The following is a 55,115-nucleotide window of genomic DNA, read 5'->3' on the forward strand; positions in this document are numbered from 1 at the left end:
CCGCGGTGGCGACCTTGTTGACGTTCTGCCCGCCGGCGCCGCTGGCGCGCACGAAGCGCTCGACGATTTCGTCCTCCGGAATCGTCAGGCTGCTCGAGATGTGGATGGCCCCGTTACCCATGGCGCGGATTGTAGGGTATTCGCCAGACCGCCCGGTTTCCGTGTCGGCACCGCCTGAACGAGCCAGGGAGCGGACGCCGGCCGGTCGCACGTCCCCACGCGCGGCGGCGGCGGCGCGGCGATTGCCGTATTCTGGCCGCCGGTCATCGTTCTGCAGGATGCTCCATGCCCCCGATTCCGCGCTTCTTCCAGTGGCCGCAGCGCCTGCTGCTGGCCTTGCTGCTGGCCCTGGCCGCCCTCCCGGCGCTGGCCGAACCGCCCACCGATGCCGACGTCAACCGCCTGCTATCGGCCTCGCGCGCGCAGAACATGCTCGACACCATGCTGCCGCAGATCGAGGCGATGCAGCGCCAGCAGTTCGCCCAGCTCACCGCGCAGCACCCGCTCGACGCCGCCCAGCAGCAGAAGCTGCAGCAGATACAGGAGCGTACCCAGGCCACCGTGCGCAAGGCGCTGTCCTGGCAGGAAATGCGTCCGCTCTACGTCAACCTGTACAAGCAGACCTTCTCCAAGCAGGACGTGCTGGCCATGGCCGAGTTCTACGAGAGCCCGGCCGGCCAGAGCCTGCTCGACAAGACCCCGCAGCTGATGCAGAACCTGATGGGCGCGATCCAGCAGAAGATGACCCCGCTGTTCGCCGACCTGCAGAAGGACCTGGAACAGACGGTCAACGCGCCGCCGGCCAAGTGACACAGCGCTGTCCCTGCGCGTCGCGGGAGCGGCTTCGGCGGCGACCGGGCCTACCGATAAAGCTCGGTCGCGGCTGAAGCCACTCCTATGGTTCGCTGCCCGGGCATGTACGAGTGCTTTCTATGATTGCACTATCAGCACGATCGATCGTTCGAGACTCGCAGGGCCCGATCGCATAGCACAGCATTTCAGTTATCGATCAGAATGTATTCGGCCGTTTCGCGATCTCCCCACGCCGAGCAATCCCCTGTTCCATGAACGGTGACCGCTTTGCCTTGTGCGACCGCGCTCAGTAGCAAGGCGTACTGGGCTCTTCCTGAGTTGGTCGCCAACGACAACGACCACGGCGTGCTGGAACATGCAGGCGCGTTCGTGTGGGGACCATCGAGGGAAAAAATACGACATCATGCGAATGTGCGATGACCTGTATCACCTTTCCAGCCCCGTCTCCTGCCATTGCTGAAACTGGCAGCACGAGAAAAATCGAGGCAGCACGTGCCCAGCGAACCTTGTTCCACATATATCCCCCTGAAAACTATTGAATTCAGTCCAAGACGTTAGACGAAGCTCAGCTTCGTTAGCAACCCGCCACGGAAGCATCGGCACTTCGCTTACAAGCGTTCCGCCTCAAGCAAATCACCGCATAGCGGCATCCCCTACTGCGACGACAGCCTCATGGTGGGAGCGGTGCTACCCCGCCACACCCCGTCCCACATCCACCTGCCAAGGCGCCGCATCCCACCCGAACAACCCGAACGCCCGCACGAACTCCGCATCCAGCGGCGCCGTCACCGTGATCCGATGGCCGTCCGGATGCGGAAACGCCAAACGTTCGGCGTGCAGCAGCATGCGGTGCACGCCCTGCATGCGGAAGATGCGATTGTGGCGGCCGTCGCCATGGCTGGTGTCGCCGATCAGGTGATGCGAGAGGTGCTTGAGGTGGCGGCGGATCTGCCGGAAGCGCCCGGTCACCGGGCTGCAGCGCAGCAGCGCATAGCGCGAGGTGGCGAACTCGCCCGACGGTACCTGCAGTTCGCCGCAGGCCAGGCGCGCGAAGCGGGTCTGCGCCGGTTTCTTCAGCGGCTTGCCAGGGCCGCCGTCGAGGTCGTGGTCGACCTCGAAGCGGTCTTCGGCCGGCCAGCCGCGGCAGATCGCCAGGTAATCCTTGTCCACTTCGCCCCCCATCAGCGCCTTGCCCAGCGCACTGGCGGTGTCGCGGTCGAAGGCCAGCAGCAGGCAGCCGCTGGTGGCGCGGTCGAGCCGGTGCACCAGGAAGATCGGCCGGCCCAACTGCGCACGCAGGCGATCGGCAAGGAAATCGTCCTCGCCGCGGGCGAGCTTGCTGTCGTGGACCATCAGCCCGGCGGGCTTGTCGACCACGGCGAGCAGCGGGTCCTGGTAGAGGATCTGCAAAGGGGCTTCGGCGGTATTCACCTGCGGATTATCCGTGCCGCATCGGCGCGCCACAATGCGCATCGTCTGGCCGCGTCCAGACGCGCGATGCGTCGGCACGATCCGGCACGGAGACACCCGCATTGCGTTGGATGCGCGACCGGGATGCCGCGCCTGGATGGCGTGTCGCTGTGGCGCGACGGTCCACCGCTACCTGGGAAGACGCGACTTTCGACGCCGACGCTACGCGTCCTTGACCGCCAACAACTCGCCATTGCCGACCGGCAACGTGGTGCAGGTGAACGCGGCATCGGCCTGCAACAGCGCGGCGAAGGGCGCCATCTCCGTCGCGTGCGACAACGCGTTGTCCACGACCAGCAGACCGCCCGGCCGCAACACGCGACGCAGCTGCGGCCACCAGTGGCAATACAGCGTGCGCTCGGCGTCCAGGAACACCAGGTCGAACGTGGCCGAACCCGCGGTGGCCAGCCACGCGCCGGCATCGGTGTGGATCAGGTCGACGCAGCCCTCCACGTCGGCGTGGGCGAAGTTGCGCTGCGCCAGCGCGATCTTGTGCGCGGCATATTCCAGCGTGGTCACGCCGCCACCCAGTGCCACCGCGGCCTCGGCCAGCCACAGCGTGGAATAGCCGTTGGACGTGCCGATCTCCAGCACCCGCCGCGCACCTGTGGCGCGCACCAGCACCGCCAGCAGTTCGCCGGTCTCCGGGGTGATATTGAGCAGGCGCTGCGCGCGCTCGGGCTGGCCTGCATCGTGACGCGGACCTTCCTCACCGAGTTCGGCGCGCACCGCGTGCAGCCGCGCGCGATCCAGCGCCGCCACGCTCAGCGCCGCCACCACGCCGACAGCAAGGCCGCGGTGCCGGCACCGCCGCTGATCCAGGCCCACAGCGACACCCCGCCCAGCTGCGGCCCGCCCGCGTCGAGCGCGTACAGCAGCGTGGCCACGGTGAGCAGGCCGACGCCGGCGATCGCCGCCACCACCCGCCGCTGCATGCGCCGCACCAGCAGGTTGAGTTCGAACAGGTCGCGCGAGCGCATCGACAGCTCGTGCCGGCCCTCGACCTGCTGGCGCAGCCAGCCGTGGATCAGCCGCGGCATGTCCGGCGCGTGGGTCATGATCTCCGGCAGGCGCTTGCGCAGTTCGTGCAGCGCCCGCTGCGGGCTGTAGCGCTCGATGAGGATGCGTTCGAGCACCGGCCGCGCCACCGCCCAGATGTCCAGTTCCGGATCGAGCTGGCGGCCGACGCCTTCGATGTTGAGCAGGGTCTTCTGCAGCAGGATCAGTTGCGGCTGCAGGGTCAGCTGGTAGCGCTGGGCCACGCGGAACAGCTTGATCAGCACCTCGGCCAGCGAGATCTGCGACAGCGGCCGGGTGAAGTACGGCTCGCACACCGAGCGCGCCGCCGCCTCCAGCTCGTCGATGCGCACGTTGGCGGGCATCCAGCCCGCCTCCACGTGCAGCTCGGCCATGCGGCGGTAGTCCTTGTTGAAGATGGCCATGAAGTTCTCGGCCAGGTAGTACTGATCTTCCTGCGAGAGCTGGCCCATGATGCCGAAGTCCAGCGCGATGAAGCGCGGGTTGTCGCGGCGCGCCGGGTCGCTGTCGACCCAGATGTTGCCGGCGTGCGCATCGGCATGGAAGAAGTTGTCGCGGAATACCTGGGTGTAGAACACCCGCACGCCCTTGGCCGCCAGCGCGCGGCGGTCGATGCCGGCGGCGTCCAGCGAGGCGATGTCGTCGGAGGGGATGCCGCGCACCCGCTCCAGGGTCAGCGCGCGCTCCGCGGTGTGGGTCCAGATCACCTCGGGCACGTAGAGGTCGTCCGAGTGCAGCCAGAAACGGCGCAACACGCTGGCGTTGGCGCCCTCGCGCTGCAGGTCCAGCTCCGCGGCCAGGGTGGTCTCGATCTCGGCCACCACCTCGCGCGGGCGGATCTTGTCGGCGCGCGGATGGGTGCGCTCGACCAGCGCCGCGGCCGATTTCAGCAAGGCGATGTCGGCGTCGATCTGCCGCTCGATGTCCGGGCGCAGCACCTTGACCACCACTTCGCGGCCGTCGTGCAGCGTCGCCGCGTGCACCTGCGCGATCGAGGCCGAGGCCAGCGGTTCGGTGTCGAAGGTCGCGAACGCCACCGCGATCGGCCGCCCCAACGCCTGTTCCACGATGCGCCGCGCCGCCTCGCCGTCGAACGGGCGCACCCGGTCCTGCAGCAGGGTCAGTTCCTCGGCCACGTCCGGCGGCATCAGGTCACGCCGGGTGGAGAGGATCTGCCCGAACTTGACGAAGATCGGCCCCAGGTCCTGCAGCGCCAGGCGCAGCCGGGCGCCGCGCGACTGCGCAGCGATGTCGGGGCTGGCACGCGGCACGAACGGCTTGGCCAGGCGCAGCCAGCGCTCGGCCGGGGTGCCGTCGAGCAGGTCGTCCAGGCGATAGCGCAGGATCACCCGGCCGATGCGGCTGGCGCGGAACATCGCCTTCATGCGCCGCGCTCCGGCTGCAGCCGCGCCACGCGCGCGGCCAGGCGTTCGATGTCGTCGCGCAGCACGTCGACGTCGTCGTAGAAGGCCTCCAGCTCGGCGCGCGCGACCACGTCGCGCGACTCCTCGGTGACATACTCGGCCGCGCTCTGCGCCAAGTCCTGCGCGCTACGCCGGGCCTGCTGCAGGGCCGAGCGCGCGGTGTTGGCCACCTGCACGCCGAGCACCTCGCCGAACACCTGCACGAACGGCCGCTGCCAGTCCGGATCGAAGCGCGTCGCCAGCTGCTGCAGGCGCCGCGCCAGTTCGGCATCGCCGGAGACCCGCACCCGCCCGCCGGGGCCGCCAGGGCGCCGGGCCTGGGCCAGGAACGGCAACTGCGCGAGCAGGCCGCCGAGGGTGCTGCGCACCGCCAGCTCCGGCTCCTGCGCCGGATCCACCGGGCCGACCCGCAACTGCGTGCCGTCGACGCGGATCTGCAGAGCCAGTGCCGGCGCCTCCAGGGTCAGCGCCACGCGCTGGCCGTCGAGGTCGCGCAGGGCCTCGCCGGTTTCCGGGTCCAGCGCCAGCGCGCGATTGAGCGCCGCTTCCAGCGCGCGGCCGGCCAGGGGCTTGAGAGCATCGAGGGGGGATCCAGACATCCCCGCATTCTAGCGGCAGACACGTCGCCAGGCCGTGCGCAGGGCGAGACAGATGTCCCGCCCATGCCATCGCCAACCGCTACTGCGCCTGCGCGCCGCCCAGGTGCTTGCTCAGGAACGCCAGCAACTGCGTGTAATAGGCGCGCCGGTGCGGCTCGGTATAGAAGCCGTGGCCCTCGTTGGGGAAATACAACGACTCCACCGGCACCCCGGCCTTCTTCAACGCCTTTTCCATGCGCTCGGTGTGTTCGATCGGCGCACGCTCGTCCTTGCCGCCGGCCGCCAGGAACACCGGCACGCGGATGCGCGCAGCCAGATTGACCGGCGACCGCGCCGCCAGGCTGTCGCGTTCGCCCAGCCAGTCGCCGGCCCAGGCCTTGGTCCAGCGCGCGTACCTGGCCTGATCGCGGTACATCGTTTCCAGGTCGTAGACGCCGACGTAGCCGGCCGCGCAACGGTACAGGTCCGGCTCCTTCGCCGCGCCCATCAGCGCGGCATAGGCGCCGTAGCTGGCGCCGTAGATGCAGATACGCGCGCCATCGGCGATGCCCTGGTCGATCGCCCAGCGGGTGGCATCGGTGAGATCGTCCTGCATGCGCCCGCCCCACTCCCGGGCACCGGCCTGGGTATAGGCGCGGCCGTAGTTGCCCGAGCCACGGTAGTTCACCCGCAACACCGCGTAGCCGGCTGCGGCCAGCACCTGCGCATCGTCGTCGAATTCCCAGCCATCGAAGAGGCCGAACGGCCCGCCATGTGGCAACAGCACCATCGGCAGCGGCTTGCCGGCCGGCGCCTGCAGCGGCAGGGTCAGATAACCGTACAGGGCCATCCCATCCCTGGCCTTGAAGGCGACCTCGCGGGTCGACGGCATCCGCTCCGGCACGAACCATTCGCGACGGCTGAGGACCCGCTTGGCCGATTTGTCCGCGGTGTCGAACAGGAAGTAATCGCCGTTGTTGCGATCGCTCCACACGTACAGCATCAGCAGGCGCCGATCGGCGGTGGCGGAGGTGATGTACACCGCATCGCCATTGAAGGCCTGCTCCAGCGCGCGGTACAGCCGCGCCGTCGGCGCGGTCTCGTCGAAGAAGCGGTTATGCACGCGGTCGCTCATGAACGACACGCCGATCGGGGTGCGGCCATCGAGGTCGCGCAGCACCTGGTAGGGATCGACCTTCGCATCGCGCAGCAGCGGCGTGGTGCGATCGCTCTGCGGATCCCATGCCGCCACCGTGTCGGGCCCCTCGGCCTGCTCAACCTGCAGGTAGGCGATCCTGTCGTCCGCGGAAAAGCCCAGTGGGAAGCTGCGATGCCCGCTGCTGGCTTCGTCGTTGATCAGCCGCCACGGACTGGCGTCATCGTTGCGGTAGAACAGCTTGTTGACCGTGCTGCCGGTCTCGGCACCCTGCGCAAAGCGCACGTGGCCGCCGTGGTCGGTGACGAAGTCCGCACGCGCCACCGGGGCGCGCGCCACCGGCGTGCGTCGGTGGTTGTAGATGTCGAGCCTGTCCACATGCACGGTGGGGTCCTTGGTCTGCTCCACCACCGACACCAGCACCGCGCGCGGGTCGTCCGGCAAGGTGTCGAGCATGAACACCGACGGATCCAGGCCGGCCTTGTAGGTGACGCCGTTGACGCTGTCGTTGAGCCCGTAGGGGCTGGCCAGCAAGCGCGCATTCTTGCCGTCGGCATCGATGGCATGCAGCTGGCCGATCGCCACGGGGCGGTCCAGTGCGCCCAGGCGCTCGGCCATCGACACCACGATGCGCTCGTCGCTGGCCCACCAGTAATCGTGCACCACCGAATCGGCCTGACCCATGATCTTGGCCGAGACCTGCTTGTCGCTGCGCCGGATCACCGCCAGCACGGTGCGGTCCTCGAGGGGCGCGATCACTGCATAGTAGGCGCCAGTCGGGGAGATCTTGACCCGGTCGAACTGGTCGCGCTGCAGATACGGCGCCAGGTCCACCGGCGGCACCTGCGCGCACGCGCTCCCCGCAAGCGCAAGGCCTGCCCACACGATCCACGCTCGCATTCGATCCGCCCCTGTCCCCTGAGCGGAGGATGGTGACAAGCGCCGAGCGGAACGTCCAGCCCTGCCCCGCCGCGCTGCCTCCGGGCGGCAGGCGCCCTCGCGGCGCGGAGCCCAGAAACGACTTGCCCGCGACGCAGGGCGCCGCGGGCAAGCATCGAGGTTCGATTGTCGCGGCTACTAACTACACCTTGCCGCGGCGGAACATCGAGATTACCGCCAGGATCAGGAACACCACGAACAGGATCCAGGCGATGTTGGTCGCCGCGCCGGCGATGCCGCTGAAACCGAGCACGGCGGCGATGATGGCGATCACGAAGAAGATGATGGCGTAATGCAGCATGGCAATGTCCAGAAGGTTGTCGTGCCGAATCGGCGCGGCATCATCTTCGGAAACCGCGGGTCGTCAAGGAGTGACGGGCATGTCGTGGCGCCATGAGGACGCAAGCCGCTGCAGTCCCTGCTCAATGCTTACCTGCGGCACGTAGCCGAAGTCGCGTCGCGCCGGCTCCATGCTGTACCAGTGCGGGGTGCACAGCTGCTCGGCCAGGAACCGCGTCAGCGGCGGCTCGCCGCGCAGGCGCAGCAGCGGCCACAGGGTTTCGCAGGCAGCGCCGATGCGGTAGGCGGCCTTGAACGAAAGCGTCCTGGTCACCGCCGGTGCGCCGACCGCGGCCAGCAGCTTGTTGAGCAGTTCGCGCATCGGCAACGGTTCGCCGTTGGAGATGAAGTAGGCCTTGCCGGCGCAGGGCGCGCCCACCGCCAGGTGCTCGAAGGCATCGAAGTGCGCCTGCGCGGCGTTGTCGATGTAGGTGGAATCGACCTTGTTGTCGCCGCTGCCGACCAGACGCACGCGCCCAGCCTGCGCCCGCGCGACCAGCTTGGGCAGGATCTGGTTGTCGCCCGGCCCCCAGATCAGCCGCGGGCGCAGCGCCACCACCGCCAATTGCGCGTCGTTGGCGGCCAGCACCATGCGCTCGGCGATCGCCTTGGTCGCCGCATACGGCGCCTGGAAATCCTCGCCGTAGGGCACCTGGTCCGCGCCCAGGCCTTCGACCGGATGAGTAGCGCGGTGGGTCACGCTCGGTGTGGAGGTGTAGACCAAGCGCGACACGCCGTGCATGCGGCAGGCCGCCAGCACGTTCTCGGTGCCGACCACGTTGGGCTGGTAATAGCTGTCGTAGCTGCCCCAGGCACCGGCCTTGGCGGCGTTGTGGAACACCGCATCGGCCCCGGCCAGCGCATGCTGCAGCGCCTGCGCGTCGACCAAGTCGCCCCGCACCTGGGCCACGCCCAAGGCCTGCAGTTCCGGGTAGTGGCCGCGGTTGTAGCTGACCACCTGGTGCCCGCGCGCCACCAACCCGCGGCACAGCGCCTGGCCCAGGAAACCACCGCCACCGGTCACCACGATCTTCATCGCCACACTCCATCGTCAGGGCGGCCATTCTGGGGCCGGCCATGCGCCGCGCCAACGGTGTCCGGCTGCGCAGGCGCGCCGGTCCCCATGCTGCGCGCGCTCATTTGCGCTGTTCCGCGGCCCACAGCGCCAGCTTCTCGCGGCCGATCTTGGCGTTGTGGCGGATGTCCACCGGAAAGCCCGGGTGGCTCAGGAAATCGACGATGCCGGCCGTGTGCGCATGCGCGGCAGCGGTATCGCGCAGTCGCTGCTGCAGCGCCTGCAGTTCAGGGCCGCTCGAGAGCATGGCGCCCACTTCCAGCTCGTAGCACAGCACCGGGCGCTGCTGCCCCGGCGCGCCGATGCCGACCAGGGCGGTGCGGCCGATGCCCGGCAGCGCGTTGAAGATCGGCTCCACCTGTTCGGTGTACAGCGGTCCCTGCGCGGTTTCCACGCGCTGGGTCTTGCGCCCGCAGAACCACAGCCGGCCCTGCGCGTCGAAATAGCCGACGTCGCCCATGCGGTGCACGACGCGCTCGCTGCCGTCGTCCAGGCGTTCGCGGATCTTGGCCAGGCGCGTGGCCGCATCGCGGTTGAAATAGGTGTCGGTGGCGGTCGGGCCTGCCACGGTGATCTCGCCGACCGTGCCCGTGGGGACTTCGCGCACGCCGCTCCACTCCGGAATCGCGGCGTCGTCGATGGCGATGATGCGCACCTGGTTGGGCGGCACCACCGTGCCGACGCAGGTGCCGGCACCGCGCTCGGTCGCCGCGCGCGTGTCCTGCAGCTCGCGGCCCTCGATCACCGCCACCGGCAGGCACTCGGTGGCGCCGTAGGGTGTCCAGAACTGGCCGTCCTCCGGCAGCAGGCTGCGGATCCGCGCCACCACGTCCGGCGGCACCGGCGCGCCGGCCGAGGTGGCGCAGCGCACGTTGGTCAACGGCTTGCCGTAGTCGGCCAGCACCCGCATCAGGGCCGGCGAGCCGAACAGCTGGGTCACGCCGAAGCGCTGCATCGCATCGTGCAACTTGCGCGGGTCGACCTTGGCCGGACGCGTCGGGTCCATGTCCGGGATCACCGAGGTCAGCCCCAGCGCCGGGTCGAACAGCGCGAACGGCGGGAAAGTCGGCAGGTCGATCCCGCCGGGCTGCATGTCGAAGGCATTGCGCATCAGCTCGATCTGGCCGACGAAATGCCGGTGCCGGTAGACCACGCCCTTTGGCACGCCGGTGGAGCCGCTGGTGAACAGGATCGCGGCGACGTCGTCCGCGGCCGTGTCTGCGAGCTGGCTGCCGGCGCCCTGGCCGGCGCGCTCGATCCGCGCCAGCGTGGTGCCGCCCCAGGCCCAGCGCCGGCCGACGGTGACGATCCGTTTCGCCGAGCGCGCCCAGCCGAGCAGACGCCGCGCCAGCTGCGCCAGCGGAATGCCGATGAAGGCCTCCGGCTGCGCCTCGTCCAGGCACTGCTTGAGCGCGCGCCGGTCGATGCCCGGATCGACCAGCACTGGCACCGCGCCGGCCTTGAACAGCGCGAACATCAGCAGGAAGAACTCCGGCGACGGCCGCACCATCACCACCGTGCGGGTGCCGCGGCCGATGCCGTAGGCGCCCAGGCCGGCGGCGATGGCATCGCTGCGCGCGTCCAGCTGCGCATAGCTCAGGGTCACGTCGTAGGCCGCCATACCGCCGGGGCCGGGCCGGCCGGGGCAGCGCATGGCGATCTGGTCCGGGCGCTCGCGCGCCAGCCGCGGCAGCGTCGCCGCGATGTTGCAGGTCGTGGTCATGCGCCGATTATCGCCGATGCGCCGGGCCGCAGCCGACATCCCGGCCGCGGCAGCCGCGGCTGAATACCGGAATGCTTGCAGCGCGCTCCGGTTCGGTCAGAATGCCGCGCCCCCCACGCTGTTCGCCGCGCAAGGCCCGGCCGCCATGTCCCATCCCTGCCTCACCTGCGGCGCCTGCTGCGCCTACTTCCGCGTCAGTTTCCACTGGAGCGAAGCCGATCCCGCGCTGGGCGGCAGGGTCCCGTTCGAGTTGACCGAACCGCTGCGCACCCATGAGCGGGTGATGCGCGGCACCTCGCAAGCGCAGCCTCGCTGCATCGCCCTGGACGCGGACATCGGCCGCTACAGTCGCTGCAGCATCCACGAGCGGAGGCCGTCGGTGTGTGCGGCAGTGCCGGCCTCGCTGGAATTCGGCGAACGCAGCGCGCAATGCGACAAGTCGCGGCTGGCGCACGGCCTGCCGCTGCTGACCCTGGCCGACTGGGACGGCGTGGTCGAACGCAATCTGCCGGACGCCTGAGCGGCGGCGGCGCCAACACGGCAGGGGGGCCGTAGCATCTGCCCTTGTCGCCGCGGGACCAGCCGCGATCCGCGTTCCCGGCAACGCCCGATCGCGGCTGTAGCCGCTCCTACGCAAACTCCTGCAAACGCCCATCCTGGCGGCACCCGAAGAGCGGCGGACGCGCGCCGCATTGGCTCAGCGGTGCTTCCACGCCGTCGGCACCGGATTGGTCACGGTGTTCTTTTCCAGGGTGTAGGTGCCGTTCTGCTGGGCGATGGCCTCGCCGGTATCGACGATCGCGTTCTGGATGAAGACGTTCCTGTCCTCGCCACGGATGAAGGTCAACTGGTGGAAGGCGGTCTTGTTGCCCCAGTCCTCCGACGGCAGCGAGATGAAGCGGATCGTGTAGGTCTGGTCGTCGAAGCTGCCCTGCAGCACGTACACGCCGTAGTGGTTCTCACCCTGCGAAATGATCTTGTACATACCGTTGCTGTAGTAATAGATCTCCGCATCGGGGAACGGCTTCTTGTCGTACAGCTTGCGGTAGTGCAGCACCTGCTTCCAGGTGGGCTGGCCGAATCCGACCGTCAGCGTCTTGCCGTCCGCGGACGTGGTCAGGTCTTCCGCATGCGCACCAGGCACGCTCATCGCCGTCAACAGCATCGCCATCGCCATCGCTTTCACTCTCTGTCTCCTGTCCGATTGCGTGCAGCGTCCGCTTCCGCGCGACGCGCACGTCAGCGGCGACTGTACCCAGCCAACAATGTTGCATCACGGCAATCGGTAGCAGTTTGCGCGCGCCCGTGTAGACGATCCACGGCGCAACGCCGGCGGCGGCGTCGCGGCGCACCTCGCGGCAATGCCTTTCCTGCATGCGCGGCGCGCCGATACGGCGCGCCGCAGGAAAACGCCGGATCTGTCCGGCGTGCGTGCTCAAGACAGCGGATGCGCGTCCAGAAACCGGCGGATCGCCGGCACCAGCACTTCGTGCTTGTCTTCCAGCACGTAGTGGTTGGCATCCTCGAAGGCCATCACCTCGGCCTGCGGCAACGCGCGGCGGAAGCCTTCCAGGAAATGATGGTCGAAGCAGATGTCACGCAGGCCCCAGCCGATGAAGGCCGGGCGATCGGCGAACGACGGCAGCGCCTGCTCCGCCCGCGCCAGCAGCGACCAGGCCTTGTCGGCCGGCGACAGCGGAATGTCCTGCATGAAGCGGATCGTGGAGATGCGGTTGGCCCAGCTGTCGTACGGCGCCACGTAGGCGCGACGCACAGCGGCAGGCATGCGTCGCGACACACCCAGCCACGACGCGCCCGAAGAGAACGCATTGAACGTGCGGATGAACCACTCGCCCGGGCGCCAGTGCCGGCCCATCGCGATCTGCCACGGCATCGGCTTGGCCGCCGGCAGCGGGAACGCCGCGGTATTGGTGATGACCAGGCGACGCACCTGCGCATGGTGCGACAGCGCCCAGCCGAAACCGATCATGCCGCCCCAGTCGTGCACCGCCAGCGTCACCGGCCCGTCGATGCGCAGATGCCGCAGCAACGCATCCAGGTCGTCCACGCGCGACTGCAGGGTGTACTCGTAGCCCGGCCGCGCGCCCGGCGCATCGTCCGGCTTGTCCGACAGGCCCATGCCGATGTGGTCGGGCACGATGCAGCGGTAGCGGTCCGACAGCCCGCTCACCAGCGTGCGCCACAGATAGCTCCACGACGGATTGCCGTGCAGCATCACCACCACCTCGCCGTCGCGCGGGCCTTCGTCGAGATAGGACATGTGCAGCCCCGGGCGGACCTGCAAGCGCTGCGGGGTGAAGGGATAGCCGGGGTAGTTCATGCGGGGGACCGATGCGAGATGGAAGAGGAAGACGGCACCGCCGCGGCGCATGATGCATTGCCGTCGGCGTGCGGCGTTGGGGAACTCATAACGGCTGCGCACCCTCGCTGAGGATGTCCAGATAAGCCTGATAGGCGAACACGCGGTGCCGCTGCTGCCCGGTGAGTTCGTTGACGATGTCCAGATCCTGCAGGGTGCGGATGGCGGCACGGATCGTCGGTGCGCTGAGCGGCAAATGCGGCTGGACCTGCGGCACGCCCAGCAGGACACGACGGGCGAACTGCTCGTACACCAGGCCCACGTTGCCAGCGCGCGTTCCCAATCCGGCGATACGTGCGCGGTCGGCCGCCAGCAGTGCCAGCAGGCGCTGCGCGGTGGACACCGCCTGTTGCGCGGTGTCTGCAACGCCCTCGAGAAAGAAATCCAGCCAGCCTTCCCAGTCGCCCTCGGTGCGTACCGCGTTGAGGCGCTCGTAGTAACGCGCGCGATGGCGCTTGAAGAACAGGCTCAGGTACAGGCTGGGCGCGCGCAGCACACCTTCGTTGCACAGGATCAACGCGATCAGCAGCCGCCCCAGCCTGCCGTTGCCATCGCTGAAGGGATGGATGGTTTCGAACTGCACATGCGCCAAGGCTGCCTTGACCATCGGCGAGACGTCGCGGCCAGGCGCGTGCAGGAAGCGCTCGAAGGCGGCCAGCACCGCATCCAGGGCTTCCGGCGGCGGCGGCACGAAATGCGCCAACGCCGGCGAGGCACCGCCGATCCAGACCTGGCCCGAACGGAATTCGCCCGGACGTTTGCCGGCGCCACGCCCACCTTGCAGCAGCAGCGCGTGCATTTCGCGGATCAGGCGCAGCGACAGCGGGAAGTCATCCTCGCGCAAGCGCCGCAGCCCGTGGTTCAGCGCAGCGACGTAGTTGGAGACTTCTTCGACGTCGTCCAGAGGGACACCCGGTGCCTCGTCCAGTTCGAACAGCAGCAGATCGGACAGCGACGATTGCGTGCCCTCGATCTGCGAGGACAGGACCGCTTCCTTGCGCACGTAGTGGTAGAGGAACAGCTCCGGGTCCGGCAGCATCAGGGTGATGCCATCGAGGCGACCAAGCGCCTGGTCGGCCTGTTCCTTGCGCGCGATCAGCAGCGGCGCCGCCAACTGCAGCGGCGGCTCGGGCGGCAGCGGATCAGGAACGAACGCCTGATAACGGCTGCCCGCCAGCGACCCGGGGACATAGTGTCCGGTACAGCGTCGAGACGACATCAGGCAATCCTTGCCGTGGCCGGAGACGGCTCTTAAGAAAGAAATTTAGCAAATTTCTTTCTAAACACCCAAATACGGCGCGCAAGGAAAATTTGCGCGCCTGTCCTGCGCCTGGCGCTTACCAAACCACCTCGGCCATCGAGCAGTTCAAGCCCGAGCCGATGCCCATCAACGCGATCCGGTCGCCCTTCTTCAGGCGGCCCAGCTCGCGCAGCTTGCTCAGCACGATTGGCACGCTGGCCGGGCCGATGTTGCCGTATTCGCCGAAGATGGTCATGACCTTCTTCTGGTCGATCCCGAAGCTCTTCATGAAGGCCTTGGTGTGCGGAAGGCTGACCTGGTGGATGACGAACTGGTCCAGTTCGTCCACCGCCCACCCCAGCGCCTGCCGCGCGGCGGCGAAGGTCTTCTGGCCCAGCTTGAGGCCTTCGATCAGCAGCATGCGGGTGTCGGTGACCATGCGGTCCATGTTGCCCCGGCACAGGGTGTTCCACTGCGTGGCCGAGCGGGTCACGCCACCGCGGTAGCGCGGCGCATCCGGTGCCAGGTCGGTACGCGCCATCACCATCGCCACGGCACCGCACCCCAGGGTCAGGGTCGCCATTTCGTCGCGGAAGGCGTCGGCGGTCAGATCCTGCGAGGCCATCCGCTCCAGGGTCTTCTCGTACACCAGGTTGGCGGTCTCGCCATCGACCACCATCGCATAGTCGATATCGCCACGCTCGATCATGCGCGCCGCGATGTCCATGCCGTTGATGAAGGCCAGGCAGGCGTTGGCGACGTCGAAGGTCATGCACTGCTCGCTCACGCCCAGATTGCCGGCGACGATGCTGGCGGTGGACGGCTCCAGGTAATCGCGACTCACCGACGTGTTGACCAGCAGCCCGACCTGCCCAGCCTCGATGCCCGCATCGCCCATCGCCTTGCGCGCCGCCAGCGTCGCCACGTCGGACGCCTGCAGGTCCTGGTCCCACATGCGCCGCGCGTGGACGCCGGCGATGTCGCCGAGCACGTCGGCCCGGATCCGCAGCCGGTCCAGGGTCGGCTGCAGGCGCGCGTTGATCTGCTTGGAGGTCAGCGTGTGCGGCGCGTCGATATGCGCCAGTCCCGCGATCGAGACGTTGGTGAAGAGCATCGAGGTGTACGCCAGGGTCAGGCGAGGGGGCGCCAATTCTAGCGGTTACACCGTTTTACCGCATCTTTAACAAATCCCCGGAAAGCGTATGGTCTGAGCGGTTCAGCGGCCGCCGCACTGGTAGGCGGTGAAGCGCTGGTCGCCGTCGACCGGGTCGCCCATCGCCTGCACGGTGTTGGCGCCCACGCCGGGCGCCTCGTTGCGGGCCAGGGTCTCCAGCTCCTCGCGCACCCGCAGCGGGTTGCGCTGGTAGAAGCCGACGCTGCTCTTCACCGACACCACCACCTCGCCGCGCTTCTCGCAGCCGCTGGCGGCCTGACCGGGCGGCAGGACCCGCACCCCTTTGCCTTCCGGCGCCATCGGCACCCAGGTGCAGCCGGCGAGCGTGGCGAGCAGGACGAAGGCGATCGGTAGACGCATGGACGGGCCCGTTGGCAGGTGAATCCGGATTGTGCCGCAAAACGCTGAATCGGCCATGACACCGTCGGCCTGCCGGCGCCGGCAGGCAGCGCGCGCCGGCCATCGCCAACGCGCACCGCCGCACTCAGCGCGGCGCCGGGGCCGCCGCCCCGCCCTGCGGTACCCCGTCGGCATCGATCACGGTGACCTCGCCCAGCTTCAGCGCGCGCACCGGCGCCTCGATCTGCTTGAGGTCGCCCACCACCACCCAGGTCAAGGTGTTCGGGTCGAGCATCGACGCCGCCTCGCGCACCTGCGCCGGGGTCATCGCCTCGATCTCGGCCTTGCGCTTGAACACGTAGTCGTCGGGGCGGCCATAGCGGACGATGCCGCCGATCGCGCCCATCACCGCGCTGGCCGTCTCGTAGGCGCCCGGCAGGCTCAGGGTCTGGATGTTTCGGATGCGTGCCACCTCCTCCGCCGTCGGCGGTGCCTTGCCGCTCGCGAAGGCGCTGATCTCCTTGTACATCTCCTGCAGCGCCGGGGCGGTCTTGTCGATCTGCACCGGGGCCGACGCGGTCCAGGGCCGCTGGCCAAGGGCGCTGGCCGCGCCGCTGCGCGCGCCGTAGGACCAATGCTTGTTCTCGCGCAGGTTCATGTTCAGGCGCGAGGTGAAGTCGCCGCCGATCACGCCATTGGCGATGTCGAAGCGGACCGCCGCCGGATCGGTGGTCGGCGGCACCAGTTCCGAGGCGAACAGGTTGGCCTGCACCGCGCCGGGCTGGTCGATCAGGTACACGCGTGGCTTGGCCGGCCGCGCCACGCGGGCCGGGACCGGCACCGACGGCGCCGTCCCTTCACCCTTCCAGTCGCCGAACTGCGCGTCCAGCAGCGGCACGATCTCGGCCAGGGTGGTGTCGCCGACCACGATCAGGGTGGCGTGCTCCGGGCGCACCCAGTCGCGGTGGAAGTCGACCAGATCCTCGCGCTGCAGGGCCGCGATCGCCGCCTCGGTGCCGATGCCGCTGAACGGCATCGCGTAGGGATGGCCGACGCCGTACAGCAGCGGCGGCAGCACCCGCATCGCCACGCCGTTGGGCTGCGCCTTCTCCTGGCGGATGCTGGCGATCCAGCTGGCGCGGACCCGTTCGATCTCGTTCGGCGCGAAGCGCGGCCGCCGCAGCATGTCCGCGTACAGCGCCAGCGACGGCGCCAGGTTCTCCTTCAGCGCCGACAGGTAGGCATTGCTGCCGTCCAGCGCAGCGCCGGCCGCCAGCGACGCCCCCAATGCCTCGGCCGCATCGGCGAACGCCAGCGCATCGCGCTCGCCGGCGCCATCGTCGAGCATGCCCATGGTGAAGTTGGCCGTCCCCGGCTTGCGCCCCTGGTCGGCGCTGTAGCCGCCCTGGAACTCGTAGCTGAACTGCACCACCGGTACCTCGTGGCGTTCGGCCAGAATCACCGTGGTGCCGTTCTTCAGCGTCGCGCGCTGCAGCGTCGGGAACGTCAGTTTCGGAAACTGGGTGGTCTTGGGCGGGCCGGCGCTGCGGTCGACCACGCTGGGCAGGGTGCGGTACTTGGGATCGACCGGCGGCGGATTCAGCGGCGCCGGTTGCACCGTCGGCTCCTCGGCCTGCGCCACGCGTTCGCCCGGCTGCACCAGCAGGGTGTAGTCGCCCTTGCCCAGCCACTTGCGGCCGACGGCGGTGAGATCGCGCGGGCGGGTCTCGGCGATGGTCGCCAGCGAGGTACGGAAGCAGCCGGGGTCGCCGGTGTACACCGCGCACTCGGCCAGCACGTCGGCCTTGCCGCCGAAGCCGCCGATGCGCTCGACGCCACGGATGAAGCCGGCGCGGAAGGCGGTCTTGGCGCGCGCCAGTTCGGCCTTGTCCGGCCCCTTGTCCAGCAGCCGGCGCAGCTCCTCGTCGATCGCCGCCTCGACCCTGGCCGGGTCCACGCCCTGCTTGACCATGGCGATGATGCCGAAGCCGGAGCCGAGCTGCGACGGCCAGACCGAGGCGCTGACCATATCCACCAGCTTGTCCTGGTGGACCAGGCGCCGGTCCAGCCGCGAGGAGGTGGCGCCGCCCAGCACCTGCGCCAGCAGTTGCAGGCGGTCGACGTCCTCGGTGCCGGTCTGCGCCACGTTCCAGACGCGGTAGATCCGCGTCTGCGGCACCTTGTCGGTCATGGTCTCGCGGGTGGACTGGCTGCGCTGGGCCACGTCGACCTTGGGCTGGGCCATGCTCGGGCCGGCCGGGATGTCGCCGAAGTAGCGCGTCACCTTCTCCTTGGCCGTGGCCACGTCGATGTCGCCGGCCAGCACCAGCACCGCGTTGTTGGGACCGTACCAAGTGCGGAACCACTGCTTCACGTCGGCCAGCGACGCCGCGTTGAGGTCGTTCATCGAGCCGATGACGGTGTGGTGGTACGGGTGGCCGGCCGGATACAGCGCGCGACTCAGCCGGCTCCAGGCCTGCCCGTACGGCTGGTTTTCGCCCTGGCGCTTCTCGTTCTGCACCACCCCGCGCTGCTCGTCCAGCGCCGCCTGATCGATGGCGCCGAGCAGGTGGCCCATGCGGTCCGACTCCATCCACAGCGCCATGTCCAGCGCGGTGGTCGGCACGTTCTCGAAGTAATTGGTGCGGTCGCTGTTGGTGGTGCCGTTCTGGTCGGTGACGCCGACCTGCTTGAACGGCTCGAAGAACTCGCCGTGGTGGTTCTCGCTGCCCTGGAACATCAGGTGCTCGAACAGATGCGCGAACCCGGTGCGCCCGGCCGGCTCGTCCTTGGCGCCGACGTGGTACCAGAGGTTGACCGCCACGATCGGCGCCTTGCGATCGGTGTGCACCACCACCCGCAACCCATTGGGCAGGGTGAATTGCTCGTAGGCGATATCCACCGACGCGGCGGCAGCAGGCCTGGCCGCCGTCGAAGGCGGCGCGTAGCTCAATGCGCCGAGCGCGACGGACAGGGCGACGGCCAACAGGGCGCCACGCGGGCGGGTCGAGACGGTCATGCGGATTCCTTCTTCCTTGGGGCGAGTGAAACAGCCGGTGAACGCCGATCGTACCGGGCGTACCGCACGGCGCGCAGTCCGCCGTTGTCGCTGACGCCCTTCTGCAACGGCGTCACCTCCGACCCATCAGCGGGTCGGCTACCGCCTCCGACGGCGCCGCGCTGTCCGCGTCCGGCGTACGCGAGCGCCCGGGTGTCCGCCCGCGGACACATCGCCAAGGAAAATTCTCTTTCAAAAACAGAAACTTGGAATTGGCACGCGGTCTGCTTACACATCCGCAAGCGCAAGAGCCACCGGCATTAAGTGAATGAAAGCTTAATAAAACAACCGGGCGCAAAAAAGTTCTTGCAACCCCTGATTAGGTGTACTACCTTACTACCACACCACTGATCAACAACACCAACGAGGCCCGCCATGAAGACCACCGCCCTGCTCCTGACCGCCGCCATCGCCGCCCTGTTCGCCGCGCCGTCCTTCGCCGCCGCGCAGATCACCACCCTGGAGACCGTGCAGGTGCGCCCGTCGGCCGACCAGATCGCCCAGCGCAACGTCGAGCAGACCAGCGGCATCGCCACCCTGGCGGCGGTGCAGGTGCGCCCCTCGGCCGAGCAGATCGCCCAGCGCGACGCCGAACTGTCCAGTCGCATCGCCACCCTGGCGGCGGTGCAGGTGCGGCCCTCGGCCGAGCAGCTCGCCGAGCGCAACCAGGAGCAGGCCGCCAGCCAGCACGTGGTGACCCTGGCCACCGTGCAGGTGCGTCCGGATGCGGACATGGGCAGCATGCTGGCGATCGGCGACGTGGTCGGCGAGACGCTGGACACCGCGATGCTGCAGCTGCAGCCGAGCCTGCAGAAGCTGGGCCAGGACCTGGCGGTCGGCCTGGTGCGCTGAATCGGCACCAAGGCCTCCGCGCCGGCGCGTACACTGCGCCGATGATCGCCACCCCAACGCTGCACGTTCTGCTGTACCAGCCCGAAATTCCGCCCAACACGGGCAACGTCATCCGTCTCTGCGCCAACACCGGCGCGCAACTGCACCTGATCGAGCCGCTGGGCTTCGACCTCGGCGACCGTCAGCTCAAGCGCGCCGGCCTGGATTACCACGAGTACGCACGATTGCAGGTCCATGCGTCGCTGGATGCGGCCCTGCAGGCCATCGCCCCGCGCCGCCTGTTCGCCCTCAGCACCCGCAGCAGCACCCGCTACGACACGCCCGCCTTCGCCGACGGCGACGCCTTCCTGTTCGGCCCGGAAACCCGCGGCCTGCCGGACACGGTGCTGGAGCAAGTGCCCGACGCGCAGCGCCTGCGCCTGCCGATGCAGCCGCACAACCGCAGCCTCAACCTGTCCAACGCGGTCGCGGTGGTGGTGTTCGAGGCGTGGCGGCAACTGGGCTTTCCCGGCGCCGACTGAGCGTACGTCGCGCGTCGCCTGGCAACGCGCCATCCAGTGTTCTATCGCTGCATCGCTGACGCGGCACGCGCCACGGCACTGCAGGCGTCAGGACAGATCGTGCAGGTCCTTGCCCAGCACCGGCCCCAGGCTCCAGTCGTAGAAGCGGACCATCAATCCTTCCCGTTCCGGTGTGCACGTCATCGGGCCGACGAGGTAGGAGGAGGCGACCGGGAACGGGCACAACCGCACCAGCGGCCAGGATCTCCCGTCGCGCGAGACCTGCAGGCGCAGCACGCCCTTGTCCACGGTGGCGCGCATCCAGAAATCCGACGCGTCCGCTTCGTACGGGCCGGTGGCCCAGTCCGAACGGCCGTCGGTCAATACGCTGCTGAGCATCGGCCGGCCGTCGCTCAGTTCGATCCCGGCCTTCACCCAGCGGCGCTCGTCGACCCGCACCATGAGGCCGGCCTGATCGTAGAGTTGCTCGAACTTGCCGCGCACGCGCAATTGGCAGGTGAAGCGCGCGGGTGCGGCGATGCCGAGGAAATGCCCACTGTCGCGGGTGAACCCGTAATGGGTTTCGCGCCAGAAATCGCCGCCCTTGTCGGTGACGACCTCGAGCACGCCGCCCGGCAGGATCCGATGGACCTTGGGCGCGTTGAGCCAGGTGCCCGCCTCCCAGCCGGAAGCTGCCCCCGCGCGCGCACCCCTCGCCAGCACGACGCTGCCGGCGGCGAGCCCACCCAGGGTCGCCCGACGACCGATATCCACGTCCTGCTCCCCGGAATTCGCCATCGCACTGCTCCTCACGTCGCTGTTTCGGAGGCGCCATCGCGGCGATGGCCTTCGTCGACCTCATCGGCGAATTTGTACATCCGTACCAATTGAGGCGTCAACCGCGACCTGCGATCATCGGCCTTCGTCGAGACAGCGTTGGACACATGAGCGGCAGGACCTGGCGCCAGGATCCGCACCGGAAGGAAGCGATCGAGCAGGCCGCGCTGCGGGTGATCCTGGATCACGGCGTCACCGGCACCACCTTCCGCAAGGTCGCCGAGGAAGCCGGCGTTCCGCTCAGCGCCACCACCTACTATTTCGGCTCAATGCACGACCTGCTGGTCGCCGCATTCACCCGCTTCTCCCAGGACGTGTCCGCCGACTTCGCCGCCGAAATCCGCACCGCGCAGAACCGCGACCAGGCCTGCGAGGCGGTGGTGAACATCATCTTCGCCGAGGGGACGGCGTCCCCGCGGGTGCTGCTGCTGAGCTACGAACTGTATGCGTTCGCCCGCCGGCATCCGGAGATGACCGCGATCATGCAGCAGTGGATGGCCAGGAGCCGGGCCGCCCTGGAAACGCAGTTCTCCGTCGCCGCATCCGCCGCCATCGATGCCTTCATCGAAGGCGCGACCATCCACCGCTCGGTCGTGCCCATGGACAGGCAGCGCGTGCGCGCGGCGATCGAGACGCTTGCCGCGCTGTAGCGTGCCGCTCGCACGCGGTGGGCGTCGCCACCTGCGCCGACAGTCCTGAAATTCCCTGTTGCCTGGAATGCAACGGCGCGCATCACAACAATGCATCGCGAGCGCCTGAACGGGGCGTTTAATTTATGGACTGGTCGGTTTGGGATTCAGGGCGAGTTCGGGTCGCTAACGGATAATTTACATATCGGCAGCGAACGGCCCCACGCCTCAGCGCCGACAAACCAATAACGAAGGTACCCCGATTATGAAGACCTCTCTGCTTGCTCTCGGCCTCCTGGCCACCCTGCCGTTCGCCGCTTCGGCCGCCGAAGGCCTTTCCTACAACTATGCCGAAGCCGGCTACGTCAAGACCGACGCCAGCGGCGGCGATGCCGACGGCTGGGCGGTCAAGGGTTCCTACGCGTTCCACCCGAACTTCAGCGTGTTCGGCGACTTCAACCGCCAGAAGACCGACTTTGCCGACGCACGCGTCGACCAGTGGCGCGTCGGCGCCGGCTACAACCACGAGATCGCGACCAGCACCGACCTGGTGACCCGCGTGGCCTACAACCGTTTCGCCCCGGAATACGGCACCAAGTTCAACGGCTGGAGCGCCGAAGCGGGTATCCGCACCGCGTTCAACCCGTACCTGGAAGTCTATGCTCTGGGTGGTTACGAGGACTACCTGAAGAAGGACGGCGTCAATCCGGAAGGCACCTTCTACGGCCGTCTGGGCGCCCAGGCCAAGCTGAACCAGAACTGGGGCCTGAGCGCCGACCTGAAGATGGACCGCCACGGCGACAAGGAATGGTTCGTCGGCCCGCGCTTCAGCTGGTAAGCGTTGCCTAGCGCCGCGCGCGTCGTCTCTCTCTCCCGCCGCGCGCGGTTCGGAAAGCCCGGTCCCACAACCGGGCTTTTTTTTGCCTGCCGATCCGGCTCATCGCTGACCCACGGATATGCAGACACGCAAACGCCCGGCCAGGCCGGGCGCTTTCGTGTCCGGCGGCAGCCGGATCAACTGAACAAGGTGGTCGGGTACTCGGGCTTCTGTTCGCGCGCCAGCAGCTGCTGCAGGCCGACCGCCGGGGTCAGCTCGCCATGCAGGACCGCGCGCACCGCGTTGGAGATCGGCAGATCGATGCCGTGGCGCTCGGCCTGGCGCATCACCTCGTCGGCGGTCTGCACCGACTCGACCACCTGACCGATCGCGCGCACCGCCTCCTGCAGCGGTTGCCCACGGCCCAGCGCCAGGCCCAGCCGACGGTTGCGCGAGAGGTCGCCGGTACAGGTGAGCACCAGGTCGCCGAGTCCGGCCAGCCCCATCAGGGTTTCCGGCTTGGCGCCGATCGCCGCGGCCAGCCGCAGCATCTCGTTGAGGCCGCGGGTGATCAGGCCGGCACGGGCGTTGAGGCCCAGTTCCATGCCGTCGGCCACACCGGTGGCCACCGCCAGCACGTTCTTCATCGCCCCGCCCAGCTCGGCGCCGACCATGTCGTCGCCGGTATAGGCGCGGAAGGTCGGGCCGTGCATCGCATCGGCGACCTGCTGCGCGAACGCGGCATCGCCGTGCACGGTCACCGCGGTCGGCAGGTCCAGGGCCACTTCCTTGGCGAAGGACGGGCCGGTGACCACCGCCAGCGGGACCTCCTCGCCGAGGATCTCCTGCGCCACTTCGTGCAGGAAACGCCCGGACCCGGGCTCGAAGCCCTTGGTCGCCCAGGCCACGCCGGCCTGCGCCGGGCGCAGCGGCGCGAGCTGGCGCAGGGTTTCGGTGAACGCATGCGACGGCACCACCACCAGGATCCAGTCGGCGCCATCGATGGCCGCCGCCAGGTCGGTGGTGGCCTGCAGGCCCTCCGGCAACGCGATCCCCGGCAGGTAGCGCGGGTTTTCGTGGCGCTGCCCGATGGCCTCGGCGACCACGGCATCGCGGCCCCACAGCACGGTCGGGTACCCGTGCCGTGCGGTCAGCGACGCCAGCGCCGTGCCCCAGGAGCCGGCGCCGAGGACGGCGATCTTCTTCTTGGCGTTATCGCGCATGCGCAACGGCGAACGCGCTCAGGCGTTGCCGGCCGGCTCCGAATCGGCCAGCGACTGGCCCTCGCCCTGCTGCGCGCGCTGGCGCAGGGTCTCGGCGTACAGGGCCTCGAAGTTGATCGGCTGCAGGAAGAACGGCGGGAAGCCGCCGGCCTGGATCAGGTCGCTGACCAGCGAGCGCACGTACGGGAACAGGATGCTCGGGCACTGGGTGCCGAGCAGCACGTCCACCGCCTGCGGGTCCAGGCCGACCAGGCCGAACACGCCGGCCTGCTGCACTTCGGCCACGTAGGCGGTCTTGCCGCCGGCGGTGCAGGTCAGGGTCACGGCCAGCACGACTTCGAAGGCCTGCTCGTTCAGCTGCTGCACGCGCTGGTTGAGGTTGAGCTGCAGTTCCGGCTGCGCGTTGTCGTTGAACACCGACGGCGCGTTGGGGGACTCGAAGGACACGTCCTTGACGTAGATCTTCTCGATGGTGAAAGCGGGACCGGCCGCGGCGTCGGCCGGCGCCGCGGCGCCGTTGTTGGTGAGGTCGGACATTGCTTGACTCCGGTGGATTCGGTAACAGAAAGAAACGGGATTATCACACGCCGGCCGCGACCCTCGAGGTCGGGCCGGACGCGGTGTCTCAGCGGCCCTTGACCAGCGGCAGCTCGGCCTGCTGCCAGGCGGCGATGCCGCCCTCCAGCACGTAGACCTGCTCGAAGCCGGCCTTCTTCAACTGCTTGGCGGCGCCGTCGGCGGTGGTGCCGGTGCGGCAGACCAGCACGACCGGCTGCGCCTTGGCGTTGGCCACCAGCTTGTGCTCGGGGCCGAACTGGCTGGCGGTGGCATTGCGGCTGCCGGCGATGTGGCCCTTCTCGAAATCGGCCGAGGCCGACAGGTCGACCACCACCGCATTGCCGGCGTTGATCAGGCGGGTCAGCTCCGCCGGCCGCAGGCTCTTGTAGCCACGGAACAGGCGCGCCACTTCGGTGACGATCAGGGCGATGGTCAGGCCCACCAGGGCCAGGGCCAGCATCGGGTTGCGGCCGGCGAAGGCCAGCAGTTCTTCGAAGTTCACGGGACTCGGGGGCTGGAAGCGGGCGCCGATTGTCGCACAGCTCGGCGACCGCGCTACTGGCCGTTCCACAGGTCCGGCAGGCCGTCCTGCAGCCACCAGGTCTTGGCCTCGGGGTCCCAGCGCCAACGCTCGCGGTAGCGGACGATGCGCTCGGCCTGGGTATTGCGGTTGATCACGCCCAGTTCGATCTCGCGCAGCGCCTCGCCGTCGCCGACCGCCCCGCCGCCGACCTTGTAGGAGGAGACCTGGATCTGCCGGTAGCGCTCCAGTTGCAGGTCGGTCAGCGGATGCGCCTGGCGGTAGGCCGGGTCGACCACCTGCCAGGCGGTCTCGAACTCGCTCCAGCGCACCGCCGCGGCGTAGGCGGTCTGCAGATCGTCGAGCTTGCGCTGTTGCGCGCGGCTGCCGGCCACGGCCGCGCCGGTCCAGCCCAGCAGCAACAGCAGCGCGAGCGCGCGGAACATCGAGGGCATGGCGGCGTCCAGGTGGCGGCGCGCGGGGCGCGCGATCCGCGCATCCTACCCCTTGGCGAGGGCCACGAAGCGACCGCTCAGGGTCGCTGCCGCTGCCGCGCCGGGCGCGCCGACCTGGGCCTGGATGCCGATGCGGGCGCGGCCGCGCTGGCGGAAGGTATTCACGAACACGGCCCAGTCGGCCTCCGCATCGGCATTGGCCTGGGCATGCAGATCGGCGTAGAGCGGCGACAGGTAGCGCACCTGGCTGTCGGCGACGTAGACGTCGGCCTGCAGGCCGGCGCGGTGCAGCTCGCAGTTGACCAGCCCCCAGCCGGCCAGGGTCATCACCGAGCCCAGGCTGCCGCCGAAGGCGTTGCCCTTGTCGTTGAGGTTGGCCGCCAGTGGTGCGACCAGCTGCAGGCGCTGCTCGGCATACTCGTGCACGGCGACCTGCAGCGCCGCCACCGGCGGCATGGCCTGGAACTGCCGTTGCAACTGCTGCAGGAACGCCTCGAAGGAAAGATCCGCTGCCATGATGCGATTGTGCTGCCGGTGGGGGCTCGCATAATGCCTGGCATGAGCGCGCATGCAACCGCCGCCCCGGCCTGGACCTTGATCTCGCTGCGCCCGCAGGGCGAGCACGCGCCGCTGCGGCGGGCCGCGGCGCGCTGTGGCGCACGGGTGCTGGCGGTGTCGCCGTGGCGGCTGCGGCCGCGCGCCGATCCCGCCACCCGCGCGGCCCTGGCCGCGGCGCTGGCTGCGCCGCGGGTCATCGTCAGCAGCCCGGCGGCGGTGCGCGCGGCCGCGGCGCTGCAGCCGCTGGCGGCACGCCCCGGCCAGTGCTGGCTGGCAGTGGGCGCAGGCACGGCGCGCGCCTTGCGCCAGCACGGCATCGCCGAAGTGGCGACGCCGGCGCGGATGGACAGCGACGGCCTGCTGGCGCTGCCGGAAATGTCCGCGCACGACCTGCCGGTGGGACTGATCACCGCCCCCGGCGGCCGCGGCCTGATCGCCGCACACCTGCAGGCGCGCGGCACCCCGCTGCTGCGCGCGGACGTGTACGTGCGCGAACCGGTACGACTGCGCGCGGCCGACCTGGCCCGCCTGCGTGCGGCGCCGCCTGGTGTGCTGGCGCTGAGCAGCGGCGAGGCGCTGCAACAGCTGCTGGCGCAGTTGCCGGAGGAGTTGGCCCGGGCCTGGCGTGCACGGCCGGTGGTCGCGGCCAGCGCGCGCCTGGCGACCCTGGCCGCGGACCTGGGGTTCGTCGACGTCGCCCAGGCGGCCGGACCGATGCCGCAGCAGTTGGTCGCCGCAGCGGCCGCGATCGTAACGCGCTCGCCACCTCGCTGAACGCGGGCCGCCGCCCGGGTTGCGGCCGCAGTGCCGCTCACGCCATGCTCCGGCGGTGCCGCGCCGACCGCCGCCTTGCTCGCGACGGGCGACGGCCCCCAGGACGCTGCCGATGACCGACGAAATCCCGATCACGCCTCGCCGTTCCACACGCTGGATCTGGTTGCTGCTGGTGCTCGCCACGCTGGCCGCGCTGGCGTTCGCCGGCTGGCGTGGCTGGGACTGGTGGCAGGCGCGCAGCGCGCGCGAACTGGCCCAGCAGTCGGACCTGCAGCAGCAACTGCAGGCCTTGCAGCAGGCCCAGGACAGCCTGCGCCGCGACCAGCGCGCCACCGCGCAGCGGCTGCAGGACGCGGCCAGCACCAACCGCGTGCTGCGCGACGAAATGCTCGGCCTGAGCCAGCGCAGCGCGTTGCTGGAGGCCAATGTCGCCAAGCTCGCCGATTCCAACCGTCACGGCGCGCAGGCGCTGCGCCTGGACGAGGTCGAACTGCTGCTCAACCAGGGCCAGCAGCGCCTGCTGCTGGCCGGCGATGCGGCCGGCGCGCGGCGTGCCTACGCGCTGGCCGGCGGTGTGCTGGACGGCATCGACGATCCGCAATTCCTCAACCTGCGCCAGGCGCTGTTGCAGGAACGTACCGCGCTGGACGCGCTGGGCGACGGCCCGCAGGCGCGCCTGGCGGCGCAGCTGGATGCCTTCGCCACCAGCCTGGACAAATTGCCGACGCAATTGCCGGAGAGCGCGCAGCAGCCGCTGTGGCAGCGCCTGCTGGCGCCGCTGGTGAAGATCCGCCCCTCGCAGGGCGGCGTGCTGGCCGCCGGCTCGGAGCGCGTGGCCGCCCACGACGCGCTGCAGCTCGACCTGACCCTGGCGCGCGCAGCGCTGGAACGCGGCGACACGCGTGGCTATCGCAGCGCCCTGGCCGGCGCCGGGCGCTGGCTGTCGCGGCTGTGGCCGGAGTCGCCGCAACTGCGCGAACGCCGCGCCGCGCTGCGCACCCTGGCCAATGCCGATCTGCGCCCGACCATTCCCGAACTCGGAACCACCCTGCAACAGTTGCGCGCGATGCGCGACGCAAGGAGCCCGTCATGAAATCCCTCCGTTCCCTGATCGTGCTGTTGATCGTCATCGCGCTGGGCGTGATCGGTGCGCAATGGCTGGGGCAGGACCAGGTGCGCCAGCTCGGCGAGGTGATCGTGCGCGTCGGCGGCACCGACTACATCGCCTCGCTGCCGCAGGCCTCGCTGCTGCTGGTGATCGCGTTCCTGGCGCTGTGGCTGGTGTGGAACGTGCTCAGTTTCCCGTTCCGCGCCTGGGGCCGGCGCCGCCGCAAGCAGTCGCGCGCGCGCCTGCTCGACGGCCTGGCCGCCGCCCACGCCGGCCAGTGGACGCGGGCCGAGAAGCAGCTCAACGCCGCCGCCGAAGACCCCGAGGTGAGCGCCATCGCCCTGATCGCCGCGGTGCGCGCGGCCGATGCGCGCGGCGACCGCGAGGCGACCGAGCGCCACCTGCGGCGCCTGGCCGAACGCGATCCCGCCGCGCATGCACTGCTGCTGGCCGAACTGCATCTGGAGCAGCAGCGCCCGGTCGATGCGATCAATGCGCTGGACGTGGCCGCGGCGCAGCCGCTGCCGCCGCGCGGGCTGTTGCTGCGCACCGAGGCACTGACCCGCATCGGTCGTGCCGGCGAGGCCTACGGCCAGCTCGGCGCGATCCGCCAGCAGCAGGCGCTGCCGCTGGAGGCGATCGCCACGCTGGAAACGCGCCTGGCCGCGGCCTCGCTGGACCAGGCCGCCGATGCCAATGCCCTGGCCGAGCGCTGGGAGAGCCTGCCCAAATCGCTGCGCAGCGAGCCGGCGGTGGTCGCCGCCTACGCGGTGCGCGCGGCCGCCCTGCGCTGGGACGATGCGGCGCTGCGCAGCTTGGAGCAGGCGCTGGACACGCGCTGGGACGAAGGCCTGGCCGCGCTGTACGGGCGCCTGCCGGTGGAGAAGTACGATTCGCGCCGCGCCAGCGCGCAGCGCTGGCTGCAGGCGCATCCGGACAGCCCGGCGCTGCTGCTGACCCTGGCGCGTCTGGCCAGCCGCCAGCAGCAGTGGCCGCAGGCGGAGGAATTCCTGCACCGCGCGCTGGCGCTGGGTGCCGGTGCCGAGGCCTGGGAGGTGTTCGGCGACGGCTATGCCGACGCCGGCGACATGCTCGCGGCGCAGCGCTGCTACGCCAATGCGCTACGCGTGCAGCGCGGCGACATCGCGCAGCCGCTGCCCGAGCCGGTCGCGCCGGTGACCCCGATCGCGCCGGCGCCGGACAGCACGGAACGCCGCGACGACCATGGATTCCCGCGGCTGGAGGGTTGAGTCCGTCCCGGTGTTGTCAGAGATGGCCGAGCCTGCAAGACCAGGCCGGGCACGCTGATCCGCGGCGAAAGCGCGTCATGGCTGCTTCCGGACGCGGCAGCGCACGCGCATCGCTCCTGCGCCGATCAGCGAAGAGGAGCACGGCAGAAGGCCTGGGCCGCGTCGTGTGCCCAGGCCGGCGGCGCGCCGGTCATCGCATCCGAAGGTAGGCCGGCCGCGTCCGTCCGCTCAGCGCCGCAAGGCCGGCGGCAGCGCAGGCAGGCGCGCCAGGAACGCGGGTGCCAGGCCCTTGTAGCGCGCGTAGCGCTCGTCCATGCGCCGCGGCACCAGGATGCGCGCGCCGAACATGCCCCAGATCAGCATGACCAGGAACACGGCGCCTCCCAGCCAGAACCCACTCTCACCGCCGACGGCGAATCCCAGCAGCGGGCCAACCAGGAAGGCACCGGCGATCAACAGGATGTACCGGTTGCGCCGACGCCGATGCACCGCGCACATCCCGAGCACATGGCTGCTGCGCTTGCGCGCGACCAGCGCCGCGATCGCATAGACCAGGATGCTCACCAGGATCAGCGCGTACCAGCCCGGCGCGTGCCAGTAGAAGGTGCGCTTCTTGAGTTCGTCGTTGCCCAGCGCCGCCCCGCACTTCACACAGTGCGGCGGGAACGGCGCATCCCGCAGGCACAGCAAATCCGTGCCATCGCGCCACAACGTCTCGCCCGGCAACGGCGGCGGCAGGCTGGACGGACTGGCGACGCTGGGCGCCTGGTACGGATTGAAACTGCCCTGCTCGGTCATGGCCTGCGCCCCCTGCGCGCCGTGGCGCCCGCGTGACGCAGGCGAATCGGCGGGCATGGTAGCGCGACGGATGCGGCGCGGTCAGCGCCGGGGCGGCGCCGCAGGGCCGAAGGCCGTGGCGCGGCGCACGCCGGCACGAGTGCCAGCGCGCGGTGACGCTCAGCGTTCGACGATCGCCACCACGCCCATGCCGCCGGCGGTGCAGATGGAGATCAGCGCGCGGCCGCCGCCGCGTTCGACCAGTTGCTTGGCGACGGTGGCGACGATGCGCGCGCCGGTCGCGGCGAACGGATGGCCGGTGGCCAGCGACGAGCCCACCGGGTTGATCTTGGCCGGATCGATCTGCCCCAGCGGCGCATCCAGGCCGAGCCGGGTGCGGCAGTAATCCTCGCTCTCCCAGGCACGCAGGGTGCACAGCACCTGCGCGGCGAAGGCCTCGTGGATCTCGTAGATGTCGAAGTCCTGCAGGCGCAGGCCATGGCGCTTGAGCATCTCCGGCACGGCCACGGTCGGCGCCATCAGCAGGCCTTCGCCGTGCACGAAATCCACCGCCGACACCTGCGCATCGCGCAGGTAGGCCATCGGCACGTGGCCATGCGCCTGCGCCCATTCTTCCGAGGCCAGCAACACCGCGGCGGCGCCGTCGGTCAGCGGGGTCGAGTTGGCCGCGGTCAGGGTGCCGCGGCCGCTGACCTTGTCGAACGCCGGCTTCAGCGTGGCCAGCTTCTCCAGCGAGGTGTCCGCGCGCAGGATGTTGTCGCGCTCCACGCCGCGGAACGGCGCGATCAGGTCGGCGAAGAAGCCGCGCTCGTAGGCGGCGGCCAGCTTGTGGTGCGAAGACACCGCCCAGGCGTCCTGCGAATCGCGCGAGATGTTCCACTGCTTGGCCATGTCCTCGCAGTGGTCGCCCATGCTCTTGCCGGTGCGCGGCTCGGCCACGCCCGGGAACTCGGGCTTGAGCTCGGCGAACTTGAAGCCGCGGGTCAGCGCGCGCAGCTTGTCGCCGGTGCTCTTGGCACGGTTGGCCGCCAGCAGGCGCGCGCGCAGCTTCTTGCCGTAGACGATCGGCACTTCGGAGGTGGTGTCCGAGCCGCCGCCGATGCCCGACTCGATCTGCCCCAGCGCGATCTTGTTGGCGACGGTGATGATGCTGTCCAGGCTGGTGCCGCAGGCGCGTTGCAGGGTGATGCCCGGAGTCAGCGGCGACAGCCCGGAGGACAGCGCCGCCTCGCGGCCCAGGTTCCAGTCGCTGGAATGTTTGATCACCGCGCCCATCGCCACTTCGCCCAGCTGCTGCCCGTGCAGCCCGTAACGCTCGACCAGCGCGCCCAGCGTGCGCACCGACATGCCGAGGTTCCCGACATCCGCATACGCCGTGTTCTGCCGGCAAAACGGAATGCGGACGCCGCCGAGAATGGCGACGGGACGGGCTGCTGGCATGGGATTACCTCGCGCGAGGGGAGTCGGGGACATGGCCTGCACGGTAGCGCAGGCATAATGAAGCGAGTGTAGCTATGCGCCCGCGACGGGCCAACCGCCAATCCCATGACCCAAGCCTCCGCCACTCGCCACGCCCACGGGGTCATCGCCCTGGAATTGTCCTCCGGGCGCGAACCGGCGCACCCGGCGCTGCCGCATGCGCAGGCCGCCGAACTGGCCGAGAAGGTCGGCCGCGACCTGGCGCAACTGGTGCCGGCGGTGCGCGAACTGGAACTGAGCCTGGCCGGCGCGCATTTCGACCCGGCCGAAGCGTTGCGTCCGGGTTGGCCGCTGCACCGGCGCCTGGAGGAACTCGCCGCCCGCGCGCCCGGCCGTCACGACGGCCCGCGACTGCTGGCCTTCGGCACCGATGCCGACGGCAGCGTGCCGCTGCCGTTCCAGGCCGATGCCGGCCTGCGCGGCGGCGCATTGCGGGTGGTGCCGTTCCTGCTCAGCGGCCCGGCCGACACCGTGCAGTCCGTGGCCGAGGCATTGGAGGACGTGTTGCTGGCGCAGGGCATGGCGCAGGCCGATACCGCGCTGCTCGCGCAGAAGGGCTTTGGCGCGGAGATCGAGCACGCCCGCTACCTGACCGGCCACGACCTGGCGGCGATGATGTCCATGCAGTACGACAACCAGGGTCTGGCACCGCTGTGGCCGCTGATCGAGACCGCGCTGCTGGCGCCGGACCAGGAAGAATGGCTGCAGGCCCCGCCCGAGCCGCTGCTGCGCTACCGCGAAGGCGAGGTGCGCATGGCGCTGTTCGACCCGGCCAGCTGGTGCGCGCACTACGCCTACGACCGCCAGGACTGCGAGCGCCTGCAGCGGGTCTATGAGCAATACCTGGCGCGCCAGCGACAACTGGCCGCGGTACTCGAGGCCCACGGCCTGCGGGTGCTGTACGTGCATTGCGAGAGCGGGCAGGACGCCAAGCAGGCGTTGCTGGCGGCCTGAGCCGCGTCGGCACTTCCACTGGCTTGCGCCGCTCGACCGGAGCAAGCGGGCCAGCGGTGGCATGCGGGCAGGCGCGCGTTGCAGAGAGACCGCGATGCCGGGCTGACGCGGCAACAGGCGGTCGCAACGGCATGTCGCAGCATCCGCGGCGCTGCCCTGGCATCGCAGGGTTGCAGCAGTGCAGACGAACTTGATTTCCAGCGGGGACATCCATGCACACCGTGTTGACCGTGGAAGCGCTGTGCGCACGGCAGCAGGCGGGCGAACCCCTCAAGTTCGTCCACTTCTGGGGGCATACGCCGAGGCAGCCCGGCGCCATCGACCGCAGTTGTTTCAGCCAATGGTTCGAGGCGCCCTTCGTGCTCGATTCGGTGACCTACCCCACCGCCGAGCATTACATGATGGCCGGCAAGGCGCGGCTGTTCGGCGACCATGCCGCCTGTGCCCGCATTCTGGCCGCCGCGCATCCCGGAGAAGCCAAGGCGATCGGGCGGGAGATCCAGGGTTTCGATGAATCCACCTGGCGCGATGCCCGCATGCAGTTGGTCATCGCGGGCAACCTGGGCAAATTCGGCCAGCACGCGGCGCTGAAGACCTTCCTGCTCGGGACCGGCGACAGGGTGCTGGTCGAAGCCAGTCCGGTCGACCGGATCTGGGGCATCGGCCTGGCGGCGGACGACCCGCGCGCCGCCGATCCCACGACGTGGCAGGGCGAGAACCTGCTGGGCTTCGCCCTGATGGAGGTCCGCCGGCGACTGGCGGAATCAGATCCTCGCTGAGCGCGACACACGATGCCGCTCTGCTTCATGCAGCCTCGATCCGACGCCACTGGAGCCACTTTCCGGATATCAGCGGATCCAGGAAGCGAAAGACAGCGGCGCCCGCAACACGGACGCCGCCATCACGAACGTCATCCAGCGTGCACTTACTGCGCCGGCGCAGCCGCCGCATCGCCCTTGATCACGCCGCAGGCCAGGCGGCCGCCGGCGTTGCCGGTGGGCTGGCTCTTGTAGTCGTCCGGGTCGGCGTGGACGATCACCGCGTGGTTGAGGATGTCGAAGCCGTCGCCCTTGCCGATGTTGACGTTGTTGGACACCGCCGCATCGATGGTCGCCTTGCCCTCGGCGTCGGCCTTGAGATTGGGCATGTCGCCGCCGTGGTGCGGATCGCTGCCGACTTGGCCGTGCTCGGTCTTGGCCGGGTTGAAGTGGCCGCCGGCGCTGCTGCCGTCCGGCGCGCTGCAGTCGCCGAACTCGTGGATGTGGAAGCCGTGCTCGCTGTTGGGCTTGAGCCCGGTGATGGTGCCGGTGACGTGCACGGCGCCGTCGACGGTGGTGAACTTGACCTCGCCGGCCACTTCGTTGCCCTGGGTGGGGCTGAGCGCGGCGCTGGCGCTGGCGCTGCCGGTGGCGTTGGTCGCGGCCGGCGGTGCGCTCGCGGCCGGGGCGGCGGCGGGTTCGGGGGTCGCCGCCGGGGTGGTGGCGGGTTCTTCGCGCTTGCAGGCGCTCAGCGCCAGGGTGGTGGCCAGGAACAGCAGACTGGGAAGGGTACGACGCACGGGGGTTCTCCTTCGTTGCAGAGCCGCGGAATGCGGACGGACCTCCCAGGCGGACCCGGGCGGAAGTAGCGATGCGAGGTCAGCGCAGCGGGCGGATCACGCCGCAGGCCACGCGCGCGCCGGCATTGCCGGCCGGCTGGCTGCGGTAGTCGTCCGGATCGGCATGCGCGACCAGCGCGCGGCCGACGATATCGTTGGCCGCGCCGCCGCCGAGCACCACGCCGTGCAGCAGCACGTCGATCTGCGCGGTGCCGTCGGCCGTGGCGTTGAGGTTGTCCATGTCGCCGGCGTGGTGCGGGCCGTTGCCGGCGCGGCCGTGCGGCGCGCCGAGCGGATTGAAGTGGCCGCCGGCGCTGCTGGCATCGGCCGCGCTGCAATCGCCGCGCTCGTGCACGTGGAAGGCAAAGCTGTGGTTGGGCTGCAGGCCGCCGAGGGTGCCGGTGATGCGCACGCCGCCGGGGGCGGCGACCAGCGACAGCTTGCCGCTGACCAGGCTGCCGGAGGCCGGCGCCAGCACGGCCTGCGCCTGCTGCACGGTGCCGGCACTGGCCAGCGGCGGCGCCTTGGGCGGCGGCGGCGGCGGGGCCTTGGGCGGCGCGCTGCTGCACGCGGCCAGCATCAACAAGGCGCTCGCGGCGAGGGGCAATCCATAACGCATCGACATCGACTCCTGTGGCATGGCGAAACTAGAGGGGCGGCCGTGCAGGCCCCATGAAGGTGCACGGGGCGCAGTCTAGCTGGCCGGAGGCGGGGCTTGTTGGTGCGGTGGCGGTCGGGACCCGGGACCCGGGACCCGGGACCCGGGACCCGGAAAGCGTAGCGACGCGTCAGCGCAGCGGCGCATGAGGCAATGCCACAGCGAATCCCCTGGCGTGTAAACGAGCGCGAACCGGAAATTACCGTCCCGAGTCCAGCAAGCGCATGTCGCACATCTGTCCGCCCCTGAGTCCGCGCTGTCCCGGGTCCCGGGTCCCGGCTCCTTCCTCAGCGCCGCCGCCGCCCGGGCCCCAGCTTACGGGTGACGGTGTTGCGGCCCACGCCCAGGCGGGCGGCGGCTTCGGCGCGGCGGCCCTGGGTGAAGCGCAGCGCCACTTCCAGCAGCGCCTTGTCGAAGCGTTCGCGGGCCTCGGCATGCAGGCCCTCGGCGCCGTCGGACAGGCGCTGCTGCGCCCAGGCCGACAGTTGCGTGTCCCACTCGCCGCCGTCGCCGCTGCGCTCGCGGCGGCCGCCGCGCAGCAGGGCGGCCTCGACGTCGCCGGCATCGATGATTTCCGCCGGCGCCAGCGCGGCCAGGCGCCAGCACACGTTCTCCAGTTCGCGCACGTTGCCCGGCCACGGATAGGCGCGCAACGCGTCCAGCGCCGCCGGCGCCAGCCGCTTGGGCGGGGTGTCGAGCTTGCGCGCGGCCATCGCCAGGAAGTTCTCGGCCAGTTGCGGCACGTCGGCGCGACGCTCGCGCAGCGGCGGCAACTGCAATCGCACCACGTCCAGGCGGTGCAACAGGTCGGCGCGGAAGCGGCCCTGTTCGACCAGCGCTTCCAGATCCTGGTGGGTGGCGGCGATGACCCGCACGTCGACCCGGATCAGTTCGCGCCCGCCGACGCGGAAGAACTCGTTCTCGGCCAGCACGCGCAGCAGCCGGGTCTGCAGCGGCAGCGGCATGTCGCCGATTTCGTCGAGGAACAGGGTGCCGCCGTCGGCCTGCTCAAAGCGACCGATGTGGCGGCGCTGCGCGCCGGTGAAGGCGCCGGCCTCGTGGCCGAACAGTTCGCTCTCCAGCAGTTCGGCCGGGATCGCGGCGGTGTTGAGCGCGACGAACGGCTTGCGCGCGCGCGGCGACTCGGTGTGCAGCGCGTGCGCCACCAGTTCCTTGCCGGTGCCGGTCTCGCCGTTGATCAGCACCGACAGCGGCGCCTGCGCCAGCCGGCCGATGGCACGGAACAGCGCGCGCATCGCCGGGGTGTCGCCGATCAGTTCGGTGCTGCCCTGCCCGGCCGGGGTCACTGGCGGCGCCGCGGCGATGGCGCTGCCGGCATCGGGCAGCGCGCGTGCGGCCAGTGCCACCGCATCGTCCAGGTCGAACGGCTTGGACAGGAACTCGTGGGCGCCGCCGCGGAACGCGCCGGCGGTGCTGGCCACGTCGGTGTAGGCGGACATCACGATCACCGGCAGTTGCGGGTGCGCGGCCTTGAGCTTGTCCAGCAGCACCAGACCGTCGTCGCCGGGCATGCGCACGTCGGTGAACAGCAGGTCGGGCATGGGCCGCTGCGCCAGCGCCTGCAGCGCGGCGGCGGCGCTGTCGAAGCCGTCGACGCTGTAGCCGGCGTCGCGCAGCGCGGTGGACAGCACGAAGCGCACCGAACGGTCGTCGTCGACCACCCAGATACGTTGCGTTCCTTGCAGGGAGTCGGTCATCGCAGTGCTCCTAATCGGTGTCCGCTGCGCGCTGCGGCAGCAGCAGGGTGAACACGGTGTGGCCGGGGCGGGAGCGGTAGGTCAGCGAGCCGGCATGCTCGCGCGCCACCTGCTGGGCCAGCGCCAGGCCCAGGCCGCTGCCTTCGGCGCGGCCGCTGACCAGCGGCAGGAACAGGTGCTCGGCCAGTTCCTCGGGCACGCCGCGGCCGTCGTCGACGATCTCCAGGCGCAGGCCGCGCGCGTGCACGCGGTCGCGGATGCGCTGGCCGTGCTCGACGCGGGTGCGCAAGGTGACCTGCGCCGCGCCGGCCTGGATCGCGTTGCGCACCAGGTTCCACACCGCCTGGGTGAGGCGGTCGGCATCGCCGAGGAATTCGGGGATGCTGGGGTCGTAGTCGCGCTGCAGGCGCACCGACCAGCCGCCTTCGTTCTCGGCCAGGCGCAACACTCGCTCCAGCACCGCGTGGATGTTGAGCATGGCGTGCGGGCGCGCCGGCGCCGGCGACAGCAACTGGTCGAGCAGGCTGTTGAGGCGCTCGATCTCCGCGCCGATCAGTTCGATCAGTTCGCGCTCGTCCTCGTCGCGGTGCTGGGCGCGGCGCGCCAGCAGCTGCGCGGCGCCCTTGAGCCCGGCCAGCGGATTGCGCAGTTCGTGGGCCAGGCCCTTGAGCGCCGCGCTGAGCGCGTTCGGCAGGGCCTGCGCCGGGTCCGGCGTGGGGAATTCGTCGACCGGGTGCGCTTCCAGCAGCCAGCCGCCGTCGTCCAGCCGCGACAGCCAGCCCTCGGCGAAGCGCGGCGGCTCGCCGGGCACGGCCAGGGCCATGCGGTGCAGGCGCAGCACATCGCGCTCGTCGTTGCGCAGGAACCGTGCGAGCGCATCGCCCTGCACTTCCAGCGAGGCCAGCGGCTGGTCGAGCAGGCGCCGCACGCTGACCCCGAGCCAGCGCGCGAAAGCGGGATTGGCGCCGCGCAGGCGGCCGTCTGTATCGGCCCAGACCACCGGGGTGCCAAGGGCGGAAAGCGGGGGCGGCGTGGTGTTCATGGTCATTGCACCAATGTAGTGCAAAGCCAGGCAGGCGACACGGGCATGCGGCGCATGACGCGGCCGCTGCCCTTGCGGATGGCGCGTCGCGCAGCCGCCTGACGACCAGTGGGTGGTGCCACCCGGCCCTGCATCACGACGCAACCAGGAATCTTGCGGAAAGCCGGGGGTGTGGCGAGGCGAATGGCCACGCGGAATACCTCGATCTTTTGAGAATGGCCGGCGCTTCCCCCCAGGAAGCGCCGGCGAAGGCCGCGGCCGCGTGGACCGGCCACCAGCGCCGGCCACACGTACTGCGACAAGGCCCGCGACCGCCGTCGCGGGCCGGCGAAACTCACAACTCGTAGGCCGATTCGCCATGCGAGGTGATGTCCAGCCCCTCGCGCTCGGCGTCTTCCGGCACGCGCAGGCCGATCACCAGCTTGGCGATCAGGAAGCCGACCACCGAGACCACGCCGATCCAGCCGACGGTGATCAGCACGCCTTCGGCCTGCACCAGCACCTGGTGGCCCATGGTCACGCCCTCGGCGTAGCCCATGCCGCCCAGCGCCTTGTCGGTGAACACGCCGGTGAGGATCGCGCCGACGATGCCGCCGACGCCGTGCACGCCGAACACGTCCAGGGTGTCGTCGGCATTGAGCAGCTTCTTCAGCCCGGTCACGCCCCACACGCAGATCACGCCGGCGGCCACGCCGATGGCGATGGCGCCGAACGGCCCCACGGTGCCGGCGGCCGGGGTGATGCCGACCAGGCCGGCGACCATGCCCGAAGCCACGCCCAGCGCCGAGGACTTGCCCTTGATCACCTTCTCGGTCAGCGACCAGGCCAGCACCGCCGCGGCGGTGGCCAGCAGGGTGTTGAGGAAGGCCAGTGCGGCGGTGGCGTTGGCTTCCAGCGCCGAGCCGGCGTTGAAGCCGAACCAGCCCACCCACAGCAGCGAGGCGCCGACGAAGGTCAGGGTCACGTTGTGCGGCTTCAGCGCGGTGTGGCCGAAGCCCAGGCGCTTGCCGACGAAGTAGGACCCGACCAGACCGGCCACGCCGGCATTGATGTGGACCACGGTGCCGCCGGCGAAGTCCAGCGCGCCCTTGCCGAACAGGAAGCCGGGGGCCGACCACACCATGTGCGCCAGCGGCAGGTAGCCGAAGGTGAACCAGATGACCACGAACAGCAGCACCGCGGCGAACTTCACCCGCTCGGCGAAGGCGCCGACGATCAGCGCGCCGGTGATGCCGGCGAAGGTCAGCTGGAAGGCGACGAACACGTACTCCGGCAGCTTGAAGCCCTTGGAGAAGGTGTCGGCCAGCGTGGTGGTGTCGACGCCGGCCAGCAGCGCCTTGTGCAGCGTGCCGATGAACGGACCGCCATCGGCGAACGCCAGGCTGTAGCCGTACACCACCCACAGCACCGCGATCAGCGAGAACACCACGCCGACCTGGATCAGCACCGACAGCACGTTCTTGGCGCGGACCATGCCGCCGTAGAACAGCGCCAGGCCGGGCACCACCATCAGCAGCACCAGCAGCGTGGAGGTGAGCATCCAGGCGACGTCGCCCTTGTCCACCACCGGCGCCGGCGTGGCCGCGGCCGCGGCCGGCGCGGCGGCCGGTGCGGGCGGCGGCGTCAGTTGTTCGGTGACCACGTCCGGCGTCGGCGCCGGGGTGGTTTCGGCCTGGGCGAAGGCCTTGCCGGGGATGCCGACCGCCATCGCGCTGACCAGCATCAGCATGCATACCGCGTAGAACCGGGCCTTCCACCCGGCGAACAGACCTGTCTTCATGAAGGGCTCCAAGGTGGGGTTAGAGCGCATCGGCGCCGATTTCGCCGGTACGGATGCGGACGACCTGCTCGATGGCGGTGACGAAGATCTTGCCGTCGCCGATCTTGCCGGTGCCGGCCGCGCCCTGGATCGCCTCGACCACGGCATCCAGGCGCTCGTCGGTCACCACGGTCTCGATCTTGATCTTGGGCAGGAAGTCGACGACGTACTCGGCACCGCGATACAACTCGGTGTGGCCCTTCTGCCGACCGAAGCCCTTGACCTCGGTGACGGTGATGCCGGACACCCCAGCCTGCGACAAGGCCTCGCGGACCTCGTCGAGCTTGAATGGCCGGATGATGGCGGTGATCAGTTTCATGCGCATACCCCGTTGGTGGAAGGAACCGGCCGCCGAAGGCCGACCGGCACTGGGCCCATCGACCGCGCCGCGAACGGCGCGGGTGCTGCTGCGCGATGCGTTCCGTGGATCACGCCGTGGCCCACCGCACCCAAGGTGCGGCGGCGACGGCGACGTGGGAGGGAACGTGGCCCACGGCACGCAAGCGCTCTGTTGCGCGGTCCATGCCCTGGACACTCGATGACGCGATGGTGGGCGCGGACCACCTGCGCGGCTCCCCAGCCGGGCAGGTGGCGGCGATGGCGAAGGAGGGAGGGGAAGCCTTCGCCATCGCCGCGCGTGGAACTCAGTTGGCGTAGTACAGCTGGTATTCCAGCGGGTGCGTGGCCGCGCGGAACTTGGTCACTTCCTGCATCTTCAGCGCGATGTAGCCGTCGATGAAGTCGTCGGTGAACACGCCGCCGGCCTTGAGGAACTCGCGGTCGGCATCCAGCGCTTCCAGCGCCTGGTCGAGGCTGGAGCACACCTGCGGGATCTGCTTCTCCTCTTCCGGCGGCAGGTCGTACAGGTCCTTGTCGCTGGGCGCGCCCGGGTCGATCTGGTTCTTGATGCCGTCCAGGCCGGCCATCATCAGCGCGGCGAAGGTCAGGTAGCCGGACTGCAGCGGATCCGGGAAGCGGATCTCGATGCGGCGCGCCTTCGGGTTGGACACCCACGGAATGCGGCACGAGGCCGAACGGTTGCGCGCCGAGTAAGCCAGCATCACCGGCGCCTCGAAGCCCGGGACCAGACGCTTGTAGCTGTTGGTGCCGGAATTGGTGAAGGCGTTGATCGCCTTGGCGTGCTTGAAGATGCCGCCGATGTACCACAGCGCCATCTGCGACAGGCCGCCGTAGCCGTCGCCGGAGAACAGGTTGGTGCCGCCCTTGGCCAGCGACTGGTGCACGTGCATGCCCGAGCCGTTGTCGCCGACGATCGGCTTGGGCATGAAGGTCGCGGTCTTGCCGTTGCGGTAGGCGACGTTCTTGATGATGTACTTCATCATCATCAGCTCGTCGGCCTTCTTCACCAGCGAGTTGAACTTGGTGCCGATCTCGCACTGGCCGGCGGTGGCCACTTCGTGGTGGTGCACTTCGACTTCGATGCCGACCTGCTCCAGGGTCTTGCACATCTCGGCGCGCAGGTCCTGCAGCGAGTCGGTCGGCGGCACCGGGAAGTAGCCGCCCTTGACCGCCGGACGGTAGCCGCTGTTGCCGCCTTCGATCTTGCTGCCGCTGCTCCAGGCCGCCTCTTCCGAATCGATCTTGAAGAAGGTGTGGCCCATCTCGTTGCCGAAGCGCACGCCGTCGAAGATGAAGAATTCCGGCTCCGGGCCGAAGAACGCCTGGTCGGCGATGCCGCTGGACTTCAGGTAGGCCTCGGCGCGCTTGGCCACGCCGCGCGGGTCGCGGCCGTAGCTCTGCATGGTGGCCGGGTCGAGGATGTCGCAGGTCAGCACCAGGGTCGGATCGGCCATGAACGGATCGACGAAGGCGGTGTCGGCGTCGGGCAGCAGGACCATGTCCGACTCGTTGATGCCCTTCCAGCCGGCGATCGAGCTGCCGTCGAACATCTTGCCTTCCTCGAACAGCGCCGGCTCGATGATGCTGACCGGGAAGGTGACGTGCTGCTGCACGCCGCGCATGTCGACGAAGCGCAGGTCGACGAACTCGATCTTGTTGTCCTTGACCAGCTTCTCAATAGTTTCCGCAGACATTCGATGCAACCTCGGGTTGTGAAGGGCGTGGGCGAGTATCAGCAATCGCCATGCCAAGCGTGTGGCACTCACAAGCCCTTGATTCTGCTGAAGCGTGCACGCGAAGGATGCAAATGCACTGCACTTTAGTGGTGCATTCACACCTGAACGCACCAAATTTGTGCGCGAGGCGGATGCTCTATCCTTGCGCAGCTTCCCCTCCCCCAAAGCGACCCCCTCCTCCATGAGCGATCTGTTGTCGGCCCTGCTGCTGGGCATCATCGAAGGCCTGACCGAATTCCTGCCCATTTCCAGCACCGGGCACCTGTTGATCGCCGAGCGCTGGCTCGGCCACCGGTCCGACTTCTTCAACATCGTGATCCAGGCTGGCGCGATCCTGGCCACCACCCTGGTGTTCCGGCAGCGCCTGTGGGACCTGGCCACCGGCCTGGGCGACCGCGCCAACCGCGACTACGCGTTCAAGCTGGGCGCCGCCTTCCTGGTCACCGCGGTGGTCGGCCTGGTGGTGCGCAAGGCCGGCTGGCAGTTGCCCGACAATGTGGAGCCGGTGGCCTGGGCGCTGGTGATCGGCGGCGTGTGGATGCTGGTGGCCGAGTACTTCGCTGCGCGCATGCCGGAGCGCGAGACGGTGACCTGGACGGTGGCCATCGCGGTCGGCCTGGCGCAGGTGGTGGCCGGCGTGTTCCCCGGCACCTCGCGCTCGGCGGCGACGATCTTCCTGGCGATGCTGCTGGGCCTGAGCAAGCGCTCGGCCGCGGCCGAGTTCGCCTTCCTGGTCGGCATTCCGACCATGTTCGCGGCCAGCGCGTATTCGTTCCTGGAGCTGTACAAGGACGGCGGCCTGGGCAGCGAGAACTGGGGCGACGTGGCCCTGGCGTTCGTCGCCTCGATGGTCACCGGCTTCGTGGTGGTGAAGTGGCTGCTGGGCTACATCAAGTCGCACCGCTTCACCGCGTTCGCGGTGTACCGGATCGTGCTGGGCGCGGCGCTGCTGCTGTGGTTGCCGGCGGCCTGAGGGGTTGAGTCGGCGAGGCGCTGCGCGCGCCGGACCCTCACCCCAACCCCTCTCCCGAGGGGAGAGGGGCTACGGCTTTTCCCTTCTCCCGTCGGGAGAAGGTGCCCCGCAGGGGCGGATGAGGGTACGGGCGAAGCTTCGCAATGTCAGATCGGGCTAAGCGCTTCGCGCACCGGACCCTCACCCCAACCCCTCTCCCGGCGGGAGAGGGGCTTTAGTGCTCACTTCGCCGCCGGATTGAGGCTGTAAGTGCCGTACAGGCTGGCTTCGGCCAGCACGTGGCCCTGCATCGCGCGCAGGGCATCGGCGGCGGTGAAGCGTGCCGGCACGTCCAGGCGCGCCACATCCAGCGCGAACAGGCGGAAGAAGTACCGGTGCACGCGCAGGTCGTTGGCCGGCGGATACGGGCCGTCGTAGCCGTGGTAGTCGCCGCCCATCGCCGCGTCGCCGGCGAACCAGTCGGTGTAGCTGTTCAGCCCCTGCCGCGCGCCGTCCAGGCCGGGCGGTTGCTGCTTGCCCTTGGCCACTACGCCGTCGCTGGCGCTGCCCTCGGCGATCTCGCGCAGATCCGCGGGCAGGTCCACCGCCACCCAATGCACGAATTCGGTGCGCGGTTGTTCGACCGGGATCTGCACGTCGTCGCGGCCGACCATCTCGGCCACGGTCGGCACGTCCGGATCGACGCACAGCAGCACGAAGGACTGGGTGCCGGCCGGCACCGCGTCCCAGGCGAGGTGGGGATTGCGGTTGCCGCCGAAGCCGTCGGCCTGGCCCATCGCGTAGGTCGCGGCGATGGGCTGACCCGGCTGGATGCTGTCACTGCGAAGACGCATGCGTGAATCTCCGTGGGGAATCAGGTTTCAGGGTAGCCAAGGCGCACCGCCACCGGCGTCAGCAGCGCGAACGCGGCGGCCAGCGGCGTGGCATAGGCACGCCAGTGGCCGGCGGCCAGGCGCGGCGGGCCGACCGTGGCGATGGTCGGGAACGCCACGCCGAACGCCTGCTCCAGCGCCGCCGCCACGCCGGCCGGATCGTGCTCGGTCCCGTCCAGGCGCACCAGGTGGTGCGGATACAGATCCTGTTCGTGCAGGTCGGCGACCTGCGCCAGCACCGCCGCCAGCCACTGCGCGCCGGTCTCCGGCGAGGCCAGGCCCAGCGGCGCCGGGGCACCGTTGGCCAGCCAGTCCAGCAGCATGTCGCGCGGGTCGCGCAGCACGATCAGCAGCCGCCCTTCCGGCAGGTGCGGGCGCAGCGCGCGCAGCAGCGCGTTGTCCCACCACAGCAGCCAGTCGACGATGTTGCCGTCGCCGACACCGCGCGCCGGCAGTTGCGCGCGCCACTCGGCGACCAGCGCCGCGCCGTCCAGGGTGCCGCTGTCCAGTTCCTCGACGCTGCGGAAGCGCTGCAGGCCGTCGGTCGGCGGCTGCTGGCCGAAGCGGTCGCCGCGCAATACCGGACTGGCCGCGTCGATCACCGCGATCGCCCGCTCCACGCCGCTGCCCGGGGGGCCCCAGACGAACAGCGGGCGCGCCTGGTTCTGCGGATCGACCGCGCCCAGCGGCGGCCACTGCGCCGGGGCCTGGCCCAGCGGCGGCAGCGGCAGGCGGTGCGGCAGCTGCTCCTGCTGGAAGGCTACCCAGGTCGCGAGTGCGTCGTCCGGGCGCCCGGCCGCATCCTGCACCGCCGCCAGCCAGGGCCGCACCACGGTGCGGTCGCGTTCGGGCATGCGCTGCATCAGGCCGCGCACGTGGGCGATGGCGGCGTCGTGCTCGCCGCGCTCCAGCAGCGCCTCGACCAGGCGTTCCTCGCCGCTAAGCCGGCCCGGTTCCAGCGCCACGATGCGCTGCGCCACGGCTTCGCCCTGGTCGCGTTCGCCGGCCATGTCGTGCACCCGCAGCTGCGCTTCCAGCGCCGGCACGTGCGCCGGCATCGCCGCCTGCCAGCGCGCGATCAGCGCGCGTGCCTCGGGGCCGCCCACCGGCTCCAGCGCCAGCCGCGCCAGCCACAGGTCGTGGGCGTCGGTGGTGGTGGCCAGCGCCGCTTCCAGGGTGGTGCGGGCATCGTCGATCGTGCCCAGCCGCTGCCAGGCGATCAGCGCGGCGTGCAGGGTGCGGCGGTCGGCCGGGGCCACCGCCAGGGTGCGGCGCAGGTGGTCCAGCGCCTCGGCCGGGCGGTCGGCCTGCAGGGCGTATTCGCCGGCCAGCCGGCGCATGTTGGCGGTATCGCCGGCCGGATCGGCCAGCACCGCCTCCAGCGCGGTGATGGCGTCGTCCAGGCGGCCCTGGCGGTAGGCCAATTGCGCGACCAGCGCCATCATCGCCGCGCTGGTGCCCGGGGTGAGCGCGGCGACGCGGCGGAACGCGGTCTCGGCGAAGGCGAAGTGCTGCTTGTCCAGGTAGGCGAAACCTAGCGCGTAGAGCAGGCGCGGGTCCTCCGGCAGCGCGTTGCTGGCGCGCGACAGCAGCGCCAGCGCGCGGTCGGCGTCGCCGCGGCGCAGCGCCAGCATGCCGTCCACGCCGAGCAACTGCGGATGCTCCGGTTGCAGGCGCGCGGCGGTGCGGCTGAGCCGCTCCACTTCGTCCAGGTCGCCGCGGCCCAGCGCCAGGTGCGCGCGCATCACGTAGGCGAGGAATTCGTTGGGATCCAGCGCCGCGGTCTGCGCCAGCGCGTCCTCGGCCTGGGCCAGATCGTTGGCGCTGACCAGCATGCCGGCGTGCAGCAGGTGCAGGCTGGCGTCTTCCGGCGCCAGCGCGATCGCACGGCCGATGCTGTCGAGGGCGGCGGCAGTCTCGCCGTGCTGCTGCTGCGCCAGCGCCAGCCAGCGGAAGGCCTGCGGGTCGTCGGCGGCCTCGGCGGCCCAGGTCTGGGCGAGACGCAACGCGTCGGCGATGTCCTGGCGGCGCAGGGCGTCGAGAATGGGCTGGTGCATGTGGGTCCGGCGTTGGGGCAAACCCGCATTGTAGCGGGAGCGCCCGGCCGCCCTGCGCGGGCGCCTGCGTCCGCGCGGCGGGCACATCGGGCGCATCGGGCATCGCAGGGAGCGGCCATGTCGCCGACGCTGCGGGGGGACTGAGGCCACGCTGCGGCGAGGTGCGTCGAACATGCCGGGCTGCGCAGATGACTCGGTGCGCCGGGCAGCGCTACGTGGTGACGGCGGTGATGGTGCGGGAACGGCGGAAGGAGCGTCGACGCGTGCCGCACCCGGGAATCCCGGTGCGCCCACCTTGCCGACCGCCTGCCGCACGCCGGCGCGGGCGAGATCGCCCGCCGGCCTGCGCGCAACGCCGCTTAGGCCTCCACCAGCCCCTCGGTCAGCCGTTCGGCCACCCAGCGTTCGGCGAAGCCATCGCCGCGCGCGTTCTCGATGAAGCCGCAATGCCCGCCCCAGCGGGCGATTTCCAGCCGGGCGAGGTCCGGCAGGCGCCAGCTGCGGAAGTCGTCCAGGGGGATCACCGGGTCGTCCTCGGCCATCAGGATGTCGGCCGGCACGCGCAGGCCTTGCAGGCGCTCGCCGGCGATGCAGTAGCTGTCGAAGTAGGCGTCCAGGCTGGCGAAGCCGGCATGGCGCTCGGCCAGCCAGGCCATCAGCCCGCGCATGTCCAGCGCCAGGGTGGCGTCGTCGTAGCCGTGGCGGTCGGGGAACAGTTCGCGCTTGCGCAGCAGCGACTCGCGCCACTTGCGGCGGAAATACCAGTCGTAGAACTGCGGGCCGTTCTCGATCCGCTGCATGGTGGTGGCCGGGTCCAGCAACGGGCACACCGCGGCCACGTGCTGCAGCGGCAGCCCTGCCTCCGGCGCGCGCAGCGCCAGGCGCAGGGCGAAATTGCCGCCCAGCGAGTAGCCGGCCGCCAGCAGGGTCGGCGCGGGGAAGCGCTGCCACAGGTCGCAGGCGGCGTTGACCACTTCGTCCAGGCGCTCGGAGTGGAACAGGTCCACGTTGAGGTGGTGGGTGCCGCCGTGGTCGCGGAAGTTGAGCCGGAACACCTGGTAGCCCAGCGCCAGCATCTTGGCCGCGGTCAGGCGCATGTAGCTGGAGTCGGCGCTGCCTTCCCAGCCGTGCAGCAGCAGCACGGTGCCGCGCGGCGCTTCGCCGGCCGGCACGCTGAGCCAGCCCTGCAGGCGCACGCCATCGCCGCCGTCGAGGATGTGCGAGGTGGTGGTGGCGCCGCTGGCGGCGAGCAACTGTTCGCCACGGCGCACGCGCAGCAGGCTGGAACCCAGTACCGATTGGACGTGCGGGTTGCGCAGCCAGCGAGGGGGGGAGTAATCGGTCGCGTTCATGGGCAGCGAGCTTGCGCCTGTCGACTGGAGTAATCGGTCAAGCGCGGCGTCGACAGTGTCCCGGTGTTCAGGGTTGTGCCATCGCCGTGACGATGCGCGCACGCGAGATCTCGGCGATGCGGCGGCGCCCTTCCACGTCCTGGAGCCGGATCGGCTCCAGGAAATGCACCTCGGCCACCCGCCCCGGCTCGCCGAGCAGACGCAGGAAGTTGGCGAAGAAACTCTCGTGCGGGCCGAACGCGACGATCTGCTGCGCCGAGCCGCCGGCACCGTAGCGCAGCGCCACCGGCTGCACCGCCACCTCGGCCTCGACCGCGGCCTGGAAGATGCGCGCGTGGAACGGCCCCACGTCCTGGCCGCTGCGGGTGCGCCCTTCCGGGAACACGCCGACCGAGCAGCCGGAGCGCAGCCGCTCCAGCATCGCCTGCAACACCCCGCCCAGCGACTCGGTGCTGCCGCGCTGGTGGAAGATGGTCTGCCCGCGCGCGGCCAGCCAGCCGACCAGTGGCCAGCCGGCGATCTCGCGCTTGGCGACGAAGCCCATCATGCGCTGGCTGTGCAGCATCACGATGTCGATCCAGCTGACATGGTTGGCGACGAACAGCACCGGATTGGGCAGCGGCGCGCCGATGCGGCGCACGCGCAGGCCGAAGATGCGCAGCAGCCAGGTCGACCACCAGCAGACCATGCGGTCGCCGAAGGATTCGGTGCCGGCGCGGCCGGGCGACAGCGCCATGCACACCAGCAGGAACGGCAGCGACAACAGCACGTGCAACGCCAGCAGCGGCACGCGGTAGCCGTAACGAACCCAGCGCAGCGCCCCACCGTATTGGCGCATGGCGGGTGGGGAGAACTCGCTCATTCGAACAAGGGTACCGGAAGCGGGGGCCTAGCGGACAATTGTGTCACCCCGAAGACGCGGCCGCAGACACGTCGCCCGTGACCGCCGAGGCAGGGTTCAGCCCGGGACCGGGCTCAGCCGCGGTCGACCACCGCCAGGGTCAGCCGCGACACGCACACCGGCTTGCCGGCCGCGTCCTCGATGTGGATCTCCCACACCTGCGTGGTCCGGCCCACGTGCAGCGGCCGCGCGGTGCCGGTGACCGTGCCGCTGCGCGCGGCGCGCAGGTGGTTGGCGTTGATTTCCAGACCCACGCAGATCCGCCCCGGCTCCACGCACAGGTTGCCGGCAGTGCTGCCCAGGGTCTCGGCCAGCACCACCGATGCGCCGCCGTGCAGCAGCCCGTACGGCTGCCGCGTGCGCGCGTCCACCGGCATCGTCGCCCGCAGCCAGTCCGGCCCGGCCTCGGTGAAGACGATGCCCAGGTGCGCGATCAGGGTGTCGCGGCAATCGGCGTTGAGGACAGCGAGATCGGCAGGTTCGCGAAAGGGCATGTGTTGGACTCCATGCAGGGGAAGAATGTCGAAGTGCCGGGACTCGGGGCCCGGGACCCGGAACCCGGGAGAAGCAAGCGCCAAGGCATGCGCCGCATCCGGGCCGACTCCCCCAACCCCCGACGCACTGCACAGTGATGCGCGCGGCGTCCGCTTTTTGCTTTTCCGGGTCCCGGGCCCCGGGTCCCGGGTCCCGACCTTTCAGAGAATCGGCACCAGCCCAGAGCCGAACGCGGTCAACATCCGCACCAGCAGCCACTTGGGGCCGACGTTGACCTCCGGGAAGTCGCCCACTGCGTTGTAGCAGCGGTGGAAGCCGGGGTCGCGCCGGGTCAGCGGCGCCGGGCAGTCGGGGCCGGGCTGGAATTCGTAGTCGGTGGCGTAGCGCCAGGGCCAGAAGTCCAGCACCGGCAGCGCCTCGGAAACCTTGCCCATGCTGTAGTTCAGGCCCGACAGCACCGGCGGCTTGACCCGCGGCGCCACCACCCAGGAGTTCTCCGGCTCGATGTCGCGGCCGATGCTGGCCGCCAGCGCCTGCGCGAACGCCGGATCGTCGACGATCACCGCGCCCTCGGTGTTGTAGGTCTCGCTGCGCGGGTCGAAGTTGTGGGTGCCGATCACGCCGACGCGGCGGTCCACCACCAGCGACTTGGCGTGCAGGCCCATGCGCGCGCCCTCGCGGGTCACCGGCAGCGGCCGGTTGGCGATGCGCCGGCTCAGGTACGACGGACGGGTCTCGGTGCGCAGCACGCGGCGCGCGACCTGGCTGCCGTCGCCGCGGCTGCCGGACGGCCCGCCACTGCCGCTGCCCAGCAGCGAACTGCGTCCGGCCGCGCTGCCGCCCAGCAACGTGTTGCGCCCGCTGCCGGTATCGCCGCCGCCGTGCTCGCCTGCGTTTTCGCCGCTGGCCGGCGTGGCCGGCACCTCGCCCTGCAACGGCGCCGGCAGCAGGTTGGCGTAGTCCACCGGCGCATCCAGCGGGAACGGCTTGTACTCGTAGATGTCGAAGCCCAGCTCGCGCAGGTTGCGGCGCTTGTACTTGTAGGACAGTGCATACACCACCGGGTTGTCGGTGGCGGCCAGGCTGTTGGTGGCCACCACCACGCGCGGTGGCGGGGTGCGCTTGCGCAGGTCGCGGAAGATCTCCTGCGCCGGGTCCGACAGCACCAGGTACGGCGTCTGCAGGATGATTTCCTGGCGTGCGTCGGCGATCAGCCGGTCGAGCTTGGGCGCGGTGGAGATGGCCTTGGGGCCGTGTTCGCGGCGGTGCTTCTGCGGCAGGTCGGCGACGTAGTCCACATGCTTCACCGGCAACGCCGGCAGCACGAAGGCGTTCTCCACGAAGGCCGGATCGGACGCCTCCTCGCTGACCCGCTGCACCCGCTCCGGGCGCAGGAACTGCGCCGGCGGCATCGCCGGCACGCCCTGGCGCAGCAGCAGCTTGCCGACGTCGTTGAGCCGCGCCACCGGCACGCTGCGCCGGGCCGCCCAGTAGGCGTCGAAGTTGGCGGCCATCGACCGCGCCACCGGGCCGGCGACCAGCACGTCGCGGTCGCGGAAGTTGTACTCGGCGTCCCAGTCGAAATAGTCGTCCTGGTAGTTGCGCCCGCCGACCACGCCGATCGCATCGTCGATCACCAGCAGCTTGTTGTGCATGCGCTGGTTGAAGCGGCGGAAGCAGCACAGCACGCTGGCGGCGTAGTGGAAGTAGTTGGGCTTGGCCAGGCCGAAGGTGGGGTTGTAGATGCGCAGCGAGAAGTTCTCGTGCGCGCCGGCCAGGGCGCCGAGGATCTGCAGGTCGGAGATCGCCGAGAGCTGGTCGATCAGCACGCGCACCTGCACGCCGCGCCGCGCCGCGGCCAGCAGCTCGTCCATCACCAGCCGCGCGCTGTCGTCCTTGTCGAAGATGTAGGTCTGCAGGTCGATGCTGCGGCTGGCGCTGCGGATCAGGTTGATCCGCGCCACCAGCGCCTCTTCGCCGTGGTCGAGGATGGTGGCGTAGTGCCGCGGGGCGCCGTCGCCGGACTGGGCGAAGGCCTTGCCGGCCAGCCCGCGCAGCGGCGAGGCCAGCGCGCAGTGGTCCCCGCGCGTGCAGTCGACCTGGCGGTCGCGCGCGGCCTCGGCGATCGCCACGGCGCGGCCGTGCTGCGCCTGCGACAGGCTCGCGCAGCCGCTGCCGAGCAGCAGCGCCACCACCACCAGCACCCGCATCAATTTCGATATCACCGAGTGGCCGCCTCGGTCAGGCGTGCGCGCAGCACGAAGGTGACCCGGTCGCTCAAGGCCAGATCCCACTTGTCCATTCCGTAACGTCCACGCAATACCGTACCGCGGCTGATGACGTCGCAATCATAGCCTGCGCGGGTGCATGCGGCCGGCATGACGGTCAGCGTCTCGGCGTGGCTGACCCCGCGGATGCTCAGGATGCCGGGGATCGGCCCGCCCTTGCCCAACACCTGCGGCGAGAACGGCTGCGAGTCGAAGGACACGGTGGGGTAGCGCGGCGCGTCGAAGAAATCCTCGCCGCGCATCCAGCCGGTGTAGCGCGGCTTGCCGGGGATTTCCACGTAGGCGGTGAACAGGCGCAGGTGCACCTGATGGCGGCCATCGGGCAGCACGTGCACGGTGCCCTCGTAGCGCGGGAAGAAGCCTTCGATGCGCTGGCCGAAGCGGGTGCGGATCTCGAACCCGAAGCGCGACTGCGCCGGGTCCAGGGCGTATTCGCCGGGCGCCAGCAAGGCCGGCGTCACCTGCGCGTGGCCGACGGCGCACCACAGACACAACGGCAGCAGCGCGGCGCACAGCGCCGGCCGCAGGAACCTGCGCAGCGGGCTCAGGGCCACCAGAACGCGGTCAAGCGCGCCACGCCCGGCTCGATCGCCGCGTCGTGCGGGACCCCGAGTACGGCGACGCTGGCGGTGGGCATGCCGCGGTAGTCGCCGGACTGGCCGCTGTGCATCAGTGCCGCCAGCCGCTCCAGGCCCGGGTTGTGGCCGACCAGCAACAGCCGCTCGACGTCGCGGTGGCCGTCCAGCAGATCGGCCAGGGTGCCCGAGGTCGCCTCGTAGATGCGCGGCTCCAGGCGCTGCTCGACGTAGCCGGTCAGCTCCAGCACCGCCTCCAGGGTCTCGCGCGCGCGCCGCGCCGGCGAACACAGCACCCGGTCCGGCACCAGCCGCTGCTCCAGCAGCCAGCGCCCGGCGGCTTCGGCCTCGGCCAGGCCGTGCGGCGACAGCGGCCGGTCGAAATCGGCCTGGCCGGTGTCGGCCGGTTCGGCGTGGGCATGGCGCAGCAGGATCACTTCTCGCAAAACGATGGTCATCGGTCAGGCCTTCTTGAGCCACTTGAGCAACGGTTCCCAGTCCTGCTGGTGGTCGCGGACCTGGACGGAGTGGTAATCGAACAGGCTGCGGCCCAGCCCCACCAGCACCACGTAGGCCTGGCTGTCGCGCAGCTGCGCCACCACCGGGTAGGGCCATTCGGCGAGCATCTGCAGCGCCTGCTGGGTGGCATTGGTCCAGGGTTTGCTGCGGTTGAGCACCAGCCCGACCGGCAGCTTGCGCTGGTGCACCCGCGGCACCTTGGCCAGGGTGTTGAGGAAGCCGACGGTGGCCTCGATGTCCAGCGCCGAGGGCATCACCGGCACCACCACCGCGTCGGCCTCGTCGAGGAAATGGGTCAGGTCCTCGGCCATGGCGCCGGCGGCGGCGTCGACGATCACCCGCTGCGCGTCGTCGGGCAGCGCCGCGCGCCAGCTGCGCTTGCGGCTGGCGTCGATCGGCAGCACCGCGCTGTCCAGGCCGGCACGGCGTTCGGCCCAGCGGGTCGAGGAGCCCTGCGGATCGGCATCGGCCAGCACCGTGCGCTTGCCTGCCAGCGCGTAGGACGCCGCCAGGTGCGTGGCGACCGTGGTCTTGCCCACGCCGCCCTTGGAGCCGGCCACCAGGATCGTCTTCATGCACGCCTCGCTTCCGGGGGAAGAAGCCGGAGCGTACACCGGCCCTACGTCAGCCGGTAGTCAACGCGCAGCACGCCGCCAGCCGCCGGGCTTGCTATCGTGGCGGCCCCCTTCGCCTTCCGATGCCATGAGCGAGCTGCAGGACCTGGTCGCGCTGATCCGCGCCAACACGCCCCTGATCGTGATCGAGACGCAGGAGGAGGCGCGCATCGTCGACCTGTTCCGGCAGGCCTTGATGCAGGTCTGGCGCGCCCTGCACCGCTGGTCGATCACCGAGGGCCTGCGCCGCATCGACCTGGACCGCGAGGACCCGCCGAGCGGGCCGCCGGACGCCAGCGCGGTGCTGCAGGCGATCAAGCAGGCCGATCAGCGCGGCATCTACCTGCTGCTCGACGTCACCCCATACCTGGGCTACGCCAGCCACCAGCGGCTGCTGCGCGACATCGTCGAGCGCCGCCACTGCCAGCCGCACGTGCTGGTGCTGATCGGCACGCGGATCGAGCTGCCGGCCGAGCTGGAAGCGCTGGCGACCCGCTTCAATCCGCGCCTGCCCGACGCCAACGCCCTGCTGAAGATGGTGCAGGAGGAGGCGCTGGGCTATGCGCGCGAGTTCGGCGGACGCCGGGTCGAGGTCGACGGCGACGCGGTCAAGCAGATCCTGCGCAATCTGCGCGGGCTCAGCCTGATCGACGCGCGGCGCATCGCCCGGCAACTGATCTACGCCGACGGCGCGCTCACCGCATCCGATCTGCCGCAACTGGCCAAGCTCAAGTTCGAACTGCTCAACCGCAGCGGCCACCTGCAGTACGACAACGATGCCACGCGCTTCGAGGACGTGGCCGGTGCGCGCCGGCTCAAGCAGTGGATCGCACAGCGCCGCGCGGTGTTCGCCGGCACCGCGCCGCCGGGGCTGGACCCGCCCAAGGGCGTGCTGCTGCTCGGCGTGCAGGGCTGCGGCAAGTCGATGCTGGCCAAGGCCACCGCGGCGGGGTTCGGCGTGCCGCTGCTGCGCCTGGACATGGGCGCGCTGTACGCCAAGTACCACGGCGAGACCGAGAAGAACCTGCGCGACGCGCTGGCCGCGGTCGAGCAACTGGCGCCGTGCGTGCTGTGGATGGACGAGATCGAGAAAGGCCTGGCCAGCGGCGGCGAGGACGGCGGCGTATCGCGGCGCGTGCTCGGCACGCTGCTGACCTGGATGGCCGAACGCGGCAGCGCCGACGGCAGCGCCGCGGTGTTCATCGTCGCCACCGCCAACCAGGTGCACGAGCTGCCGGCGGAACTGCTGCGCAAGGGCCGCTTCGACGAGATCTTCTTCGTCGACCTGCCCGACCCGCAGACGCGGGTGGAGCTGTTGCGCCTGCACCTGACGCGGCGGCAGCTGCATGCGGACGCGTTCGCGCTGCCGGCCTTGGCTGCCGCCGCCGACGGGTTCTCCGGTGCCGAGATCGAGCAGGCGATCGTCTCCGGGCTGTATGCCGCGCACGCCGAACAGCGGCCGCTGGATACCGAGCTGCTGATGCAGGAGATCCGCACTACCCGACCGCTGTCGGTGCTGATGGCCGAACAGGTGCAGGCGCTGCGCAGCTGGGCCAGCGGGCGGACGGTGCCGGCGGATTAGTGGCGGGCGGTTGGTGACAACGGGCGATGCCGCTATGCGAGGCTGCGCCCGACCCTCACCCCAACCCCTCTCCCGGGGGGAGAGGGGCTTTGATTTCTCCCTTCTCCCGTCGGGACCACGGCCCCCTTTTTGGGGGAAGGTGCCCCGCAGGGGCGGATGAGGGTACGACGCGCACGCCATGCCAGATCCCACCGGTCCAGGTACCGCGCCACGGCGCAGGCTCAACGCAACGCCCCCAACAACCACGCCCACGCCGGCAACGTCACCAGCGACAGCAGAATCCCGTAGCCGACCAGGGCCGCGGCCAGGCGCGGCGCCAGGCGATGCGAGATCGCCAGCAGCGCGGCGGTGATCATGGTCGGCATCGCCGATTCCAGTACGTTGGCCTGCAGCGCCTGCCCGCGCAGGCCCAGCGCCCACGACAGCGGCCAGGCCAGGGCCGGCAGCGCCAGCAGCTTCAGCACCAGGCCGGCGGCCAACGGCGCCAATTCTTCGCGCGGCAATCGCAACTGGATCGAGAATCCCACCGCCAGCATCACCAGCGGCAGCATCGCGTCGGCCAGGTGCTGCAGGCCGGAGGCGATCCACGCCGGCGGCTGCGCCGGCATCAGGGTCAGTGCGAACAGCAGCGCCCACAGCGGCGGGAACCGCGCCATGCGCAACAGCGTCTGCCGCGGCGACGGCGGCGCCTCGCCGCTGTAGCGCGCCAGCACGTACAGGCCGAAGCTGGACAGCAGCACAAAGGTGCCGAACTGGTCGTAGACCACCGCATACGGCAAGGCCGCCTCGCCGAGCAGCGCGCGCACCATCGGGTAGCCGATGAAGCTGGAATTGCCCAGCGCCACGCACAGCAGCAGCACCGCCTGCTGATCCCGGCGCAGCCGCAACGGCCGGCGCAAGCCCAGCATCGCCAGCGCGCTCACGCCGGTCAGCAGCCACGGCGTCAGCATCAATCCGAGCAGTTCCAGATTGAACTGCAGGCGCGGCACGTAGATCAGCACCGAGGCCGGCAGGCACAGGTACAGCACCACCCCGTTGAGCACCTCGGTGGTGTTGGCCGGCAGGACGCGCTGACGCGCGAACAGCTTGCCGAGCGCCAGCATGACCAACATCAGGGCGAACGCATCGAAAGCCATCGGCACAGCACGAAATCAGCGGGTACGCGGCATCATCGCATGGCATGCGCACGCAGGCCGTCGAGGCATCGCGCGACCGAAGCCGCACCAGGCCTGCGCCCAGCACGGGCCGGCGCTTCGCGCAGGCGCGGCGACACAGTGCGCTGCGCGACCGGCCACACCCGGACCCTAGATTGCGCCGGCCACCCGCGCAGGCCGCGTCGTGCTCCTGGACCCGCGTGCCTCAGGGCCAGGCCGGCGGCGCGGCCTTCCAGGCGGCCTGCACCTCCGCCAGGGTCGCGCGCTCGTCGTCGCGCCAGGCCGGCAGCAACGCCGCGAAATCGGCATTGGCGCCCCACTTGTCCGGCCAGGTGCGCGCCGCCGCGGCGTACCACTTCACCGCCTCGTCCTTGCGCTGCAGGCGCCACAACGTCAGCGCCAGGGTCGGCGGCAGCCAGTCCGGCGCCGCCGGGCGGCCGTTGACCAGTGCGCTCCACTGCGCCAGCGCGCGCGCCGGATCACCTGCGCGCAGCAGGTCCCAGCCATAGTTCCACTGCACCTGGCGCCGCTGCACGCCGGCGGGCAGCGCATGCAACGCGGCCTGATACAGCTGTTCGCCCAGTTCCTGGCGGCCGCCGGCCATGGCGATGCCGGCCAGCTGCGCGCGCGCCTCGTTGGCGTTGGGATCGCGCTGCACGGCACTGGCCAGACGATCCACCAGGGCCTCGCCGCTGCCGGCGATGGCGGTGACCGGACGGGTGGTGCCGCGGTCTTCGTCGAAGTA

At 70.2% G+C, this 55,115-nt stretch carries 54 protein-coding genes (2 of these 54 cut by a window edge); 13 read left to right on the forward strand and 41 right to left on the reverse strand.

What is annotated here, in order from left to right; translation table 11 throughout:
• On the reverse strand, positions 1 to 121 hold the 5' portion of the coding sequence (arfB, locus tag SLW52_RS07410; protein ID WP_320739871.1) for an alternative ribosome rescue aminoacyl-tRNA hydrolase ArfB. 311 nt of this gene lie to the left of the window's left edge; the window shows 121 of its 432 coding nt (coding positions 1–121); the start codon lies at positions 119 to 121; the stop codon falls past the left edge of the window.
• Between the two features lie 164 nt (positions 122 to 285).
• Here arfB and SLW52_RS07415 point away from each other — a divergent pair, with 164 nt between their 5' ends.
• On the forward strand, positions 286 to 810 hold the full coding sequence (locus SLW52_RS07415; protein ID WP_017907724.1) for a DUF2059 domain-containing protein: 525 nt from the start codon (positions 286 to 288) through the stop codon (positions 808 to 810).
• A gap of 690 nt (positions 811 to 1,500) precedes the next feature.
• On the opposite strand, the gene SLW52_RS07420 is transcribed toward SLW52_RS07415, so the two are convergent.
• The 8 genes from SLW52_RS07420 to oleC form a co-directional block, all read right to left on the reverse strand.
• Complete coding sequence (locus SLW52_RS07420; RefSeq protein ID WP_320739873.1) at positions 1,501 to 2,286, reverse strand: pseudouridine synthase; 786 nt, start codon at positions 2,284 to 2,286, stop codon at positions 1,501 to 1,503.
• Between the two features lie 159 nt (positions 2,287 to 2,445).
• The gene (locus SLW52_RS07425; protein WP_320740080.1) at positions 2,446 to 3,021 is read right to left on the reverse strand and encodes a class I SAM-dependent methyltransferase; all 576 of its coding nucleotides are present in this window, start codon (positions 3,019 to 3,021) and stop codon (positions 2,446 to 2,448) included.
• A 26-nt stretch (positions 3,022 to 3,047) separates the two neighbouring features.
• A complete protein-coding gene (gene ubiB, locus SLW52_RS07430; protein ID WP_017911447.1) occupies positions 3,048 to 4,706 on the reverse strand; it encodes a ubiquinone biosynthesis regulatory protein kinase UbiB in 1,659 nt (552 codons plus the stop codon).
• Positions 4,703 to 5,344 (reverse strand): SCP2 sterol-binding domain-containing protein, encoded by a 642-nt coding sequence (locus tag SLW52_RS07435; protein WP_017907728.1) that lies wholly within the window; start codon positions 5,342 to 5,344, stop codon positions 4,703 to 4,705. The genes ubiB and SLW52_RS07435 overlap by 4 nt, the downstream gene beginning before the upstream one ends.
• 79 nt (positions 5,345 to 5,423) lie before the next feature.
• The gene (locus SLW52_RS07440) at positions 5,424 to 7,379 is read right to left on the reverse strand and encodes a S9 family peptidase (RefSeq protein ID WP_320739875.1); all 1,956 of its coding nucleotides are present in this window, start codon (positions 7,377 to 7,379) and stop codon (positions 5,424 to 5,426) included.
• 181 nt (positions 7,380 to 7,560) lie between these two features.
• Entirely contained in the window at positions 7,561 to 7,719 is a 159-nt protein-coding gene (locus tag SLW52_RS07445; protein ID WP_003468167.1) for a DUF1328 domain-containing protein, read from the reverse strand.
• Positions 7,720 to 7,782: 63 nt separating this feature from the next.
• Entirely contained in the window at positions 7,783 to 8,793 is a 1,011-nt protein-coding gene (gene oleD / locus SLW52_RS07450; protein ID WP_295965798.1) for a 2-alkyl-3-oxoalkanoate reductase, read from the reverse strand.
• 100 nt (positions 8,794 to 8,893) lie between these two features.
• Entirely contained in the window at positions 8,894 to 10,555 is a 1,662-nt protein-coding gene (gene oleC / locus SLW52_RS07455; protein WP_043090305.1) for an olefin beta-lactone synthetase, read from the reverse strand.
• A gap of 145 nt (positions 10,556 to 10,700) precedes the next feature.
• Between oleC and SLW52_RS07460 the strand changes: the two genes are divergently transcribed.
• Positions 10,701 to 11,075, forward strand: coding sequence for a YkgJ family cysteine cluster protein (locus SLW52_RS07460; protein ID WP_017911452.1), 375 nt, complete (start codon positions 10,701 to 10,703; stop codon positions 11,073 to 11,075).
• Positions 11,076 to 11,252: 177 nt separating this feature from the next.
• Here the strand turns inward: SLW52_RS07460 and SLW52_RS07465 are convergent, their stop codons facing one another.
• The 6 genes from SLW52_RS07465 to SLW52_RS07490 all read right to left on the reverse strand — a co-directional run bounded on the left by SLW52_RS07465 (position 11,253) and on the right by SLW52_RS07490 (position 18,707).
• Positions 11,253 to 11,732 carry a hypothetical protein gene (locus SLW52_RS07465; protein ID WP_017907733.1) on the reverse strand — a complete coding sequence of 160 codons (480 nt, stop codon included), beginning with the start codon at positions 11,730 to 11,732 and terminating at the stop codon, positions 11,253 to 11,255.
• Between the two features lie 258 nt (positions 11,733 to 11,990).
• Positions 11,991 to 12,896, reverse strand: a complete 906-nt coding sequence (locus tag SLW52_RS07470; protein ID WP_320739876.1) for an alpha/beta fold hydrolase — start codon at positions 12,894 to 12,896, stop codon at positions 11,991 to 11,993.
• Between the two features lie 85 nt (positions 12,897 to 12,981).
• Positions 12,982 to 14,154 (reverse strand): Fic family protein, encoded by a 1,173-nt coding sequence (locus tag SLW52_RS07475; protein ID WP_173003392.1) that lies wholly within the window; start codon positions 14,152 to 14,154, stop codon positions 12,982 to 12,984.
• Between the two features lie 118 nt (positions 14,155 to 14,272).
• Positions 14,273 to 15,289, reverse strand: a complete 1,017-nt coding sequence (locus SLW52_RS07480; protein WP_017907736.1) for a 3-oxoacyl-ACP synthase III — start codon at positions 15,287 to 15,289, stop codon at positions 14,273 to 14,275.
• 102 nt (positions 15,290 to 15,391) lie between these two features.
• Complete coding sequence (locus SLW52_RS07485; protein WP_017907737.1) at positions 15,392 to 15,709, reverse strand: DUF4156 domain-containing protein; 318 nt, start codon at positions 15,707 to 15,709, stop codon at positions 15,392 to 15,394.
• A 124-nt stretch (positions 15,710 to 15,833) separates the two neighbouring features.
• The gene (locus tag SLW52_RS07490; protein WP_320739877.1) at positions 15,834 to 18,707 is read right to left on the reverse strand and encodes a pitrilysin family protein; all 2,874 of its coding nucleotides are present in this window, start codon (positions 18,705 to 18,707) and stop codon (positions 15,834 to 15,836) included.
• Positions 18,708 to 19,121: 414 nt separating this feature from the next.
• Between SLW52_RS07490 and SLW52_RS07495 the strand changes: the two genes are divergently transcribed.
• Positions 19,122 to 19,598, forward strand: a complete 477-nt coding sequence (locus tag SLW52_RS07495; RefSeq protein WP_320739878.1) for a hypothetical protein — start codon at positions 19,122 to 19,124, stop codon at positions 19,596 to 19,598.
• 41 nt (positions 19,599 to 19,639) lie between these two features.
• A complete protein-coding gene (locus SLW52_RS07500) occupies positions 19,640 to 20,119 on the forward strand; it encodes a tRNA (cytidine(34)-2'-O)-methyltransferase (protein ID WP_017907740.1) in 480 nt (159 codons plus the stop codon).
• 87 nt (positions 20,120 to 20,206) lie between these two features.
• Here SLW52_RS07500 and SLW52_RS07505 read toward each other — a convergent pair whose 3' ends face one another.
• On the reverse strand, positions 20,207 to 20,896 hold the full coding sequence (locus tag SLW52_RS07505) for a DUF1349 domain-containing protein (RefSeq protein WP_320739879.1): 690 nt from the start codon (positions 20,894 to 20,896) through the stop codon (positions 20,207 to 20,209).
• Positions 20,897 to 20,940: 44 nt separating this feature from the next.
• On the opposite strand from SLW52_RS07505, the gene SLW52_RS07510 reads away from it, so the two are divergent.
• A complete protein-coding gene (locus tag SLW52_RS07510; RefSeq protein ID WP_320739880.1) occupies positions 20,941 to 21,585 on the forward strand; it encodes a TetR family transcriptional regulator in 645 nt (214 codons plus the stop codon).
• A 244-nt stretch (positions 21,586 to 21,829) separates the two neighbouring features.
• A complete protein-coding gene (locus SLW52_RS07515) occupies positions 21,830 to 22,402 on the forward strand; it encodes an Ax21 family protein (protein WP_017907743.1) in 573 nt (190 codons plus the stop codon).
• Positions 22,403 to 22,578: 176 nt separating this feature from the next.
• Here SLW52_RS07515 and SLW52_RS07520 read toward each other — a convergent pair whose 3' ends face one another.
• From SLW52_RS07520 to SLW52_RS07540, 5 genes are all read right to left on the reverse strand, one after another.
• Positions 22,579 to 23,604 (reverse strand): NAD(P)H-dependent glycerol-3-phosphate dehydrogenase, encoded by a 1,026-nt coding sequence (locus SLW52_RS07520; protein WP_148829788.1) that lies wholly within the window; start codon positions 23,602 to 23,604, stop codon positions 22,579 to 22,581.
• Positions 23,605 to 23,622: 18 nt separating this feature from the next.
• Complete coding sequence (gene secB / locus SLW52_RS07525) at positions 23,623 to 24,141, reverse strand: protein-export chaperone SecB (RefSeq protein WP_017907745.1); 519 nt, start codon at positions 24,139 to 24,141, stop codon at positions 23,623 to 23,625.
• Between the two features lie 88 nt (positions 24,142 to 24,229).
• Positions 24,230 to 24,664 (reverse strand): rhodanese-like domain-containing protein, encoded by a 435-nt coding sequence (locus SLW52_RS07530; protein ID WP_017907746.1) that lies wholly within the window; start codon positions 24,662 to 24,664, stop codon positions 24,230 to 24,232.
• Positions 24,665 to 24,717: 53 nt separating this feature from the next.
• Entirely contained in the window at positions 24,718 to 25,137 is a 420-nt protein-coding gene (locus tag SLW52_RS07535; protein WP_026144149.1) for a hypothetical protein, read from the reverse strand.
• Positions 25,138 to 25,182: 45 nt separating this feature from the next.
• Positions 25,183 to 25,653, reverse strand: a complete 471-nt coding sequence (locus SLW52_RS07540; RefSeq protein WP_043094080.1) for a YiiD C-terminal domain-containing protein — start codon at positions 25,651 to 25,653, stop codon at positions 25,183 to 25,185.
• A gap of 33 nt (positions 25,654 to 25,686) precedes the next feature.
• Here SLW52_RS07540 and SLW52_RS07545 point away from each other — a divergent pair, with 33 nt between their 5' ends.
• The 3 genes from SLW52_RS07545 to SLW52_RS07555 all read left to right on the forward strand — a co-directional run bounded on the left by SLW52_RS07545 (position 25,687) and on the right by SLW52_RS07555 (position 28,827).
• The gene (locus tag SLW52_RS07545; protein WP_267097617.1) at positions 25,687 to 26,469 is read left to right on the forward strand and encodes a uroporphyrinogen-III synthase; all 783 of its coding nucleotides are present in this window, start codon (positions 25,687 to 25,689) and stop codon (positions 26,467 to 26,469) included.
• A gap of 112 nt (positions 26,470 to 26,581) precedes the next feature.
• On the forward strand, positions 26,582 to 27,562 hold the full coding sequence (locus tag SLW52_RS07550; protein WP_320739882.1) for a uroporphyrinogen-III C-methyltransferase: 981 nt from the start codon (positions 26,582 to 26,584) through the stop codon (positions 27,560 to 27,562).
• On the forward strand, positions 27,559 to 28,827 hold the full coding sequence (locus SLW52_RS07555; RefSeq protein ID WP_017908649.1) for a heme biosynthesis HemY N-terminal domain-containing protein: 1,269 nt from the start codon (positions 27,559 to 27,561) through the stop codon (positions 28,825 to 28,827). Before SLW52_RS07550 ends, SLW52_RS07555 begins: the two co-directional genes overlap by 4 nt.
• 228 nt (positions 28,828 to 29,055) lie before the next feature.
• Here SLW52_RS07555 and SLW52_RS07560 read toward each other — a convergent pair whose 3' ends face one another.
• Both SLW52_RS07560 and SLW52_RS07565 read right to left on the reverse strand, forming a co-directional pair.
• Positions 29,056 to 29,625: a hypothetical protein gene (locus SLW52_RS07560; RefSeq protein WP_267093284.1), complete on the reverse strand. Its 570-nt coding sequence runs from the start codon at positions 29,623 to 29,625 to the stop codon at positions 29,056 to 29,058.
• Positions 29,626 to 29,784: 159 nt separating this feature from the next.
• Entirely contained in the window at positions 29,785 to 31,065 is a 1,281-nt protein-coding gene (locus tag SLW52_RS07565; RefSeq protein WP_026143786.1) for an acetyl-CoA C-acetyltransferase, read from the reverse strand.
• A 105-nt stretch (positions 31,066 to 31,170) separates the two neighbouring features.
• Between SLW52_RS07565 and SLW52_RS07570 the strand changes: the two genes are divergently transcribed.
• Complete coding sequence (locus SLW52_RS07570; protein WP_320739884.1) at positions 31,171 to 32,058, forward strand: hypothetical protein; 888 nt, start codon at positions 31,171 to 31,173, stop codon at positions 32,056 to 32,058.
• A 212-nt stretch (positions 32,059 to 32,270) separates the two neighbouring features.
• Positions 32,271 to 32,837: an NADAR family protein gene (locus SLW52_RS07575; protein ID WP_152237156.1), complete on the forward strand. Its 567-nt coding sequence runs from the start codon at positions 32,271 to 32,273 to the stop codon at positions 32,835 to 32,837.
• 146 nt (positions 32,838 to 32,983) lie between these two features.
• Here SLW52_RS07575 and SLW52_RS07580 read toward each other — a convergent pair whose 3' ends face one another.
• The 7 genes from SLW52_RS07580 to glnA form a co-directional block, all read right to left on the reverse strand.
• Positions 32,984 to 33,616 (reverse strand): superoxide dismutase family protein, encoded by a 633-nt coding sequence (locus tag SLW52_RS07580; protein ID WP_320739885.1) that lies wholly within the window; start codon positions 33,614 to 33,616, stop codon positions 32,984 to 32,986.
• A 79-nt stretch (positions 33,617 to 33,695) separates the two neighbouring features.
• A complete protein-coding gene (locus SLW52_RS07585) occupies positions 33,696 to 34,274 on the reverse strand; it encodes a superoxide dismutase family protein (protein ID WP_043095424.1) in 579 nt (192 codons plus the stop codon).
• A 326-nt stretch (positions 34,275 to 34,600) separates the two neighbouring features.
• A complete protein-coding gene (ntrC, locus tag SLW52_RS07590; protein ID WP_267097614.1) occupies positions 34,601 to 36,031 on the reverse strand; it encodes a nitrogen regulation protein NR(I) in 1,431 nt (476 codons plus the stop codon).
• A 10-nt stretch (positions 36,032 to 36,041) separates the two neighbouring features.
• Entirely contained in the window at positions 36,042 to 37,079 is a 1,038-nt protein-coding gene (locus SLW52_RS07595) for an ATP-binding protein (protein ID WP_170268086.1), read from the reverse strand.
• Between the two features lie 328 nt (positions 37,080 to 37,407).
• Positions 37,408 to 38,853, reverse strand: coding sequence for an ammonium transporter (amt, locus tag SLW52_RS07600; RefSeq protein WP_170268085.1), 1,446 nt, complete (start codon positions 38,851 to 38,853; stop codon positions 37,408 to 37,410).
• Between the two features lie 19 nt (positions 38,854 to 38,872).
• Positions 38,873 to 39,211 (reverse strand): P-II family nitrogen regulator, encoded by a 339-nt coding sequence (locus SLW52_RS07605; RefSeq protein ID WP_010341076.1) that lies wholly within the window; start codon positions 39,209 to 39,211, stop codon positions 38,873 to 38,875.
• Positions 39,212 to 39,536: 325 nt separating this feature from the next.
• A complete protein-coding gene (gene glnA / locus SLW52_RS07610; protein ID WP_017908900.1) occupies positions 39,537 to 40,946 on the reverse strand; it encodes a type I glutamate--ammonia ligase in 1,410 nt (469 codons plus the stop codon).
• 223 nt (positions 40,947 to 41,169) lie between these two features.
• Here glnA and SLW52_RS07615 point away from each other — a divergent pair, with 223 nt between their 5' ends.
• The gene (locus tag SLW52_RS07615) at positions 41,170 to 41,961 is read left to right on the forward strand and encodes an undecaprenyl-diphosphate phosphatase (protein WP_320739886.1); all 792 of its coding nucleotides are present in this window, start codon (positions 41,170 to 41,172) and stop codon (positions 41,959 to 41,961) included.
• 221 nt (positions 41,962 to 42,182) lie between these two features.
• On the opposite strand, the gene SLW52_RS07620 is transcribed toward SLW52_RS07615, so the two are convergent.
• From SLW52_RS07620 to SLW52_RS07660, 9 genes are all read right to left on the reverse strand, one after another.
• The gene (locus tag SLW52_RS07620; RefSeq protein WP_295939151.1) at positions 42,183 to 42,794 is read right to left on the reverse strand and encodes a YbhB/YbcL family Raf kinase inhibitor-like protein; all 612 of its coding nucleotides are present in this window, start codon (positions 42,792 to 42,794) and stop codon (positions 42,183 to 42,185) included.
• Between the two features lie 20 nt (positions 42,795 to 42,814).
• The gene (locus tag SLW52_RS07625) at positions 42,815 to 44,890 is read right to left on the reverse strand and encodes a tetratricopeptide repeat protein (RefSeq protein ID WP_320739887.1); all 2,076 of its coding nucleotides are present in this window, start codon (positions 44,888 to 44,890) and stop codon (positions 42,815 to 42,817) included.
• 359 nt (positions 44,891 to 45,249) lie between these two features.
• A complete protein-coding gene (locus SLW52_RS07630; RefSeq protein WP_320739888.1) occupies positions 45,250 to 46,242 on the reverse strand; it encodes an alpha/beta fold hydrolase in 993 nt (330 codons plus the stop codon).
• A 67-nt stretch (positions 46,243 to 46,309) separates the two neighbouring features.
• Complete coding sequence (locus SLW52_RS07635) at positions 46,310 to 47,104, reverse strand: lysophospholipid acyltransferase family protein (RefSeq protein WP_019801786.1); 795 nt, start codon at positions 47,102 to 47,104, stop codon at positions 46,310 to 46,312.
• Positions 47,105 to 47,217: 113 nt separating this feature from the next.
• Positions 47,218 to 47,637 (reverse strand): hotdog fold thioesterase, encoded by a 420-nt coding sequence (locus tag SLW52_RS07640; protein ID WP_017908098.1) that lies wholly within the window; start codon positions 47,635 to 47,637, stop codon positions 47,218 to 47,220.
• Between the two features lie 201 nt (positions 47,638 to 47,838).
• Complete coding sequence (locus SLW52_RS07645; protein ID WP_320740081.1) at positions 47,839 to 49,860, reverse strand: phospholipase D family protein; 2,022 nt, start codon at positions 49,858 to 49,860, stop codon at positions 47,839 to 47,841.
• Positions 49,860 to 50,414, reverse strand: a complete 555-nt coding sequence (locus SLW52_RS07650; protein WP_223875706.1) for a YceI family protein — start codon at positions 50,412 to 50,414, stop codon at positions 49,860 to 49,862. The genes SLW52_RS07645 and SLW52_RS07650 overlap by 1 nt, the downstream gene beginning before the upstream one ends.
• 56 nt (positions 50,415 to 50,470) lie before the next feature.
• Positions 50,471 to 50,947: a histidine phosphatase family protein gene (locus SLW52_RS07655; protein ID WP_010340932.1), complete on the reverse strand. Its 477-nt coding sequence runs from the start codon at positions 50,945 to 50,947 to the stop codon at positions 50,471 to 50,473.
• A gap of 15 nt (positions 50,948 to 50,962) precedes the next feature.
• Positions 50,963 to 51,595 (reverse strand): ParA family protein, encoded by a 633-nt coding sequence (locus tag SLW52_RS07660; RefSeq protein ID WP_017913046.1) that lies wholly within the window; start codon positions 51,593 to 51,595, stop codon positions 50,963 to 50,965.
• A 127-nt stretch (positions 51,596 to 51,722) separates the two neighbouring features.
• On the opposite strand from SLW52_RS07660, the gene SLW52_RS07665 reads away from it, so the two are divergent.
• A complete protein-coding gene (locus SLW52_RS07665; RefSeq protein ID WP_152237342.1) occupies positions 51,723 to 53,216 on the forward strand; it encodes an AAA family ATPase in 1,494 nt (497 codons plus the stop codon).
• A gap of 221 nt (positions 53,217 to 53,437) precedes the next feature.
• On the opposite strand, the gene SLW52_RS07670 is transcribed toward SLW52_RS07665, so the two are convergent.
• Both SLW52_RS07670 and SLW52_RS07675 read right to left on the reverse strand, forming a co-directional pair.
• A complete protein-coding gene (locus tag SLW52_RS07670; protein ID WP_017913048.1) occupies positions 53,438 to 54,352 on the reverse strand; it encodes an AEC family transporter in 915 nt (304 codons plus the stop codon).
• A 223-nt stretch (positions 54,353 to 54,575) separates the two neighbouring features.
• Positions 54,576 to 55,115, reverse strand: partial view of a tetratricopeptide repeat protein gene (locus SLW52_RS07675; protein WP_152237351.1) — the 3' portion only. Its footprint extends 72 nt past the window's final position; only the last 540 of its 612 coding nucleotides appear in the window; its start codon lies off the right edge, out of view; its stop codon occupies positions 54,576 to 54,578.

Source organism: Xanthomonas sp. LF02-5 (genome assembly GCF_034105325.1).
Taxonomy (GTDB): domain Bacteria; phylum Pseudomonadota; class Gammaproteobacteria; order Xanthomonadales; family Xanthomonadaceae; genus Xanthomonas_A; species Xanthomonas_A sontii.

What these genes read in the sequence shown, in the direction of transcription:
- SLW52_RS07475 (WP_173003392.1), bottom strand. Translation starts at nt 14,154, where the DNA reads ATGTCGTCTCGACGCTGTACCGGACACTATGTCCCCGGGTCGCTGGCG.
- SLW52_RS07560 (WP_267093284.1), bottom strand. Translation starts at nt 29,625, where the DNA reads ATGACCGAGCAGGGCAGTTTCAATCCGTACCAGGCGCCCAGCGTCGCC.
- ubiB (WP_017911447.1), bottom strand. Translation starts at nt 4,706, where the DNA reads ATGAAGGCGATGTTCCGCGCCAGCCGCATCGGCCGGGTGATCCTGCGC.
- SLW52_RS07570 (WP_320739884.1), top strand. Translation starts at nt 31,171, where the DNA reads ATGACCCAAGCCTCCGCCACTCGCCACGCCCACGGGGTCATCGCCCTG.
- SLW52_RS07520 (WP_148829788.1), bottom strand. Translation starts at nt 23,604, where the DNA reads ATGCGCGATAACGCCAAGAAGAAGATCGCCGTCCTCGGCGCCGGCTCC.
- SLW52_RS07415 (WP_017907724.1), top strand. Translation starts at nt 286, where the DNA reads ATGCCCCCGATTCCGCGCTTCTTCCAGTGGCCGCAGCGCCTGCTGCTG.
- SLW52_RS07535 (WP_026144149.1), bottom strand. Translation starts at nt 25,137, where the DNA reads ATGCCCTCGATGTTCCGCGCGCTCGCGCTGCTGTTGCTGCTGGGCTGG.
- SLW52_RS07635 (WP_019801786.1), bottom strand. Translation starts at nt 47,104, where the DNA reads ATGAGCGAGTTCTCCCCACCCGCCATGCGCCAATACGGTGGGGCGCTG.
- ntrC (WP_267097614.1), bottom strand. Translation starts at nt 36,031, where the DNA reads ATGACCGACTCCCTGCAAGGAACGCAACGTATCTGGGTGGTCGACGAC.
- SLW52_RS07540 (WP_043094080.1), bottom strand. Translation starts at nt 25,653, where the DNA reads ATGGCAGCGGATCTTTCCTTCGAGGCGTTCCTGCAGCAGTTGCAACGG.
- SLW52_RS07545 (WP_267097617.1), top strand. Translation starts at nt 25,687, where the DNA reads ATGCCTGGCATGAGCGCGCATGCAACCGCCGCCCCGGCCTGGACCTTG.
- oleD (WP_295965798.1), bottom strand. Translation starts at nt 8,793, where the DNA reads ATGAAGATCGTGGTGACCGGTGGCGGTGGTTTCCTGGGCCAGGCGCTG.
- glnA (WP_017908900.1), bottom strand. Translation starts at nt 40,946, where the DNA reads ATGTCTGCGGAAACTATTGAGAAGCTGGTCAAGGACAACAAGATCGAG.
- SLW52_RS07485 (WP_017907737.1), bottom strand. Translation starts at nt 15,709, where the DNA reads ATGCGTCTACCGATCGCCTTCGTCCTGCTCGCCACGCTCGCCGGCTGC.
- SLW52_RS07555 (WP_017908649.1), top strand. Translation starts at nt 27,559, where the DNA reads ATGAAATCCCTCCGTTCCCTGATCGTGCTGTTGATCGTCATCGCGCTG.
- oleC (WP_043090305.1), bottom strand. Translation starts at nt 10,555, where the DNA reads ATGACCACGACCTGCAACATCGCGGCGACGCTGCCGCGGCTGGCGCGC.
- amt (WP_170268085.1), bottom strand. Translation starts at nt 38,853, where the DNA reads ATGAAGACAGGTCTGTTCGCCGGGTGGAAGGCCCGGTTCTACGCGGTA.
- SLW52_RS07625 (WP_320739887.1), bottom strand. Translation starts at nt 44,890, where the DNA reads ATGCACCAGCCCATTCTCGACGCCCTGCGCCGCCAGGACATCGCCGAC.
- SLW52_RS07670 (WP_017913048.1), bottom strand. Translation starts at nt 54,352, where the DNA reads ATGGCTTTCGATGCGTTCGCCCTGATGTTGGTCATGCTGGCGCTCGGC.
- SLW52_RS07585 (WP_043095424.1), bottom strand. Translation starts at nt 34,274, where the DNA reads ATGCGTTATGGATTGCCCCTCGCCGCGAGCGCCTTGTTGATGCTGGCC.
- SLW52_RS07490 (WP_320739877.1), bottom strand. Translation starts at nt 18,707, where the DNA reads ATGACCGTCTCGACCCGCCCGCGTGGCGCCCTGTTGGCCGTCGCCCTG.
- SLW52_RS07595 (WP_170268086.1), bottom strand. Translation starts at nt 37,079, where the DNA reads ATGACCATGAACACCACGCCGCCCCCGCTTTCCGCCCTTGGCACCCCG.
- secB (WP_017907745.1), bottom strand. Translation starts at nt 24,141, where the DNA reads ATGTCCGACCTCACCAACAACGGCGCCGCGGCGCCGGCCGACGCCGCG.
- SLW52_RS07435 (WP_017907728.1), bottom strand. Translation starts at nt 5,344, where the DNA reads ATGTCTGGATCCCCCCTCGATGCTCTCAAGCCCCTGGCCGGCCGCGCG.
- SLW52_RS07620 (WP_295939151.1), bottom strand. Translation starts at nt 42,794, where the DNA reads ATGCGTCTTCGCAGTGACAGCATCCAGCCGGGTCAGCCCATCGCCGCG.
- SLW52_RS07445 (WP_003468167.1), bottom strand. Translation starts at nt 7,719, where the DNA reads ATGCTGCATTACGCCATCATCTTCTTCGTGATCGCCATCATCGCCGCC.
- SLW52_RS07575 (WP_152237156.1), top strand. Translation starts at nt 32,271, where the DNA reads ATGCACACCGTGTTGACCGTGGAAGCGCTGTGCGCACGGCAGCAGGCG.
- SLW52_RS07565 (WP_026143786.1), bottom strand. Translation starts at nt 31,065, where the DNA reads ATGCCAGCAGCCCGTCCCGTCGCCATTCTCGGCGGCGTCCGCATTCCG.
- SLW52_RS07615 (WP_320739886.1), top strand. Translation starts at nt 41,170, where the DNA reads ATGAGCGATCTGTTGTCGGCCCTGCTGCTGGGCATCATCGAAGGCCTG.
- SLW52_RS07420 (WP_320739873.1), bottom strand. Translation starts at nt 2,286, where the DNA reads ATGCGCATTGTGGCGCGCCGATGCGGCACGGATAATCCGCAGGTGAAT.
- SLW52_RS07665 (WP_152237342.1), top strand. Translation starts at nt 51,723, where the DNA reads ATGAGCGAGCTGCAGGACCTGGTCGCGCTGATCCGCGCCAACACGCCC.
- SLW52_RS07465 (WP_017907733.1), bottom strand. Translation starts at nt 11,732, where the DNA reads ATGGCGATGGCGATGCTGTTGACGGCGATGAGCGTGCCTGGTGCGCAT.
- SLW52_RS07605 (WP_010341076.1), bottom strand. Translation starts at nt 39,211, where the DNA reads ATGAAACTGATCACCGCCATCATCCGGCCATTCAAGCTCGACGAGGTC.
- SLW52_RS07495 (WP_320739878.1), top strand. Translation starts at nt 19,122, where the DNA reads ATGAAGACCACCGCCCTGCTCCTGACCGCCGCCATCGCCGCCCTGTTC.
- SLW52_RS07440 (WP_320739875.1), bottom strand. Translation starts at nt 7,379, where the DNA reads ATGCGAGCGTGGATCGTGTGGGCAGGCCTTGCGCTTGCGGGGAGCGCG.
- SLW52_RS07515 (WP_017907743.1), top strand. Translation starts at nt 21,830, where the DNA reads ATGAAGACCTCTCTGCTTGCTCTCGGCCTCCTGGCCACCCTGCCGTTC.
- SLW52_RS07505 (WP_320739879.1), bottom strand. Translation starts at nt 20,896, where the DNA reads ATGGCGAATTCCGGGGAGCAGGACGTGGATATCGGTCGTCGGGCGACC.
- SLW52_RS07660 (WP_017913046.1), bottom strand. Translation starts at nt 51,595, where the DNA reads ATGAAGACGATCCTGGTGGCCGGCTCCAAGGGCGGCGTGGGCAAGACC.
- SLW52_RS07460 (WP_017911452.1), top strand. Translation starts at nt 10,701, where the DNA reads ATGTCCCATCCCTGCCTCACCTGCGGCGCCTGCTGCGCCTACTTCCGC.
- SLW52_RS07480 (WP_017907736.1), bottom strand. Translation starts at nt 15,289, where the DNA reads ATGCTCTTCACCAACGTCTCGATCGCGGGACTGGCGCATATCGACGCG.
- SLW52_RS07640 (WP_017908098.1), bottom strand. Translation starts at nt 47,637, where the DNA reads ATGCCCTTTCGCGAACCTGCCGATCTCGCTGTCCTCAACGCCGATTGC.
- SLW52_RS07500 (WP_017907740.1), top strand. Translation starts at nt 19,640, where the DNA reads ATGATCGCCACCCCAACGCTGCACGTTCTGCTGTACCAGCCCGAAATT.
- SLW52_RS07510 (WP_320739880.1), top strand. Translation starts at nt 20,941, where the DNA reads ATGGCCTTCGTCGACCTCATCGGCGAATTTGTACATCCGTACCAATTG.
- SLW52_RS07550 (WP_320739882.1), top strand. Translation starts at nt 26,582, where the DNA reads ATGACCGACGAAATCCCGATCACGCCTCGCCGTTCCACACGCTGGATC.
- SLW52_RS07470 (WP_320739876.1), bottom strand. Translation starts at nt 12,896, where the DNA reads ATGAACTACCCCGGCTATCCCTTCACCCCGCAGCGCTTGCAGGTCCGC.
- SLW52_RS07630 (WP_320739888.1), bottom strand. Translation starts at nt 46,242, where the DNA reads ATGAACGCGACCGATTACTCCCCCCCTCGCTGGCTGCGCAACCCGCAC.